Here is a 57,671-nt window from a genome sequence, read left to right as displayed (position 1 = left end):
GCGCCACTCGCGGCGAACCCGGGTAGTAGCGCAGCTCGTCACCCTGATTCAGCGCTTTAATCGACGCCAGGTAGCTCTGGATATCTGCCGGCACATCCGCCTGCTGCCACAAACGGGCGATGCCCTGTTTATATTCGCCGGTTTTTTCTGACCACTCATGAGTCAGGTCATAGCGGCCGACGCCGGAGTGGGTGTCGTGATAAACAAACGGCTTATCCTTCTGCTGCAGGGACGTCAGGATTAAGCTTTGTACGATGTGTTTCACCACATCGGCGTGGTTTCCGGCATGGAAACTGTGTCGGTAACTTAACAATTTGCGCTCTCTCACCCGGTCGCGGGGTGCTGGTCAGTTCAAAAAACATTATCGCCGATTATACGCCAGTATTGAAAATTGCTGAACCTGGCTATATCTATTAACGTAATAGCCAGTGAATATCATTCACTGACCCTCTTTCGATCAAAAGGAACGTTCTATGTCTAATCCACTTCTGACCTTTACGGATTTGCCACCGTTTTCTGCTATCAAACCAGAACACGTCAAGCCTGCGCTTGAAAAGGCAATTGAAGATTGCCGTGCAAAGATCAACGCCGTACTGGAAGGAAATACCGAGCCAAGCTGGGACAATGTCATTGCTCCGATCGAAGAAGTGGATGATCACCTGAGCCGCATCTGGTCACCGGTCAGTCACATGAACTCGGTCACCAACAGCGAAGAGCTGCGTGAAGCGTACGAAAGCTGCCTGCCACTGCTGTCGGAATACAGCACCTGGGTTGGTCAGCACAAAGGGCTGTTCAAAGCCTATCAGGCGATCAAAGCCAGCGAAGCGTTCAGCGCGCTGAGCCGTGCGCAGCAGAAAACCGTGACTGACGCGCTGCGTGATTTCGAATTGTCCGGTATCGGCCTGCCAAGCGATGAGCAGAAACGCTATGGTGAGATCAGCAAGCGTATGTCAGAGCTGGGCTCTAAATTCTCCAACAACGTGCTCGATGCCACCATGGGCTGGAGCAAGCACGTGACGGACGTCAATGAGCTGTCCGGCATGCCGGAGTCGGCACTGGCAGCAGCCGAAGCGGCAGCGGAAGCCAAAGGCCTGACCGGCTACCTGTTGACGCTGGATATTCCGTCTTACCTGCCGGTCATGACCTACTGTGACAACCAGGCGCTGCGTCAGGAGCTGTATGAAGCCTACGTGACCCGCGCGTCGGACCGTGGCCCGAATGCCGGTAAATGGGACAACAGCGAAATCATCGCCGAGCAGCTCAAGCTGCGCTATGAAATTTCGCGTATGCTCGGTTTTAACACCTACAGCGAAAAATCACTGGCGACCAAGATGGCAGAATCGCCACAGCAGGTAATGGATTTCCTCAATAACCTGGCCACTAAAGCCAAGCCGCAGGGCGAGCGCGAAGTGGAAGAGCTGCGCCAGTTTGCCGAGCAGGAGTTTGGCGTCACGGAACTGAAACTGTGGGATATCGCTTACTACAGTGAAAAGCAGAAACAGCACCTGTTCCAGATCTCGGATGAAGAGCTGCGCCCTTATTTCCCGGAACACAAGGTGGTGAACGGCCTGTTTGAAGTCCTGGGCCGCGTGTTCGGCATGCAGGTCAAAGAGCGTGCAGGTGTGGATACCTGGCATGAGTCAGTGCGCTTTTTCGATATTTTCGACAGCAATGGTGCGCTGCGTGGCAGCTTCTATCTGGATTTGTACGCGCGTGAACATAAACGTGGCGGCGCCTGGATGGATGAATGCCGGGTGCGCCGTATTAATACGGCCGGTGAACTGCAAACTCCGGTGGCATACCTGACTTGTAACTTCAACCGTCCGGTCGGTGATAAACCGGCGCTGTTTACCCACGATGAAGTGGTGACCCTGTTCCACGAAACTGGCCATGGCATCCACCATATGCTGACTCAGGTTGAAGTGGGCGCGGTATCGGGCATCAATGGTGTGCCTTGGGATGCGGTCGAGCTGCCAAGCCAGTTCCTGGAAAACTGGTGCTGGGAAGAAGAGGCGCTGGCGTTTATCTCCGGCCATTACCAGACCGGTGAGCCGCTGCCAAAAGCGATGCTGGAAAAAATGCTGGCGGCGAAAAACTTCCAGTCAGCGATGTTTATCCTGCGTCAGCTTGAATTCGGCCTGTTCGATTTCACCCTGCACACCACCTACGATCCGGATCAGGGACCGAAAGTGCTGGAAACATTGGCCGAAGTGAAGAAAAAAGTGGCTGTCCTGCCAAGCCTGGAGTGGAACCGCTTCTCACACAGCTTCAGCCATATCTTTGCCGGTGGTTACAGCGCCGGTTACTATAGCTATCTGTGGGCGGAAGTGCTGTCAGCCGATGCCTTCTCACGCTTTGAGGAAGACGGTATTTTCAACCGCGACACCGGCCTGAGCTTCCTGAATAACATTCTGGAAATGGGCGGCAGTGAAGAGCCGATGGAGCTGTTCAAACGCTTCCGTGGCCGTGAGCCGCAAATTGACGCGTTGCTGCGCCACGCCGGCATCGCTGCATAAGCACTGCCCAAGTCCAACCATTAAAGGCCAGCCTGCTTGAGGCTGGCCTTTTGCTATTCTGCGCACCGCGCTTGTGCTATTCCTATGGTGCCATTTTTGTTCTGCCATTGCGGTTACTGATCGTTATTCTGTTACTGATACTTATTCTGTTACTGATCGTTATTCTGCGTTGCTGCGTACGTTCGGTGCTGACTGCGCCGCGCCATGCCAGCGCTGGCTGAGCCAGTGATCAAGTGACCATTTACCCGGCCCCCACACCACGACCATCAGCAGCAGCGCCCCCCACAGCTGGTGGTCATAGAAACCGCGCTCCCACAGCAGCGGATACGAGATGACGGCGATGATATTGAAGCCGAACAGCGCCAGTGCGGTGAGGCGGCCAAGCAGGCCGGCGATCAGCAGCAGCGGCAGGAGCAGCTCGGCCGCGGTGCCAAGGTAAGCCGCCCATTGCCACGGCAGTAGCGGCACCTGATATTCAAATTCAAACAGATACAGGGTACTGTCCCAGCTGCTGATTTTCACCAGGCCGGATTGGAAAAACACACTGGCTGCCCACAGCCGCGCCAGCAGTAAAATCAGTGGTGCCAGCACAGTTTGCAGCCAGCCGCTGCCTTGTTGATAGCGTGCAATCAGGGGGTTCATATCCGTCTCCTATTCCGTGCCGGGCAGGGTAAAACCGGCCACAATATCTAACTGGGTCAGTGCCGGCAGAGTGGCCAGCAACTCTGCTGTTATTGCGCCGAGCGGAGTGGCAGCGCTCAGCGCGTGCAGCAGATGATATTCCGAATCGCTGCACGCGCGGGTCCAGGGCTGGCCGTCGCTATCGCAGGCGATCAGGCCGCGTTGCGCCTCAGCCAGTTGCAGCGCAGAAAAATCATCATTGTGGAAAGCTGCGCGCAGATCAAACAAGGCGTACGGCGCACTGAACAAACTGACCCAGGGCGACAGTTGCAGCCGGGCTTGCGCCTGCTGCGCAGCGCTGAGTGCCGCTAAACGGGTCAGCGGCTGGCAGTCCGGACGGGGCGCCGTTGCATAGCTTTGCTGCACCACATCCAGTTGCCACTCAAAATGTGCCAGGTCAGCGGCGTAAGGCACGGCCTGCTCAATATGTGGCAGCGCGGCGATGCTACTGTCCAGCCCGGCGCCGTAGGCGCTGACATCAGCGCAGGTCAGGGGATGATGCATAACATAGTGGCGCGCCAGCGCAGAGAAGCACTCTTCACCGATCACGGCTCTGAGCAGCGGGTAACCGGCAGCGAGCACGTCACTCAGGCTGATCACATAGTTATTGCGATAAATCTGCAGCCGCTGCCCGCCACTAAAGCGGTCACTGGTAAGCCGGTGTTCAACGGCCTTGTTGTCACCGTTCAGTGCGCGGGCAAAGTCGGCTTGCAGCCGCGCCAGATCACAGCTCATCAGCGCCTCCTTGTGCCATTAAACTGTCAACCGGGTGGCGATATCGCGCCGAGGTCACCTGCCGCAGGATCTGCGCGGCGTGGTCGGCTTCTGCCAGCAGGACCTGTGCTTCAGGCAGGTCGGTATCCCACTCTATCAGAGTGCGGCGTACACCGTGGCGCGCCGTCCAGGCGCGAAACAGCTGCCATAACGCGTCACTGACCGGACGATTGTGGCTGTCGATGCGGATCTCCCCTTGCGGTAACTGACGCACGCTGTAGCCGGCGAGGTGAATTTCATCCACCGCATCGGCCGGAATGGCTGCGAGGTAAGTCGCGACAGCAAAACCGTGATTAAAGGCTGAGACCTGAACATTGTTGAGGTCGAGCAACAGACGGCAGTCGGTGCGGCGCTGCACTTCGGCCAGAAAAGTCCATTCATCAATGGTGGAATGACTGAAACGCAGATAACTGGACGGGTTTTCAATCAGCAGCGGCCGCGCCAGGGCATCTTGCACCTGCAGCACATTGCGGCAAAATACATTCAGTGCCTCCTCGGTGTAGGGCAGCGGCAGCAGGTCGTTAAAATAGTGGCCGCCATGCTCGCTCCAGCTGAGATGGTCCGACACCATGATGGGCTCGATGTCATTCACCAGCGCCTGCAACTGGCGTAAATGGTCAGGATTGATGCTGGTGGCAGAACCTAGAGAGAGACCAATGCCGTGACAGCTGATGTCGTAGTTGGCGCGGATATGCTGCAGGGTGCGGCGCGCCGGTGAAAAGGGCGCTAAATAGTTTTCGCTGTGGATCTCGAGCCAGCTGAGCGGCGTTGGCTGGTGGCAGAAAAAATCGAGATGGGCGGGGCGCAGACCGACACCGACCAGGGGGTGAGAAATCGCAGGGTTCATAATGGCATCCTTATCCTTGTGCGCAATTCGATACTTGCTGCTAACGGTGCATAAAGAGCGGTCGATGAGTCATCCGGGCAGAACGTACGGCGCTGCCGTACGTTCTCTCAGGTAGGGCGCAGTGCGGGCTTATTTCGGCGCCATGGTGCTGCCGCCGGCCAGTTTGTCGCATAGCCCTTTGGGCATTACCACAAAGGCATCTTTCTGATGGTCCATTTTGGACGTACCGGCGCAGGAGCTGGATTTGGTCGCGCAGTCATTGTGGCCCGCTTTAGCCACGCCATAGCATTTCTCTTTCTCGGCGGCTATTGCCGGCGCTGCGCTCAGCAGAGTGCCACCCATGGCCAGCAGGCCGGTAATTGCGGCGGTGACCGCCAGATTTGATTTGCTCATTGTCTTATCCTCTTAACTGTTCCATGTGTAACAAACGGCCGTGGTAACGAAATCAAGTAGCGCGTTTGCTTAGAGAAAAAGAGCGGATGGTGGACAGAAAACTTTCACCCAGTGGGTAAATTTTGCGCTGTTATTTAGCGTATTAATGATTAAATGAATGATTTATAGACAATAAAAATCTGATGATTTTTTGTCTTTTCGCTCTGCATAGCGGGCAATTCGCTGGATAAATCTGCAGCAAATCCATTCCCGGCCCTACTTGGGTCTGACTGCGTTTACAGGTATAATCGTTCAAATTATGTATAAATAACCAGTAGCTTAGCCATGATAGATCCCTCTCTCTTAATTGACGGTTTGAACGACAAACAACGCGAAGCGGTCGCAGCACCGCTTGAAAACCTGTTGGTACTGGCGGGGGCAGGCAGTGGCAAAACCCGGGTGCTGGTGCATCGCATCGCCTGGCTGATGTCGGTCGAGCAGGCGTCGCCGTTTTCGATCATGTCGGTGACCTTCACCAACAAAGCCGCAGCGGAAATGCGCGGCCGGATTGAAGAGCTGATGATGGGCAGCGCCTCGGGGATGTGGAACGGCACTTTCCACGGCATTTGTCATCGCATTCTGCGCGCTCATTATCTTGATGCTAAGCTGCCGGAAGATTTTCAGATCATCGATGGTGACGATCAGCAGCGTCTGCTGAAACGTCTGATCAAAGCGCAGAATCTGGATGACAAACAGTGGCCGGCACGCCAGGTTTCGTGGTGGATCAACGGCAAGAAAGACGAAGGGCTGCGCCCGGTGCACATCGATGCGTACCGCGATCCGGTTACCCAGACTTACCTGCAGATTTACTCGGCTTATCAGGAAGCGTGTGATCGCGCCGGTCTGGTTGATTTTGCCGAAATCCTGCTGCGTACGCTCGAACTGCTGCGCGATAACAAGCATATTCGCGAACATTATCAGGCGCGCTTTAAACATATTCTGGTCGACGAATTCCAGGATACTAACAACATTCAGTACGCCTGGCTGCGCATGATGGCCGGCCCGGACGCCCATGTGATGATCGTTGGTGACGATGACCAGTCGATTTACGGCTGGCGCGGCGCCAAAGTAGAGAACATCGAGAAGTTTACCCTCGAATTCCCGAGCGTGAACACCATTCGCCTTGAGCAGAACTACCGCTCGACCAAAACCATCCTGGAAGCGTCCAACACCCTGATCGCCAATAACACCGAGCGGATGGGTAAAGAGCTGTGGACCGAAGGCCAGGTGGGTGATCCGATATCGGTCTATTCGGCTTACAACGAGCTGGACGAAGCGCGCTTTGTGGTCGGTAAAATTAAAGAGTGGCACGACAAAGGCGATATCCTTAATGATTGCGCTATTTTATACCGGAACAACGCCCAGTCACGGGTGCTGGAAGAGGCGCTGATTCAGGCTGGCCTGGCGTACCGTATTTATGGCGGTATGCGCTTCTTCGAGCGGCAGGAAATCAAAGATGCGCTCAGCTATCTGCGCTTGATGAATAACCGTTTTGATGACACCGCGTTTGAGCGGGTGGTTAATACACCAACCCGTGGCCTGGGCGACAAAACCCTGGATACGATACGTTTTGCTGCGCGTGACCGCGGTTGCACCCTATGGCAGGCCAGCGTCGCTCTACTGGATGAAAAAGTGCTGGCTGGCCGTGCCGCTTCGGCATTGAGCCGCTTTGTTGAGCTGATTAACGCGCTGGAAGATGACAGTGCGGAGATGCCGTTGCACGAACAGACCGACCATGTGATCAAAACCTCCGGCCTGTTTGAAATGTACCAGCAGGAAAAAGGCGAAAAATCCAAAGCACGGATTGAGAACTTGGAAGAGCTGGTGACTGCGACCCGCCAGTTTGAAAAGCCGGAAGAAGCCGATGAAATGACCATGCTGACCGCGTTTCTGACCCATGCTGCGCTGGAAGCCGGCGAAGGTCAGGCGGATGAGTTTGATGATGCGGTGCAACTGATGACGCTGCACAGTGCCAAAGGGCTGGAATTCCCGCTGGTGTTTATGGTCGGGGTAGAAGAGGGTATGTTCCCGAGCCAGATGTCAGCCGAGGAAGCCGGGCGTCTCGAAGAAGAGCGCCGTTTATGTTACGTCGGCATGACCCGGGCGATGAAGAAACTGTATATCACCTATGCCGAGATGCGTCGTCTGTATGGCCAGGATAAGTACCACAAGCCATCACGCTTTATTCGTGAGCTGCCGGAAACCTGCCTGGATGAAGTGCGCATGAAAGCTCAGGTCAGCCGCCCGGCCAGCAGTGGCCGTTTCAGCCAGACTGTAGTGAAAGAGAGCTTTAATGAAACCGGCTTCACCCTGGGGTCGCGGGTGATGCATCCGAAATTCGGCGAAGGCACCATTATTAACTTTGAAGGTAGCGGCGCGCAGAGCCGGGTCCAGGTGGCATTCAACGGCGAAGGCATTAAGTGGCTGGTGACGGCGTATGCCAAACTGGAAAAGCTTTAACCGCGTTAGTGTAGCGCTTTTTTTTGTTCAGCGCGCATACACTGCTGTAAATAGAACCGGTCTGATGGCCGGTTTTTTTATGCGCTGTCGTCTGGTCTGGATGCGGAAGGGCTGGCCTGCGCCGCTCGTGATCTGCGTACCTGGCGCGGAAAAAGAAAAACCCCGAGGGGCCAAAGCCCTTCGGGGTTATAGTCTTACTCGCAGCAATCCGGCTACTAAAAGGTGCTCCCTGCATCTTTTCCCTGATAAGTGTGCTGTATCCTTCAGCGCAATCCGTTCATCGCCATCCTAGCGGTGTCCTTGATCATCCTGATCTGCTAACCATCCACGTTAGCTCACATCACTTGTTCCCTGAGCGGTGTCCCTGACATCATCCTGATGTTAAGTCCTTTCCTCGTCCAGAGGAGTCCATTGTCTTTCCTTTGTCGTCGCCATCCTGGTAACGATTGAGTCCGTTCAATGTCCTGCTTGCTATCCTTGCCGATCATTCATCCTGAACAACCGCATCTTCATCCTGAAGATCACCAATCCCTAGTGATTCCCTATTCCGTGTCAGCATCCTTCCGACACCGTTCATATTACTGATTGCACGCTTTTCAGCAACGTAGTGAAATCGATTTCTTGAATAATTATTTCATCTTTATGACAGGCGTTCTATTTTAATCAATGACTTAGGTTTGATTTCTACCCATTTTTCCTAATAAAAAGCGAAATTTACCTACCGGCTTGTGAGAGATCTCTTACAGGCCGGCGGGCTGATCGGCCAGCACGAGGCGGTGTGCTGTGGTGGTTACTGACCGATTGCCACCCCTTCGCGGCGCGGATCCGCGGCGCCCTGCAGCCCTTGATCGCTGATACGAATAGCGTGCAGCCCCGAATTAAGATCGCGTATGGTCACTTTGACGCCGAGTTTTTCCAGCTCCGGGGCCAGCTTTTCCGCGGCCGTACCTTGCTCCAGATCGGTGTCAGCAAAGCGGCTCAGCACATGCGGCTGGTTGATCGCCGACTGAATGTCCATGCCCCACTGCAGGTGGGCGATCAGTGCCTGGGCCACATAGCCGATGATGCGGCTGCCGCCGGGCGAGCCAATGGCCAGATAGGGTTTGTCACCCTGCATGACGATCGTCGGAGTCATGGAAGAGCGTGGCCGTTTACCCGGTTCGAGACGATTGGCGATCGGGCGGCCGTTGTTGTGGGTCGCAAAAGAAAAGTCGGTCAGCTCGTTGTTGAGCAGAAAACCGCGTACAAACAGGCGCGAGCCGAACACATTCTCTATCGAGGTTGTCATCGAGACCACGTTGCCATCGCGGTCAACGATATTGAAGTGACTGGTCGAAGGCAGCTCAAGCGACTGATCGGCGCTGAGCAGCATGGCATGCTGCCAGTGTGGATTGCCAGGTTTGACCTCACTCAGCGCTTTGCCCGGCGTGATCAGTTTGGCGCGCCGGCCCAGATAGGCTTTGTCCAGCAGGCCTTCGCTTGGCATCGGTACGTAATCCTGATCCGCCATATACAGGCCGCGGTCGGCAAAGGCCAGGCGCGAAGCGTCGCCAATCACCTGCCAGGACAGGGCACTATCCGGCCCCCAGCCTTTGAGATCGTATTTCTCACTGATGGCGAGGATTTGGCCCAGCGTCAGTGCGCCGGAGCTGGGTGGTCCCATGCCGCATACCTGATAGCTTTGGTAAGGCGCGCACACCGGATCACGCTGCTTGATTTGGTAGGCATCAAAGTCGGCCTGCGCCAGTACGCCCGGGTTACCGGGTGCCTGCTGCACAGTGCGGATGATGTCGCGGGCAATCTCACCCTGATAGAAGGCTTTGGCGCCGTGGTTGGCAATCTGCTCCAGGGTATCGGCATACATCGGATTTTTGAGAATATGACCCGCCTGCAGTGGCTGGCCCTTGGCGTCAAAGAAGTAGGCTTCTGCGCCGGCAAAGCGGCTCAACCGGTCGGCATCTTCCGCTATCAGCGTGGCGAGACGCGGGCTGACTTCAAATCCTTGCCGGGCGAGATCAATAACCGGCTCAATCAGGCGCGCCCATTGCAGTTGGCCATATTTCTGATGGGTGTCCCACAGCAGTTTGACTGTGCCGGGCGTGCCGACTGAACGCCCGCCGACCACCGCATCATAGAATGTTAGCGGCTGGCCGCTCGCGTCCTGAAATAGGGTTGGGGTGGCGGCAAGTGGGGCGGTTTCCCGCCCGTCAAAAGTGGTCAGCTCCTGATTTTCAGCATCAAAGTAGACCAGAAATGATCCGCCGCCGATACCGGAGGACTGCGGCTCGACCAGGCCGAGCATCAGTTGCACCGCCACCATGGCATCAATGGCATTACCACCGTCGCGCAGTACTTTGGCCCCCGCTTCGGCGGCGAGCGGGTTGGCGGCTGTGACCATCCAGTGCTGGGTGCTGATCAGGTTCTTCTCCTGATAGCCGCTGCTCTGCTCCGGAGCGACACTGTCGGTCACCTGAGCTGAGTTGACGGATTCGGTACCGACCGCGCCAAACGAAAATAATAGCCCGGATAAGGCCAGTGCGCGGGCCGCGCTGCTGATGTGCTGCATCCCTGTCTCCCTGATGAGTGTCCATTCACTTGTTCAGAGTGGCAGCCGGCGCGCTATTTTGCCAGCATGATAAGGAAAATATGCAGTATTGTTAGCGGTTTAGATTGCGATTACTGTGGTGTTAGCTCAGTAAACCACTGAGCGACTGGTACAGGATCATCATGCCGATGGCGGTAAATATCACTCCGCACAGCAGATCGATGTAGCGGCCGGCGGCCTGCAGTTTCTGCTGCAGATGCCGGGTTGACAGCATCCAGGCCAGCGCGGCAAACCAGGCCAGCGCCAGCCCCCACAAGATCAGCAGCGCGATGCCTTTGCCGCCGAGTGACATTCCGGCCGGGATCAGCGTCGACATCAGGCTGACGAAGAACACCAGCGCTTTCGGGTTGAGAATATTGGTCATAAAGCCGCGTGAAAAGGCCTGACGCTTATTATGCAGCAGCAGCTCCGGCTTCTGGCTCAGTTCGCCCGGAGCCAGTGACCAGTTGGCCAGCGTCGCGCGCAGCGCGCCATAGCCCAGATAGAGCAGATAGCTGCCGCCGCACAGTTGCAGCAGGGCAAACAGCAGCGGCTGCTGGTGGACCAGATAACTGACTCCGGTCAGGCTGAGCAAAGAATGCAGCAGAATGCCGAACGACAAGCCGAGGGCAATATACAGTCCAGTCTGACGGCCGTAGCGGCTGGCATTTTGTACCACCAGGGCGACATCAGGGCCGGGGCTCATCAGGGCGATAAAGTGCACGGTGGCAAGGGTAACAAGAATACTGACTTCATTCATAACAACACATCTCCTGCGATCTGGGCGCTATTGTGGCAGTTGGCGGAGGATGTGGCTTGTAAATTACTGACAGTGGCCGACGGCGGAAGGGGAAACACCAAAAGTGTGCTTGAACGCTTTGGTAAAGTGGGCCTGGTCGTAGAAACCAACCTGCTGCGCCACCTCAGTGCCGGAAATACCGGTTTTGATCAGTTTCATGCCCTGTTCCAGACGTAACCGGCTCAGCCAGGCATAAGGCGTCATGCCGGTGCGGGCTTTAAAATGACGCTGCAACTGGGTCGGTGTCAGGTCGCACAGTGCGGCCAGTTGTTCCAGGCGTACGGCCTGATCCAGGTGGGCCAGCAGGTACTCTTTCAGGGTGGCCAGCGACTGGCGGCCGAGTGCTACCGGGGCGCGCTCCTTGCTGGCGCCGTAGCGTTGCACCAGCCCGGAAAAACCTTCGTAGGGCAGGCAGTCTTTGGCTAACTGGCTCAGGCTTGGCTGTGCCAGTGCCTGATGCAGATGACACAAGCGGCTGAACAGCTGCGGGTCGCTGACAATCAGGCGGTCAAAGCTCATCATCTGCTGCGGGCGGGCCAGTTCAAGGTGCTGGTTAAACCAATCCGGCTCAATCGCAAACACCCGCACCTGATAACCGGATTCAGCCAGTGAACGACCGTCGTGCAGTTCATCCGGTGGCATGATCACCAGTTCGCCGTGGCCGACCTGATGCTGGGCGCCCTGATAGGCAAAGCGCTGCTGACCCTGGGTGATAAGGCCCAGATGAAAATCGAGATGATAATGACGTTGAAAGGCGAACTCGTGATAGTCACCTTCAATCAGGCTGATGGCTGAATCGGGGGTGGTGCGGTAGCGAACTTTATCCATGTGGAACCGGTGAAAATAGCAACAATCTCATCCAGCTTAACGGGGCGGAATGAGATTGTCTTGTAAAAAACGATCACGGTTTTACTTGAGTGCCGCCTGCTGTGCGCTGCGCACCATCGCGTTCTGGCGGCGGCGTTGGCCGAGACCGTCCCAGGTGAAAATCAGCAGCGCGCTCCAGATAAAGGCGAAGGTAATCGCTTTATCGGCACTGAACGCTTCGCCATAGATAAGCACTGCCAGCACAAACATCAGGCTCGGGCCGATGTACTGGAAAAAGCCCAGCGTCGACAGTTTGAGTCGCGTCGCCGCGCCAGTGAAACAGAGCAGCGGCAGGGTGGTGATCACTCCGGCGGCGATGAGCAGCGCATTGATGTGCCAGTCGTTGAGCAGCATAGAGCTGGTCGGCGAATCGGCAAACCAGGCCAGATAAAGCAGCGCCACCGGCACCAGCAGCAGGGTTTCGATAAACAGGCCGCTCAGCGCGTCGACGCCGACTTTTTTGCGCAGCAAACCGTACACGGCAAAAGTGATGGCCAGCACGAACGCCACGATTGGCAGAGAGCCGAACACCACCAGCTGAATCGCTACCCCAATCACCGCCAGCAGCACGGCAAACCACTGCAGTTTACGCAGGCGTTCACCCAGAAACAGCATGCCGAGCACGATATTGATCAGCGGGTTAATGTAGTAACCCAGGCTGGCATCCAGCATGTGGTTGGCGTTAATTGCCCAGATAAAGGTCAGCCAGTTGGCACCGATCAGCAGTGCGGTGACCAGCAGAAAGCCGACTTTTTTCGGCGTGCGCAGCACACTAAGCACGCCGCGCCATTGCTTGCTGAAATGGAGCAGGGCGGCGAGCAGAAAGAACGACCACACCACTCGGTGACTCAGTACTTCCAATGCCGCCACCGAACTCACGGTTTTAAAGTAGATCGGCGCAATTCCCCACATAATGTAGGCAGCCAGCGCCAGGAAGACGCCTTTGCGGACTTCCTGTTGTTGTTCAAATGTCATTGTTAATGTCTCGTTTAAGAGCGCCATCCCGGTCCGGCGCGACACCGCCCCGACACAGGAGGCGATTTACCCGCCAGTATACCGTGTAAACCATGTCGATGTGCACTCAAGCTTGGCGGCACAACGCAATTACTTTGCCGATAGCGGTTTAATTCACCGCCAAAGGTCACTACAATATCCGGCTGCTTACTGCCTCGCTCAGCGCCGGCAGTCATCTTTATTGCTAATTCATCTGTTCATCATCGAGAGCCTGCATGACCGCCACTTTAATCGCAGAACAATCCGACGCCTTGCCCGAGCCGCAGCAAATCCTGCGTGATGTGTTTGGCTACCAGACTTTCCGCGTTGGCCAGCAGGAAGTGATCGACGCGGCAGTATCCGGCAACGACTCACTGGTGATCATGCCGACCGGTGGGGGGAAATCCTTGTGCTACCAGATCCCGGCCCTGGCACGGGAAGGGGTGACGGTGGTGATTTCACCGCTGATTTCGCTGATGAAAGACCAGGTCGACCAGCTCAAGGCCAACGGTGTGTCGGCGGAGTGTGTCAACTCGACCCAGACCCGCGACGCGCTGATCTCTATTTATAACCGGGTACATGCCGGGCAGATTAAACTGCTGTATGTCTCGCCGGAGCGGGTTCTGACCCAGGACTTTATCGAACGGCTGCATAATCTGCCGCTGGCAATGATTGCGGTCGATGAAGCGCACTGTATTTCCCAGTGGGGACACGATTTCCGCCCGGAATACGCCGCACTCGGCCAGCTCAAACAGCAGTTCCCGCACGTGCCGTTTATGGCTCTGACCGCGACCGCGGATGATGCGACGCGCAGTGATATTCTGCACCGCCTTAATCTGACTGACCCGCACATTTATCTGGGCAGTTTCGACCGGCCGAACATTCGCTACACCCTGATGGAAAAGCACAAGCCGGTGTCGCAGGTGATCCGTTATCTCGGTACGCAAAAAGGTCAGTGCGGCATTATCTATTGCGGCAGCCGCAAAAAAGTTGAAATGCTGACCGAGAAGCTGTGCAACAACCACATCCGCGCTGCCGGGTATCATGCCGGGATGGACGTCGACGAGCGCGCCTATGTGCAGGATGCGTTTCAGAAGGATGACATCCAGATCGTGGTCGCCACCGTGGCGTTCGGTATGGGCATCAACAAACCCAACGTACGCTTTGTGGTCCACTTTGATATTCCGCGCAACATCGAATCCTACTATCAGGAAACCGGCCGCGCCGGGCGCGATGGCCTGCCGGCGGAAGCGGTGATGTTGTATGACCCGGCTGATATTGCCTGGCTGCGCCGCATGCTGGATGAAAAGCCGGACGGCGCGCAGAAACAGGTCGAAACCCACAAGCTGACGGCCATGAGTAGTTTTGCCGAAGCGCAGACCTGCCGCCGTCAGGTACTGCTCAACTATTTTGGTGAATATCGTGACAAGCCATGTGGCAACTGCGATGTGTGCCTCGATCCGCCCAAGCATTTCGATGCCACAGAAGAGGCGCGCAAAGCGTTGTCGTGTGTGTACCGGGTCAACCAGAGCTTTGGTATCGGCTATGTGGTTGAAGTGTTGCGTGGGATGCAGAATATCCGTATCCGCGAGCAGGGCCACGATAAACTGTCGACTTACGGCCTGGGTCGCGATCACAGCCACGATTACTGGGTGAGTATTTTCCGTCAGCTGATCCATAAAGGACTGCTGCATCAGAATATTACCCGTAATTCGACCCTGCAGCTGACCGAAGAGGCACGCCCGCTGCTGCGCGGCGATATGTCAATTGAGCTGGCAGTGCCGCGTCTGGACACTGCGGTACGTGCCGCTAAAGCGGATAAGCTGTCGAGCAAGAATTACGATAAGGCGCTGTTTGCCAAACTGCGTAAGCTGCGTAAATCAATCGCCGATGAAGAAGGCCTGCCACCGTACGTGGTGTTCAGTGATGCAACGCTGATTGATATGGCGGAAATTCTGCCGACGTCGTACGGAGAAATGCTGGCAGTCAACGGCGTGGGGCAGCGTAAACTGGATAAATACGCCGACCCGTTTTTGGACTTAATTCAGGAGCATCTGACTTATCATGGCTGAGTTTGGCTTAACGCAATACCTTGCCGCAGAGGGGCGCATTATTGTTGCCGCGCCGGGGTTTGATTATGACTCGTTTCCGCCGCTGGGCGAGCGCCTGGTGGCCGGACTGTCGGCGCGCATCATCGAAAAGCAGAGTGATGCCGATCTGCATTCGTGGCTGATTGATTTTGAAGGGTGTCAGTTGATGCTGCGCGCGGAACACTACATTGAAAGTGTGTGGCTGGAAGCACTGGGTCAGGGGCTGGCGGATGAGGAGTTGGCCTTTATCGCCACGCTGCTGCAACGCGGCATCTGAACGATGGGTTTTTAATGAACGCGTTATTTCTTAATCAACGATTTGTTTTTCAATCAATGATTGCTCCCGGTATTCGTCGGCCAGCCTGATAAAAAGCCCCTGGCGGGGCTTTTTGCGTTTTAGTGTGCGGATATGAGTTTACACTTCGCCGATAAAACCACCGGTCTGGTGCGCCCACAGCTGGGCATAGACGCCGTTCTTCTCCAGCAATTGCTGATGCGAACCCTGTTCGATAATCCGGCCTTTATCCATCACGATCAGGCGATCCATGGCGGCAATGGTCGACAGGCGGTGGGCAATGGCAATCACCGTCTTGTTGTCCATCAGTTGATCCAGATTATCCTGAATCGCTGCTTCGACTTCTGAGTCGAGGGCCGAAGTGGCTTCATCCATGATCAGGATCGGTGCGTCCTTGAGCAGCACGCGCGCAATCGCGATGCGCTGGCGCTGGCCGCCGGACAGCTTCACGCCGCGTTCACCCACCTGCACGTCATAACCGCTGTGGCCGCTTTCATCTTTCAGCAGTTCGATAAAATCGTGCGCTTCGGCCTGGCGGCTGGCATGCATCAGCGCGTCTTCATTGGCGTGCGGATTGCCGTACAGGATGTTTTCCCGAATCGAACGGTGCAGCAGCGAGGTATCCTGCGTGATCATGCCAATCTGCTGGCGCAGCGACTGCTGGGTGACCTGACTGATATCCTGACCGTCAATTTCAATTTTGCCCGCATTGAGTTCATAAAAGCGCAGCAGCAGATTGACCAGCGTGGATTTGCCCGCGCCGGAGCGGCCAACGATCCCGACTTTTTCGCCCGGTTTAAGGTGCAGATCGAGCGCTGCAAATACCGCTTCCTGCTCGTTGTAGCGAAAATCAACCTGGCGGAAGCGAATCTCACCCTGAGAAACCGTCAGTGGTTTGGCCTGATGGCTGTCCTCGATTTCGATGTCGTTGGCGATGGTGTTCATGCTGTCGATCACCATGCCGATACTTTCAAACATGCCGCGGATTTCCCACATGATCCACTTCGACATGCCCTGCAGACGCAGCGCAATGCTGATACCAATCGCAATCACCCCCACAGTCACACTCTCGGCCAGCCAGAGCTGAATGGCCAGTGCCGCCATGGAGAACAGCAGCAGATAGTTTATCAGGTCTACGCTGTACAGCAGGCTGGTCAGGGTGCGCATCTGCTGGTACACAGTGGCGAGATACGCTTTCATGCCCTGTTTGGCATATTCAGTTTCCCGCTCGGAATGCGAGAACAATTTCACTGTACTGATGTTGGTGTAGGTATCAACAATGCCACCGGTCATGGAAGACTGGGCGTTGGCCTGCTCGGTGGAGATGCGTTTCAGACGAGGAATAAACAGCACCTGAATCAGTACGTACAGACAAAGCCAGGCCAGGATTGGCAGTACCAAGACGTCGTCGGCGCTGGCAATCATCACCAGCATTGAGACGAAATAGACCGAAATATACACCGACAGATCGACCAGTTTCATCACCACTTCGCGTACCGATTGTGCGCTCTGCATCACCTTGGTCGCGACCCGGCCGGCAAAATCTCGCTGGAAAAAACCGACACTCTGCTTGAGCAGGTAACGGTGCACCAGCCAGCGAATCGACATCGGATAATTGCCAAGGATGGCCTGATGGAGCAGGTTGGAGTGGACGAAAGCCAGGATCGGCATCACCACTACCACCAGCAGGGCCATCGACAGCAGGGTGTCGCCGTTGTCGGCCCAGAAATTGGCGCGCGAGCTGTTGCTGAGCATATCAACCAGTTCGCCCATGTAGCGCACCAGCGTCACCTCAGCGATCGCCACACAGGCGCTAAGCAGTGACATGATGAACAGCGGTTTTTCAAAGCCGCGGGTGTAGTAACGGCAGAAGCCAAACAGAGTTTTGGGCGGTTTCTGCGGATCGTGATCCGGAAACGCGTCGGTAAGATTTTCAAACCAGTGAAACATGAGGTTGACCTTGCTTGTCGGCAGTAGTTGCAATTTGAATGGGGTTACTGACTTTTCATCGAGTAAATAATCAGTAAAATGGCGGAGTGGTATAGTAATGATAATTAAAATGGTTCTCAATAACCTTTAGGTGTGTGCGAGAGCCGGGAGGTAACCCAATGTTCACCCTATCTGGCGTGGAGATGGTACGCGGCGGCCGCACGATTCTTGCGATTGATCAGTTATGCATCCCCACCAATGAGCTGACGGTGGTACTGGGCCACAACGGTTCCGGTAAATCTACCCTGGTCAGTTTGCTGTCCGGTCAGCAGGCTCCTGACAGCGGCACGGTGCAGCTTGACGCTGTGTCGCTGGCTTCGCTGGGCAGTAAAACGCTGGCTAAAAAAGTCGCCTTTCTGCCGCAGAAACTCCCGGCCAGTGCCGGGCTGACGGTGCGCGAGCTGGTGCGCCTGGGCCGTTTTCCTTGGCGTGGCGCGCTGGGATTCTGGCGTCAGCAGGATAATGACATGATAGCCGCGGCGATGGAAAAAACCGGCGTGGCTGCCTTTGCTGACAGCTATGTGGATGAACTGTCCGGTGGTGAGCGCCAGCGTGCCTGGGTGGCGATGCTGCTGGCGCAGGAGTCGCCGGTGTTGATCCTCGATGAACCGACCTCGGCACTCGATGTGCAGCACCAGTACCAGCTCATGGCTCTACTGGCCGAGCTTAATCAGCAGCAGGGCTGCGGTATTATCGTGATTCTGCACGACCTCAATCTGGCGCTGCGCTATGCCACCCACATTGTGGCTCTCAAACAAGGGCGTATCGCTTTTGACGGCCCGGCTGCCGGTCTGGCTGATGAGCAGCGTCTGTCTGAACTGTACCAAACTCCGATTCGTCTGATTGATCACCCGGGTGATACTGATCAGGCCACTACTAATAAGGTCGCTATCGTATGTGCCTGATGTCGAAATGTAAGCAAATGCTTGGGGTGCTGGGCCTGCTGGTCAGTGCGTCGTCCTCTGCCTGGGCTGAGATTCAGGTCAGCGATTCTCTCGGTGAACATACTTTGCCCGCCGTGCCGCAGCGCGCGGCGGTGCTGAACTGGGATGTGCTGGAGCAGGTGATCGAACTCGGTATCACTCCGATTGCGGTCACCGATGCTGACGCTTATCGCGACTGGGTGGTCAAGCCGGCGATTCCGGACTCGGCGCAGAATGTTGGTACGCGCGGCGAGCCGAACCTGGAAAAAATTGCCGCGCTCAAGCCGGACATTATTCTGATCAGCGACGCGCAGCGTGATCTCAAACCACGTCTGGAGCAGATAGCCCCGGTGCTGCTGTACACCAACTTCAGTAAAGATGACAAGCAGGCGGAAGTGGCGATCAAACAGTTTCGTCAGCTGGCGCAGCTGTTTGCTAAGCAAGAGCTGGCGGAACACAAGCTGGCCCAGATGCAGCAACGTTTCAGTGAGCTGAGTGAACAGCTCAAAGCACATTTTGGCGGCTCGTTGCCGCAGGCGCTGGTGATGCGCTTTGCGGATACCAAATCGACCTTTATCTATACCGAAGATTCGATGATTGACTATGTTCTGCATCAGCTCGGTATGAAGCAGGCGCTGGTCGAACCGCCGGCACAATGGGGCATAGTGCAAAAGCCGATCAGCGATCTGCGGGTAATTCAGCAAGGTTATGTGTTGTATATCAAGCCGTTTAATGAAGAGCAAAAACTGAAAAAATCGGTGTTGTGGAAGGCGCTGCCGTTTGTGCGTACCCACCGGGTCAATTCGGTTGAATCGGTATGGAGTTATGGCGGTGCGATGTCACTGCAGTATGCCGCTGAGGCGATTGCGGCCAGCCTGCTGGCAATGGAACCGGAGTCATGAGCTGGCGACACCTCACTCCGGTAACCATGCTGCTGGTGGCCGCCGCACTGGCCAGCCTGCAGTTCAATCAAACGCTGGGCTTTACGATGCAGTGGCGTTTAATCGGCGACCCGCAGCTGGCGCAGTCATTTGATGATTTCAATTTTGCCTATGCCCAGTTGCCGCGTCTGGTGATTACCTTGCTGGTCGGAGCCGTGCTCGGCCTGGTCGGTAGCCTGATGCAACAACTGACTCAGAACTCGCTGACCTCACCGCTGACCATGGGCACCTCATCCGGCGCCTGGCTGGCGCTGATCATCCTTAACATCTGGTGGCCGCAGGCGATTGCCGATTACAGCGCGTTGGCGGCCATGACCGGTGCTTTGCTGGCATTTGGTCTGATTGTGCTGATTGCCGGACTGGATAATATGACCGGCCTGCCGCTGGTGATTGCCGGTATGGTGATCAATATCATGCTGGGGGCGATAGCCGGTGCCATTATTCTGCTCCATCAGGACTACGCCCAGAATGTGTTTATGTGGGGCGCCGGCGACCTGGCGCAAAATGGCTGGGAGCAGATTGAATGGCTGCTGCCGCGCCTGACTCCATTGCTGATACTGTTGCTGATTGCGCCACGGATTCTGACTCTATTGCGCCTTGGCCATCAGGGCGCTCAGGCGCGCGGGTTGCCGGTGATTCCGGCCTTCTTCCTGTTGATGGCTCTCGGGATCTGGCTGGTGTCGGCCTCGATTACCGTGGTCGGCTTGATTGGCTTTATCGGCCTGCTGACCCCCAACATTGTTCGTGCACTGGGCGCACGCACGCCGCGCATCGAGCTGGTGGCCAGCCTGGTGTGCGGCGCATTATTGCTGCTGGCGACCGATGTGCTGGCACAATGGCTCAGTGTCTGGGCCGGTCAGGTGGTGCCAAGCGGGGTGACCGCTGCAGCGATTGGCGCGCCGGCGCTGATCTGGTTCAGCCGTCGTAAGCTCAAAGCGCAGGACGGAATAGCGGTGGCATTGCCTGGCTCACGGCCGCGTATTTCATGGCCTATGCCGGTCTCGATTGCCCTGCTGATGCTGCTTGGCGCTGCCTTATATATCGGTTATCAGCCACAGCAGAGTGGGCTGACACTGGCCTGGCCAAACGAGTTCCAGTGGGCTCTGCGCTGGCCGCGCATGGTGACCGCGCTGTTTACCGGTATTGGTCTGGCGCTGGCCGGTAGCATACTGCAGCGCCTGATTTACAACCCGCTCGCCAGCCCGGATATTCTCGGCGTGTCGGCCGGTGCCACGTTTGCACTGGTTTTCTCCAGCCTGTTTCTCGGACAGTCGCTGCAATCTACTCAATGGGGCACGGCTCTGGTCGGCAGTATGGCGGTATTGCTGGTGCTGATTGTGCTGGGGCGTAAACACCAGTTTGCGCCATCGAGCGTGATTCTGACCGGGATTGCCATGACCGCATTGCTGCAGGCATTGGTGCAGTTCTGTCTCGCCAAAGGCAATCAGGACAGCTACAAAATTCTGCAGTGGCTGGCCGGGTCAACCTACCGGGTGACCGCAGAGCAGGCGTTGTTGCTGGCTGCGCTGGTGGTAGCCATGCTGATACTGAGCCTGATGAGCAGCCGCGCGCTGACGCTGATCTCGATCAGCCGCTCTTTTGCCCAGGCACGTGGACTGAGCAGTTCGCTGACTTCGCTCGGTTTACTGGTGCTGGTGGCCATGTTGTGCGCGGTAGTCACGGCGACCATGGGGCCGGTGTCATTTGTCGGTCTGATTGCGCCACATCTGGCGCGCATGCTCGGTGCCCAGCAGACCAAAGCACAGCTGCTGCTCGCCAGCCTGATTGGCGGTACCACCATGTTATGGTCCGACTGGCTGGGGCAGGTGGTGCTGTATCCGAACCAAATAGCGGCGGGTACGCTGGTCGCCATTCTCGGCGCGCTCTATTTTCTTGCTCTGCTGGTGTTCAACCGTCTGACCCGCCGTTAACCTTGCCGTCTTTAACAGGGGATCGCGCTCAGATCCCCTCTTTTTCCTGACATTTTTATTGCTTCGCGCTGGTTGATACTTTATTGCCATTGCAAATCGTTCTCATTGGCAATATCATTCCTTAAAAATTAATGATTAGTCTATTAATACAGCAGGGGTATTTATGAAATCGTTCCGTCTCACTCCGGTCGGACTTGGCGTGATTGCCGCGTTAACCATAGGGCAAGCCAGCTACGCTCTGGCAGACACAGCTGTCGGGGACACACACCTTAACCAAACCGCTACTTCTAACGAGGACACACACCCTGACGAAGTGGTCACCATTGTTGGTTCACAAGTTGATCTGGGTGGTGAGTACCAGGGGGGACAAGTAGCGTGTTCCGGCCGGGCGGGTATTCTCGGCAATCAGGATTTCATGGATATGCCATTTTCATCAACGCATTACACCTCACAACTGATGGCTAACCAGCAGGCAAAAAGTGTCGGTGATGCGCTGAAAAATGACCCGACGGTACGTCAGTCGGTCGGCTTTGGTAACTTCCAGGAACTGTACATGATTCGTGGTTTCCCGGTATATTCCGACGACATGACCCTGAACGGCGTGTACGGCATTCTGCCGCGTCAGTATGTGGCAGCAGAAATGCTGGAACGGGTCGAAGTGTTCCGCGGTGCCAACACTTTTGTGAATGGTGCGGCGCCGGGCGGCAGTGCGATTGGTGGTTCGGTTAACCTGGTACCGAAGCGCGCCGGCAGCGAACCGCTGACCCGCGTCACGGTTGGTACTCAGTCCGGTGGTCAGGGTTATGGCGCGCTGGATCTGGGGCGTCGTTTTGGTGACAACCAGGAGAATGGCCTGCGTGTCAATCTGGTTGCCCGCGGCGGTGATGATGCCGTCGATGATCAGGATACCCAGCTTGGTATGCTGAGCCTGGGCTTTGATCATCGGGGCGAGAACTTCCGTATGTCGGCGGATGCCGGTTATCAGGATCATCATATTGATTCACCGCGTCCGAGTGTGACGCCGGGTGGTGCGATCCCGCCATTGCCAAGCAGCGATGCGAAATATGCTCAGGACTGGACATACACGGATGAGAAGCAGCTGTTTGGTGTGGTGCGGGCAGAATACGACTTCAGCAGCCAGACGAGCGGCTGGCTTGCAGCGGGCATGCGCCGCGGCAAAGAGCATAACCTGCTGGCTAACCCGACCGCTGACGGTAATGGTAATCTGACCGCGTATCTGTTTGAAAACGTGCGTGAAGATACCGTGATGTCAGCCGACAGCGGGGTAAGACACGAATTTACTACCGGCAGTATTGGTCATACTGTTGTGCTATCCGGCTCACTGTATCAGTCGCGTTCGAAAAACGCGTATGTGATGTCAGCGACGACCAGCGTCGGCTCTTTGGATGATTACACCCAGATCAGCCAGCCAGCCGGTGCATGGCTTGGTGGCAGCCTGAGTGATCCGATTGAAACGGAACGTGTAACTTACAGCAGTGCGGCGGCGGTGGATACGTTGTCGTTGTTTGATGACCAGGTCAAACTGATGCTGGGCGCGCGTCTGCAAAGGATAGAAACCAAGAGTTTTGATTACGGTACTGGTGCAGAAAATGGCGCTTACAGCAAAACGGCCCTGACTCCGTCAGTGGGGGTGGTGTATCAGCCAACCCTGGATGTCTCTCTGTATGCCAACTATGCTGAAGCACTGTTACCGGGCGAGATAGCACCAGCTTCAAATACCAGCGGCGCAGTGGCGAACCAAGGTGAAGTACTCAAACCTAACCGTTCAGAGCAGTATGAAGTCGGTGTTAAGTACGATACCGGCAGCTACGGCGCGGTGGTCAGCCTGTTTGAAATCAGCAAACCGACATACATGTACGACAGCAACAACAGCTATACCGATAACGGTGAGCAGCGTCACCGTGGGATTGAGCTGTCAGCGTTTGGTGAGCCAATCGAGCGCGTAAGAGTACTGGGTGGTGTGACTCTGCTTGATGCTGAAATTGTGAAAAGTGATTCAGAATCGCAAGGTAAGAAAGCGATCGGCGTACCGAAAGTGCAGGCTAACCTGAACCTGGAATGGGCGACTCCGTTTGTGGAAGGCCTGACTCTGGAAGGTCGTACCCTGTATACTGGTGCACAATACATGAGTTCTGACAATTCACTGGAACTGCCGTCCTGGACCCGCTTTGATCTCGGTGCCCGCTATGGTATGCAAGTCGGAGATAACGTACTGACACTGCGTGCCCGGGTCGATAACGTGACCGACAAAAACTACTGGGCATCTGCCGGTGGTTACCCGGGCAGCAACTACCTGGTGCAGGGATCACCGCGTACGGTCGTACTGTCAGCCAGCTACGATTTTTGATACCAGAAAAACAAAAAACCAGCCGAGGCTGGTTTTTTTATAACGAAGATAATTTATAACGAGGACACACGCCCTTAATTCTCTTCGAAGGACACACACCTTAACCGTTACTCACCTTAACTGTTACTTTTTGGTGATTTTATCTAGATAGCCCATCGCAAACGCTGAGACAACAAAGGTGACATGCAGCAGCAGGTACCATTTGATTTTTTCACCGTCGATCTGTTCGGTATTCATAAACACTTTCAGTAGATGGATCGATGAAATCGCGACAATAGACGCAGATACCTTGTTTTTCAGCGAACTTGTGTCAAGTTTACCCAGCCAGCCGAGTTTGTCATCGTTCTCATCCAGATCGATTTTAGAGACGAAGTTTTCGTAACCGGAAAACATCACCATCACAATCAGGCCGCCGACTAGAGAGATATCAATCAGCGATAAGGAAATCAAAATCAGATCGACTTCCTTAATGGTGAAAATTACCGGAATGAGATGAAACACCTCCTGAAAAAATTTGATACCCAGAGCAGCCAGGACCAAACTCAGGCCGAGATAAATTGGCGCCATAATCCAGCGCGACGAATAAAGAAGTTTTTCGACAATATTTTCCATGATGACAAGCTGCTTATCAGATTAAAGAGAGCAGAGCCGCATTGCTCTGCTGCCGGATATTACTCTGCTTTTCAGTTGCTTGGCTATAATCATCGTTTATGAAACAAGGTTAAATTGTGTCAAATCATAGGTGGCTTTTAACGGGGACACACACCTTCACTGCATTTTTAATGGGAACACATGATTTACAACAGCCTGATTTAGTTTTTAGTCATTTATGTATGAGGAAATGAGATCCTGGAACGGTGTGTGTCCTTCTAATGCTTGGATCGTCATACTCGCTATAGGTTAACCGTTTATCTGAGTCGCAGCAGGATTATGGACTACGCTGGGATTCTTTATCCTGATCGGTAAGATCATAAGTAATCAGACGAGATTATCTTTACCGACAGGTTATTCGAAGGCATATGACGAAAAGAGGAGGGACTAGGATATATGAATGGCGAGCAGGCGTTTACGTTTTAGTTTCGATTTGGCATGTATTAAATGGGTGCTGGAACCTATCCAAACTCGAGCATGTTGCTCCAGATTGCGGCAAAGTTGTACGCATTCTTGTTGAGGCAGTGATAAGCGTTTAAGAATGGCAGGTTGAGTTGGTTGAATGCGACCTGCTTTGTCCGTCCGAAATTGTCGGCCAATCCAGTCTACCAGTTCAATATAATCAATGAGCCGAAATGGAATACCATAGGTGTCTTCCTGAGACTGGTAACCGACAAAATCGGCGAGCGGGCTTGCGGTGCTTTTTTCTTGCTCTAGTTTGGAGATCCGCCTTTTTATTGAGGTGTGCTCTGATTGCTCCGGAGTTTCTGCAAGCTTGGCTCGCACGGGATTGAGGTCTACATACGCCATCGCCGCCAACAACGCTTTCTCATCCAGAAGAGCCTGGGACTTAAAGCGTCCTTCCCAAAAGCGACCCGTACAGTTATCTTCTTTATTGGCTTGTAACGCTATGTTGTAGTTCAGTTCTTTCATGAACCAGCTCAGTGAGCAAAGCCGATCTCGCCAAGTTTCTATCAGGCTAAGACAACATTCCCATTCAGCCTGGCCAGTCAGCTGGCCATCCAGATAACGTTGTATGATGCTCGGAATCGTATGTTCGGCTGCCCAGCGTTCGATGATCTCTTCCCGCGAAAGCGCTTGCGCGGCTTCTTTATCGATGAATGCGACCAGGTGATAGTGGTTACTCATGACGGCATAAGCACAGATTCGAATACAGAATATGGTGGCAAGAGAGAGAATTTTTTGTTCCACCCAATCACGACGGTGCTCGAATGACTTGCCGGTCAGTTTATCTTGCCCGCACAGATAAGAGCGCCTGACACAGCGTGATACACAGTGATAATACGGTGTGACATCAGGGCAAATCAGTTTGCTTCTGGCTGTGGTCATGTTGTTTCTCTGCCGCGAAAAGATGTATTAAGAATGGCGGAGATGACCGGAAAGTGCAGCTTTTCTGCACCGGATTCAGAGTGACTGCAAATAACCAGATGTCGTTCGCAGTCACTCAAGTATTAGACAATGAGGCGTTGGAACGGGGAGTGTCCTTATAAAATTTCACTGCTCAGAGAGTTGCCGCTTTGAATGTACGGTGTGTGTCCTGCTAATGTACAGCCGCTTTGAATGTACGGTGTGTGTCCTGCTAATGTACACTGCTAATGTACATGTCCTGCTAATGTGGCTATGTCACGCACATGCGGCGGGCTTGTGTTCACTCAGGAAGTTTTGTAACTGTTCCAAAACCAGTTCTGGTGCAAGTGAGGCCAGGGTGTTTTTGCTAATCAGCAGGCATGTGTTATCGGCTAGCGGGTCGCAGTTAGCGCGCCAGGCTTCGTCGGAACGCATAATGAAAGTCGTAATGCCAAGTGCTGAAGAAATATGACCGATCGACGTATCTGTGGTCAGCACCAAAGACATCTCGCGAATCAAATCGCCGGCCTGGCTGATAGAGCCTGAGGCGAGATAAGAGATGCGATCCTGATGGGGATAATCGGCCAGTTTCTGGCGCACATCGGGCAAATCAAACACACACACCTTGATATCCAGGCTTTCGAGCTGAGTCAGAATCGAGCATGCCTGTTCACTGCTCAGAGTGTTGCCGCTTTGTGTGCCACAAGGATTAAACAGCAAACGCTCGCCGGCCGGCAGCACTTTGCCCCAGCCGCTTTTCTGGTGTGGCAGATTAAGGTCATACTCCATCTTGTGCGGGATTTCACCGCCCAATGCCGGAACAATGCTCATCATGCGGCGGGTGAAGTGCGGAGTGTGTTCATAGTCAGCACCGATAGTCCGGTCGAAAATTCCAAGCGCAACCGGGTCGATTTGTTTTTTCTCAATCAGACGTTGTGCAAAAGGCAGGCTGAGTTTCTCGGCAGCGTGCAAACGATGAATCCGCCACAAAGCGACCCAGTGAATCCGCTCTTCCAGATAGACGATTTTATCAAATTGCTGTGAATACAATTCGTTGCGGGCCGCGCGTTGTGACCATGCCCGGTGTGGCTTAAGGCTGAGGTCTACTTGCCAGCAACGCTGGATTGCCGGATGGTAGCGGATAATGTCCTGATTGCGCGAACTGCACAAGACTTCAAGCTGCCAGTCAGGATGTGCTTTCTTAAGGGCTGTGAACAGTGGCGCGGTCATCACCATATCACCGATGGCATTATAAGGAATGATCAGAACGCGAGGTTTTTCGGCGGTGACTTCTAAACCAGGTTTCGATTTGCCAGTTAAACGGATACACCATTTAAACAAGAGTTTAAACAACATAACAACAACATCTCCGAGACAAAATCAAACGATCAAATCTATTGATACAATTCGTTTTAATCAACAGGGTTAAGGAAAGGGCCGGATGGCAGGCATTCAAGATGGTGGCCGCCGTATGCCGCGGACTCGGATAGCTCATCAGACAATTTGACCTGCCAGGCGATTATAAGTTCGGGGGATTCAATGCGGTTGTATTTATATTGAGACATTAGTAACTCAAGGCCTAATGTGACGTGATAGCTACACTCTTTGCATTTTTCGACGCCTTCTTGGTCCTATTATACTCATGTTGCATATGGTTTCATCTGCTTATTTAAGACGAATGGTAATTATTTCATCCAGCTGGCTGGATTGAAAAAGATCAAAAAACCCTGCCAGGCAGGGTTTTGCAATCGGTTTATTTACGGCTGAAACTTTATTCAATATTCTGAATTTGCTCACGCATCTGCTCGATAAGCACTTTCAGTTCCACACCGGAGGCAGTGATGTCAGTGCTGATCGATTTTGACGCCAGCGTGTTCGACTCACGGTTGAACTCTTGCATCATGAAGTCGAGACGGCGACCGCACGAGCCACCTTTTTTGAGGATGTTGTGCGTCTCTTTGACGTGAGAATCGAGTCGGTCTAGCTCTTCGGCGACATCGGATTTTTGTGCCAGCAGGATCAGTTCCTGCTCAACCCGGGTCGGCTCCAGTTCGACTTTAGCTTCTTCGAATTTAGTGAGCAGGCGTTCACGCTGCCAGTCGAGGATTTCCGGCATCCGCGCGCGAACTTTGACCACTTCGGCACTGATCGCATCAAGGCGCTGCACGATCAAGGCTTTCATGTTGTCGCCTTCACGGCCGCGTGCTTCGATAAACTCATTCAGTGCGTCTTCAAAACCGTTCAGTAGAGCCTGGTTGATTTCGTCCATATCCTGCTCAGGCGTTTCCATCACGCCCGGCCACTGCATGACCTGGAACGGGTTGATACGGCTCAGCTCGCCGGTCATATGCATGATCTGGCTGGCGGCTTTAATGACCTGATTGGCCAGGTCTTCGTTAATGCTCAGTTCACTTTGCGCGGCATGGTTGGCTTCATAACGCAGATGACATTCGACTTTACCGCGCGCCAGACGCTTACGGAAACGCTCACGCAGCACTGGCTCCAGGCCACGGAACTGTTCCGGCAGGCGGAAGTAGGTCTCCAGATAGCGTTGGTTGACCGAGCGGATTTCCCACACGGCACTGCCCCAATCGCCTTTGACTTCTTTGCGTGAGTACGCCGTCATGCTGTAAATCATCGAAATGTCCTTGGTTTATATTCAAAAATGAACTGGCGATAATACTAGCATAGAAAAGTTGCCGAGTGGGTGTAGAGACTCTGTGATTGAGCAAGGATTTCCGCTATAATTTTGCCCCAATAAATTCGACCCTTCGGCTGCGGTTTTGTTCAACCGCCGTTTCGACCGGTTGTCGTTGCAACCCCGCGTCGTTTCGCAGCCATAAGTGTTGTGTAAAACCATAAAACGTCGTTCACACAAACAAGGTAGAGGCCCTATGCGTCCAAATAACCGCGCTGCGGATCAGGTTCGTCCGATCAAGATTACTCGTCATTACACCGCCTATGCAGAAGGCTCTGTACTGGTTGAGTTTGGTAATACCAAGGTGCTGTGTAACGCCACGGTAGAAGAAGGCGTGCCACGCTGGCTAAAAGGCCAGGGTAAAGGCTGGGTAACCGCTGAATACGGTATGCTGCCGCGTGCTACTCACTCGCGTACTCGCCGTGAAGCGGCGAGCGGTAAACAGGGTGGACGTACCATGGAAATCCAGCGTCTGATCGCGCGCAGCCTGCGTGCTGTGGTGGATCTGAAAGCCATGGGCGAGCTGATGATTACGGTTGACTGTGATGTGATTCAGGCTGACGGCGGTACCCGTACTGCGTCTATCTCCGGTGCGAGCGTGGCTCTGGCGGATGCATTCGATAAGCTGGTCGAGAGCGGTAAACTGAAGAAGAACCCGATGAAAGGCCATGTGGCGGCCGTGTCGGTAGGTATTCTGGGTCAGGACGTGTTGTGTGATCTGGAATATGTTGAAGACTCGGCTGCTGACACCGACATGAATGTGGTAATGACCGAAGAAGGTAACATGATCGAAATCCAGGGCACGGCTGAAGGCGAACCGTTTAGCCATGAGCAACTGCTGGATTTGCTGGCGGTGGCCAAGAAAGGCATTGCAGACATTGTCTCGGCGCAGAAGGCGTCGTTAGAAAATAATTGATCGATAGCTCCCGTTATGGGGGCTATTTTTTTGTGTTTTTTTCGTCGTCCTTGCTGCGATTAGCACAAGGTTTTCAGGACCTGGGGCCTGAGATCTTAACCGGCAAGGTCGACGATTATATTGACTCCAGAACCTGTTGTTCTGGAGCTGATGATATATAAGCAACCAACCTGGGACCTAGGATCCTAATCCCTAGAGCCTAAATCAAAGAGAGAAAGTCATGAAAGCGTACCAGCGTGAATTTATTGAGTTTGCACTAGAAAAGGAAGTCCTGAAATTTGGTGAGTTTACTTTGAAATCAGGCCGTAAAAGCCCTTATTTCTTTAACGCTGGTCTGTTCAATACTGGCCGCGATTTAGCGCGTCTGGGCCGTTTTTATGCCGCAGCGCTGATGGACTCGGCTATCGAATACGATGTGCTGTTTGGCCCGGCCTACAAAGGCATCCCGATTGCGACCACCACTGCCGTTGCGCTGGCGGATCACCACGATGTGGATACGCCATACTGCTTTAACCGTAAAGAAGCCAAAGACCACGGTGAAGGCGGGAGTCTGGTCGGCAGTCCGCTGCAGGGGCGTATCATGCTGGTAGACGACGTAATTACCGCCGGTACTGCAATTCGTGAATCGATGGAGATCATCAAGAATAACGGCGCGGATCTGGCCGGTGTATTGGTGGCGATTGACCGTCAGGAAAAAGGCAAAGGCGAGCTGTCGGCGATTCAGGAAGTGGAACGTGATTTCGGCTGTGCTGTGGTCTCGATTGTCAGCCTGACTGACCTGATTACTTACCTCGAAGAGAAGGGCGGTAACAGCGAGCACCTGGCAGCGGTCAAAGCGTACCGCGCGCAATATGGTATCTGATGTTTGAGGTTTTCAGGGACTCGGTTCCTGGTTCCTAGAGTAAAAAGCTCCGGCGCTGATGATTCAGGCCGGAGCTTTATTTTTAGTGTATCAAGCTGAGATTAAGACTTTTCATCATCGCAGTGAAGATATTCACCGCTATTAAGACCTTTTCTCCTAGAACCTACAGCCTCAACCTCACTTATAGCGAATGCCTTTTTCCACCTTCGGATCCTGCATGGTCTTAAAGCGTTTGTGCAGCCACATCCACTGGGTTGGCGCGCGCAGGATCAGCTGCTCGACAAACTGATTCATGTAAGCGGCAGAGGCGGTTTCATCGTCGTACGGGAAGTGATCTTCCACCGACAGGTCTGCGAAGATTTCATATTTACCCTCCGCGTTGCGAAATCCCGATCCCATCACAATCGCACACTTACTGGCTTTAGCCAGCAGGTAAGTACCAGTGGTGGTACAGGCATCTTCAACCGCAAAGAAAGGTACAAACGCGGATTTATTGCGGCCGTAGTCGTGGTCCGGTAGGTAGAACAGCAGCTCACCCTGGCGCATGACGCGAATCATTTGTTTGACATCTTTGCGGTCAACCAGCTTATTGCCGTTGTGAGTGCGGCCCCAGTACTGAATAAAGTTATACGCCGGGTTGTTATGTGGGCGGAATACTCCGTAACCGGACAAGCCCAGTGCGCCGCACGCACGGGCGGTGATTTCCAGATTAAGTGCATGCACACAGCACATCAGCACGCCTTGTTTGTGACGCAAGTGCTCGGCCAGTGCGCTGGTGTCTTTATTAATCAGGCGGCGTTTGAAGCGCCAGGTCGGCCAGAACCAGGCGATGCCGGTTTCAATCAGCGCCGCGCCGGTGTTTTTGAAGTTCTCTTCCACCATGCGTTCGATTTCATCGGCCGCTTTATCCGGAAAGGCCAGTTCCAGGTTACGTTTGGCGACATGAACGCGCTTTTTACCAAAGCGCATTCCAAGTTTGCCCAGACTCCGGCCCAGTTTGAGCAGCAGTGAATAGGGCAGCAGGTTCACCAGCAGAGCGAGAAAACCAAAGCCGAGCCACACCCCCCAGTTTTTCGGGTGCAGCAGTGACAAAGTAAATTCGGGTTTGGCGTATTTGTTTTGACTCATAATGTGGTCTGTCTGATTAAGAGTAAAAATAGATTGTCATGATTCAAGATTACTGAATCTGCGCACTGAGCAGTGACCAGTACTCTTCAAAGTTAGCGGTTGGCTGGTATTTGAAATCTGAGCGTACAAAGCGGTTCAGACTGCCTTCCACCTGGCCGAGTAACTGCGCGGCCAGAATGTTTTCATCGACCGGGAACGATTTGCCTTCCCGAATCTTACGCTCGCGCAGGATCTGACGCAGCGAGGTTTCAATGCGTTCAAACAACTGATTAATACGTTCACGCAGGCGCTCATTTTCAAACATTAGAGCATGTCCGGACAAAATTCTTGTCAGGCCCGGGTTACGTTCAGAGAAGGCCAGCAGCAGTTGCATCACCATCCGAATCCGGTTCAGAGTATCTTTTTCTTCATCCAGAATCCGGTTGATGCGTGACATCAGGGACTCTTCGATAAATTCAATCAGGCCTTCAAACATACGTGCTTTGCTCGGGAAATGACGATACAAAGCGGCTTCAGACACACCCACCTGCTTGGCCAGTTTGGCGGTGGTGATGCGTGAGGCGCCTTCATGGGATTCGAGCATCTCTGCTAAGGCTTGCAGTATTTCTTCACGTCGATTGCTTTTCTTAGTGCCGGCCATAACCGTCTTTCCTTTTCAAAACGTAAGCTTTTTAAAATTAAAGTTATTGCAAATCAAGCTTTTCAGTACCACTACAGTTTTATGCGACGACTGACTTGGCTGCCTGTCGTCGCGCGCACGGCAGCACCGCACAGGCGGTTGCTGTCTCTGAGTGGTGATATCGGCGAGTAAACACAAATAGACAAGAGGAAAGTGTTAACTCGTGACACGCATCCCGCAGCGGGATGCGCACTCAGCGGCGTTTAGCTTATTTTGTCGTTGATCAACAGCATCAGGGCATGTGCCAGCTCGGCTTTGGAGGCCAGTGGTAGCAGCTGTTTGCCTTCAGGACGGGTTGCATCCCCGGCAAAGTAGACCGTCAGCGCGTTCTCGTTACTGTTAAACCCCTGACCTGCGACTGAAACATCATTGGCGCAAATCATATCGAGGTTTTTCTTCACCAGTTTACCGCGGGCGTATTGCTCTACGTCCTCAGTTTCAGCGGCAAAGCCAACAGTAAATGGTCGGTTTTGCGCCATTGCGGCCACACTGGCGACAATATCCGGGTTTTTGACCATGGTGATGGTCAGCGTATCGCTGTCATCGGTCTTTTTCATTTTCTGGGCGGCGACCTGCTGCGGGCGGTAATCCGCCACGGCCGCACAGCCGATAAAGATATCGTGTGCGCTGGCCTGGTTCATCACCTCAGCATGCATATCCACGGCGCTGCTAACATTAATACGCGACACATTGGCTGGGGTAGTTAAATGCACCGGTCCGCTGATCAGGGTCACTTCTGCCCCCAGTTTCGCTGCCGCGTCGGCAATCGCAAAGCCCATTTTCCCTGAACTGTGATTGGTGATGTAACGCACCGGATCGAGCGCCTCGCGCGTCGGACCCGCGGTGAGCAGCACCCGTTTACCGCGCAGCGGCTTGGGGCCGAAGTAACCCTCACAGCGCTGGACTAAATCCATCGGCTCGAGCATACGGCCTGGCCCCACATCACCACACGCCTGCTGACCGGCGCCCGGCCCCCAGATCTGCATGCCGCGCTGTGTCAGCGTCGCGATATTGTCCTGCGTGGCCAGGTTGCGGTACATCTGCTGGTTCATGGCCGGAGACACCACAACCTGTGCATCCGTTGCCAGCACCAGCGTAGTCAGCAAATCGTTCCCCATGCCAGCCGCCATACGCGCAATCAAATCGGCGCTAGCCGGTGCCAGCAACACCAGGTCGGCCCATTTGGCCAGTTCAATATGGCCCATCGACGCTTCCGCTGCCGGATCGAGCAGACTGTCAGACACCGGATGACCGGACACCGCCTGCATGGTCAATGGGGTAATAAATTCTTTCGCCGCCGTCGTCATAACGACCCGGACCTCGGCCCCGCGCTCAATCAGGCGACGGGTGAGTTCTGCACATTTGTACGCAGCGATACCGCCGCTGATACCAAGCAGAATCTTTTTTCCTGCCAACGTTTGCATACTGGATTCCTCAAAAATTCTGCGCGCTATGTTAGCACAACTGCAGAAAGATGTCGGAGCTGCGTCAAGTATCGCCGATGGTGGCCGATAAAGGCTAAACATGCAGGTATGAAACTTATGTCACCCTCACAGAACTTTTCTGCCAATGAGGCAAGATATACTCAAACAACTTGGAGTTGCAGCCAACACCGCTGCAGCTTCAAGTAGCAAGGGTATAGCCTCAGGTTGTTTGTATACCAACAAAATAAAGCAACAATTATAAAGCCACAGGACCAGAATATGATCTCTCTTAGAAGCCGAACTAAACTGCTATTGCTGACCGTAATCCCGTTGGTCGTGATCACGGCCATCGTGACGGCCGTCAATTACTGGAGCGGGATGAACTCGTTACAGCAGGAACTGACCCAATACCGCGCCCAGTTGGTCGAAAGCCGCAAAGCTGAGCTTAAAGCGTATCTGATGATGGGCGTGACGGCGATTCAGGATCTGTACGATGCAGACCGCAACGGTGAAAACCAGGCGCAGGCGAAAGCGATCCTCAAAGCGATGCGCTTTGAAAGCGACGGCTACTTTTTTGCCTATGATTCGCAGGGCGTCAATACTCTGCACGCGATCAATCCGGCGCTGGAAGGCAAGAACCTCTACGATCTGAAAGATAAAAATGGCGTCCCGGTGATCGCCGGATTGATCCAGGCCGCAAAAAGTGGCGACGGCTTCTTATATTTCTCCTGGCACAAGCCTTCGCTTGATGCTCAGGCGCCGAAACTGGGGTATGCCGAGTACCTGCCAAAATGGGACTGGGTGCTGGGCACGGGTATTTATATTGACGATATCGACACTCAGGTCGCCCAGTTCGAGGCGCAGCGTGAAGCACAGCTGAGTGAACAGACCTGGTCTGCGGTCGGTTTGTCTCTGGCGGGGCTGGTGCTGACGATTGTGATTGTCAGCGTGCTGGTCTCGCGCTGTGTCGCGCCGTTGCAGCATGTCGTGGACTCATTAAAAGCGGTGGCAGCCGGTGGCGGTGACCTGACTGCGCGGCTGAAAGTAGAAAGCCGTGATGAAATCGGTGAAGTAGCTAAGGCCTTTAACGACTTTATGGATAAACTGCATCCGTTAATTGTCGATCTGCGCAGTTCGGCGCAGGAAGTGCAATCGGCAGCGTCGGATCTCGATGTGCAGACCAGTCAGTCGAGCCAGCAGATGGGCGATCACAGTCTGGAAACCGATAAAGTGGTGACCGCGGTAACCGAAATGAGCGCCACATCGCGTGAAGTGGCCAATAACACGCATTCCACCGCGCAGGCGATTGATTCGGCCAACCGCCAGATCTCCGATGCACAGCAGGAAGTGAACCTGGCCATCGAAGGCATTGGCGAACTGGTCAACGAAGTCAACCTCACTTCAGAAGCCATTTCTGAGCTGAGCCAGCAAACCGAGCAGATAACCAAGGTGCTGAACGTGATTGGTGAAATTGCCGAGCAGACCAATCTGCTGGCACTCAACGCAGCGATTGAAGCGGCGCGGGCGGGTGAACAGGGGCGTGGCTTTGCTGTGGTGGCAGACGAGGTTCGCTCGCTGGCCAGCCGCACCCAGAACAGCACCCAGGAAATCGGCGACATGCTGCAGCAGTTGCATCAGGGTGTTAGCAAAGCGGTACGCAGTATGGCTCTGAGTCAGGAGCGCGGTGAGAAAACGGCGCTGGAGTCGGTGCAGATTAAAGATAGCTTGTCCGGCATTTCTGATGCGGTCAGCCTGATTCATGACATGGGCATCCAGACTGCATCTGCCGCTGAGCAGCAGAGCGCGGTGGCGGAAGACATTAACCAGAACCTGGTGGCGATTCAGCATATCGTGAATGATCTGACGCATAATCTGCAGCGCTCTGAAGCGATCAGCAGCCGTCTGGCGCAGTCGGGCCAGCAGATGAACAGTTTGGTCGGTCATTTCAAACTGTAAGCGCTGCTGCGGTGCCAGCGTTGATTTGCCGCTTTGAGCAACAGGGCAGTTACAGCAAAGATTGAAGTGTGCCCCAAGATCCTGTTTTGCGTTTGCATTGCACAGGTCAAATCGGTTTGAGTAGATACAGAGCCTGCCGGGCATTAGGATCGGCAGGCTTTTTTACAGGAGCCGATATGAGTCTCAAGTTTCTGCCCAGCGAGTCGATGCCACGTGAAAAGCTGCTTGCCCGCGGGCCGCAATCCTTATCTGACGCCGAACTGCTGGCGATATTTCTGCGTACCGGCACGAGGGGGATGAATGTGATCGAGCTGGCCGATTTTCTGCTCAGGGAGTTTGGATCGCTGCGCGCGCTGTTTTCTGCCCGCAAAGATCACTTTTGCTGTCATAAAGGGCTGGGCGAAGCTAAATATGTCCAGTTGCAGGCGGTACTGGAGATGACGCAGCGATATCTGGGGGAAGCGTTAAGGCGCGGCGAAGCGCTGACCAGTCCGCAGCACACCAAATTGTATCTTTCCAGCGTGTTGCGCGATCGCCAGCGTGAAGCCTTCTATATTCTGTTTCTTGATAACCAGAACCGGGTCATTCAGGATGAAATCTTATTTGAAGGCACCATCGACGCCGCCAGCGTTTATCCGCGTGAGGTAGTGAAACGGGCGCTGCACCATAACGCGGCGGCGCTGATTCTGGCGCATAACCATCCTTCCGGCGTGGCTGAGCCGAGTCAGGCTGACCGAAGGATCACGCACCGACTGGCCGATGCACTGGCGCTGGTGGATATCCGGGTGCTGGATCACTTCGTGGTCGGCGACGGTGAGGTGGTTTCCTTTGCCGAACGCGGCTGGCTTTAGCTGCTGAAGTATTCTTTTTTTGCTCTATGCGGGTGTGAAGCAACCTGGTGGTCAAGTGCAAACAAGCTAAGTAATACAAAGGTCTAGCGATGAAGTGGATATTTTGCAGCGAGCAATAAAAGCGGGCCTTATCGGCATTTGAGCGGAATGTACAAAAAATGCTTAGCTTTCTGCTGTTTTCTGGTATGATTCGCACACATTTTTTAACCTCAATCAGCTCAACAGAGAAAAAGATCAGGTAATTCTGTAAAAAGGATCTGTTCGGGTCTTGAGCAACGCGTGTCAAGTTAGTATAATGCGCGACCTTTGATAGCCTTGTATGGATTTTCCATAACGGTTTTTAACCTCAACTTCTTAAGTGAAAGAGAGAGGTTCGGCCACCAAGGTTGATATCGAGCTGAAACGATTTGGAGAAGACATTCATGTCCCGAGTATGCCAAGTAACTGGTAAGCGTCCAGTAACGGGTAACAACCGTTCACACGCACGAAATGCTACTAAGCGTCGTTTTCTGCCGAACCTACAAACTCATCGTTTCTGGGTAGAGAGCGAAAAACGTTTTGTTAAACTACGTCTAACTGCTAAAGGCATGCGTATCATTGATAAGAAAGGCATCGATGCTGTTCTTGTTGATATCCGTGCACGTGGCGAAAACGTTTAAGAGGAATTAAACAATGGCTAAAGGCATTCGTGAGAAAATCCGTCTGGTATCTTCAGCAGGTACTGGTCACTTCTACACAACTGACAAGAACAAACGCAACATGCCAGGCAAATTCGAGATCAAGAAATTTGATCCAGTAGTACGCCAGCACGTTCTATACAAAGAAGCGAAAATCAAGTAATTGATCGCTTGCTTTGGTGTTAGTAGAAAAACCCAGCCTTTTGGTTGGGTTTTTTGTTTTCTGCTATCCCGTTCGAATGTTTCTCACTAGGCTCACTAGGCTCACTAGGCTCACTAGGCTCACTAAGTTCCCCTTTGGCAGGTAACCCGGTTATCTTCCCTCCCGCTCTGCACATCCTTCTCGTCTTGTCGTTTCATTACCTGACCCACCTGTCTTCGGCACGCTAGGATCCCGCTGCGCACTCTGCTAATCTGGCTTAAGATTCAATTAACTAAGGACTGCGGTCATGCGCGTCTCACCCCGGCGACGTCGCCGCTGGAATAATCTTCTGATTCTGGCGGTGATTCTGTTTATCGGCATCATCAACCTGCCGTCGATCATTAAAAGCTATTTAATCGAGCCGCCCGTCAGCCCGTATCCGGCATTACTCAATCCACAGGCTGAGTTGCAGGCGATGCATTTTACCCGCTTATCGCTGCAGAAGAGTCATGGAGAGTGGCAGGCCAACCCGCCAATCAATATTGAACCTCAGGCGCTGATTGAGCGCTGGCAGCAACTGACCGGCACCCGGGTCGATGAACAAACCTATCAGTCGTTGCAGCCTAAACTGGGCAACCCACACAGCATTGAAGTCTGGTATCAGGGCCAGGAAGAGCCGCAAAGGATCACCTACTATCAGGCGCCGCAGTTCTGGCTGTTTAAAAACTGGCAGAACGAGTGGATAGCGGTCTCGGCGGAAGCGGGGTATTTGTTTCCTTAGTTCCTAAATGCTAGTTCCTAGTTCCTGGGTCCTAGGCCCTAGGGGGAGATCGCTGCGAGATTTTAGCGATAATCAAGGCGGTGAATTAGCTTTGATTTTAGATGACGGATTTGTATCACTAGATTTCCCCCGACCACAGAATCTTCTTTTCCTAGGGGCTAGGCCCTAGGATCTTATATCTTTTTACTCCTCGCCAGCGTGGCCTGAGTTCCGTTAAACTAAGTCCTACTAACCGCAAAGACCCTTGAACCAAGGATCTCCCGAGGAGAAAGCATGCCTGAATTACCTGAAGTTGAAGTCAGCCGTATGGGGATCTCACCGCATCTGGTGGGGCAGACCGTGCGTACGCTGACCTTTCGTACCCCGAAACTGCGCTGGGATATCCCGCAGGAGCTGAAGCGGATGGAAGGGCAGGTGATTACCGCGATTACGCGTCGGGCCAAGTATCTGCTGCTGGAAACCACGGCAGGCACGGCGATTGTGCATCTGGGGATGTCGGGTTCGCTGCGGGTACTGGATGGAGACTTTGCGCCGGGCAAACACGATCACGTGGATCTGGCGCTGACAAACGGCAAAGTGCTGCGTTATAACGATCCGCGCCGTTTTGGTGCCTGGTTGTGGTGTGAACCGGGTGAGAGCCACAGCGTGCTCGATCATATGGGGCCGGAGCCGCTGACCGATGAATTCAATCCGCAATACATGCTGGATAAAGCGCGTAATAAACGGGTGGCGATCAAGACCTTCATCATGGACAACAAAATCGTGGTCGGGGTGGGTAACATCTACGCCAACGAATCATTGTTCAGCTCACGGATTCATCCGCTGCGCCCGGCGCATTCAATCAGTGAAGCGGAGTGGACCTCTTTGGTCGCGGATATTAAAACGGTGCTGGCGACGGCGATCAAGCAGGGCGGCACCACGCTGAAAGATTTTGCCCAGGCGGACGGTAAACCGGGTTATTTTGCCCAGGAGCTGCAGGTGTATGGCAAAAAAGGCGGCCAGTGCCCGCGTTGTGAAACCTTAATTGAAGAGCTTAAAATCGGTCAGCGCAACTCGTTTTTCTGTCCGTCCTGCCAGTTAGTTACAGCGGAAAAAACACACTCAATGTGATATAAACAACAGATAGTTTCTGTGTAAGAGAGAAATCAGATGAAATATTTGGTGACCGGTGCGGCCGGTTTTATCGGTTCTGCGGTAGTCGAGCGTTTGTGTGCAGAAGGGCACGAAGTTATCGGTATCGATAACCTGAATGACTACTACGATGTGGCGTTGAAAGATGCCCGTCTTGAGCGCGCGGCGCACGACCAGTTCACCTTTATTGAAATGGACATCGCGGATCGTGAAGGCATTGCTGGCCTGTTTGAAGCTGAGCAGTTCGATAAAGTGATTCACCTCGCGGCTCAGGCTGGCGTGCGTTACTCAATCGATAATCCGATGGCGTATGCCGACAGCAACCTGGTTGGTCACCTGACGATTCTGGAAGGCTGTCGCCACCATAAGATTCAGCATCTGGTGTATGCCTCTTCGAGCTCGGTTTACGGTCTGAACCGTAAAACCCCGTTTAACACCTCAGACAGCGTCGATCACCCGGTCTCTTTGTACGCCGCGACCAAGAAATCGAATGAGCTGATGGCGCATACTTACTCGCACCTGTACGGCGTGCCGACTACCGGCCTGCGCTTTTTTACCGTGTATGGTCCGTGGGGCCGCCCGGATATGGCGCTGTTCAAGTTTACCAAAGCCATCATCAATGGCGATGCGATTGACGTCTACAACAACGGCGATATGCAGCGTGATTTCACCTACATCGACGACATTGTGGAAGGCATTGTGCGTATTAAAGATGTGGTACCACAAGCCAACACTGACTGGACGGTGGAAGAGGGCACACCCGCGACCAGCTCTGCTCCTTACCGGGTGTACAACATTGGCCACGGCAGTCCGGTTAAGCTGATGGACTACATTAAGGCGCTGGAAAGTGCACTGGGCATTGAAGCCAAGAAAAATATGCTGCCGATGCAGCCGGGTGATGTGTACGCCACTTACGCCGATACCGAAGACCTGTTTGCCGCAACCCAGTACAAGCCGCAGATGGGGGTTGAGCAGGGGGTGGCTAATTTTGTGAACTGGTACAAAGAATTCTATTCGGTATAGCGACGTCTGCCACACTCCTGACAGGCAGAGCTTGGTGCTCTGCCTGCTTATCGTTATCCTCCCGCGTGCTGCAATCATTCCTTCATATTTATAAAATCAGCGGTCAGATCACTAACTTTTATTAATGTCTGAACCTTTTTACATTTGCAACGTCAATTAAAGTCTGTTGTTTTCATAATGAGTCTGGTAAGTCCCTCAGAGGTCGCCGCTCGTTATCTGTTGTAGTTGTCTATCTCATGAATTATCAGTCACATTTGCGTCAGCTCTGTCTCGTGCTGCTGCAGTTTTTTGTATTTTCATTCAGCATCTTGCTGATTGCGCGTGGTGTTTTCTTTCATCATATTCAGGACGTACTGATTCAGCCCGGCGTGACAGAGGATATCTGGCGTGCATTCCGGGTCGGCGCACGCTTTGATGCCAAAGTCACCGCGATTGCTTATGCCCCGCTGTTGCTGGCCGGCCTTGTCCTGGCGGCTTCCCGGCGTGGTTATGCCCGCTGGAGTCATGTCGCTCCGCTTTATCATGCGCTGATCGCACTGCTGTATGTGCTGGGCTGCATCGGTAACTATTATTACTACCTGACTTACGGCACCCACATCGATCTGTTCATGTTTGGCTTGTGGGAGGATGACTCCAAAGCAGTGCTGGTTAACATCTGGCAGGACTATCCGATCCTGCGCGCTTTGCTGCTGGCACTGAGTCTTTCTGTGCTGGCTTATGTCACGGCGCGCTGGTTTATGCGCAGCGCATTTGGCCGGCTCAAGTGCAAACACAGCTGGCACTGGAGCGTGACATCGCTGGCGGTGTTGTGTGTGGTGCTGGTGACCTTCGCGGTGGCACGTGGCTCGCTCAGCAGTCATCCGCTTAAGCGTTATCACGCGGCAGTCTCGCCTTACAAACCACTGAATATGATCACGCCGAACGTATTTATGGCGCTCGACTGGGCGATGACCGATTACAAAGAGCAGCATAACTTTGCTCCGGTCAGCCAGGCTGAACTGACGGCGCAGATGAACAAAATTCTTGGTCAGCCGACCCCGCAATATCGCACGCCTGCCAATGATTACCTGCAACAGCATCCGCCGCATGTGGTGGTAGCAATGATGGAGAGCATGGGCATGAATATACTGGTCGAAGATGACGCTAAGACCAATGATCTGCTCGGCAGTTTCCGTCAGTACCGTGACCAGGGCTTTTGGTTTGAGCGTTTTATGGCAGGCACGTCTGCTACCATCGACAGTATCGTCATGACACTGTTTCACAGCCCAGTCGCGACCATAAGCCACTCGGCAGTGCAGAATATTGCGTTGCCAAGCTCGGCGGCGTTGCCGTATAAACGGGCCGGTTATGAGGTGGTGTTTCTGTACGGGGGGAACGGTATGTGGCGCAACCTGGCTAACTACCTGCCAGTGCAGGGCTTTGACCGGGTGTATGACGAAAATGACATTATGGAAGCGTTTCCTGAATCCGAGCAGTATGCCGGGCCATGGGGTGTGCCGGATGGTTACTTGTTCAAGTTTGCCAATCGGGTGCTGGAGCAGGCCGAAAAGCCGACCATGATGTTTATTATGACGGTGACCAATCACTCGCCTTATAAAGTGCCGGAGTACTATCAGCCTGCGCCGACTAGGATGAGTGAGCGTTTGGCCCATCTGATTGGTTATCAGGGTGAGCAGGCCAGTGTGTTACTGCAAACCTTCCAGTATGCCTCCGATGCACTGGGCCAGTTTATCGGTCGCATCAAACAGTCCGATAAACTGAAAGACAACACTGTGATTGCGGTGACCGGCGATCACCGTATGCGTTACAGCAGTACCGATGAGCCGGAAGAGTTTGCCATGACCTATGCGGTGCCGTTTTATCTCAATGTGCCACAGCCGATTCTGGCCAACACCCGCTATGAGTTCGATGCGCAGCGGGTCGGTTCACACCGTGACCTGTTCCCGACCCTGTATCATTTCAGCTTGTCGGATCAGGATTACATTTCACTCGGCGGCGAGAACATGCTGGCTGAGCAGGATGCCAGCCGCTTTGGCTATAATGCCACGCGCAGTATCAATCAGTACGGAGCCTTCAGCACCCAGGGCAATGGTTTGTACTATCCGTGGCAGGCGTCATCGCCGCTGCGCAATCAGGCCATGCCGGTCAGCGACGTTCCGTTCGATGCCGAGTGGGCGAAAGAATACCATCTGCTGCAGGATTACTACCTGCGTTCGCAGGTGGTCCCTATGGTGCAGTAGTGTTTTAGGTTTATAGGGTCTAGTACCTAGGAGTCTAGGGCCCTAGTTCCTAGGATCCTAGGTACTCCATATCATTTAACCACTTTCTTATCATGCAGTGCATCGGCGACCAGTTTAGGTACGAACTCATCCACATTGCCGCCGTGAATGGCGACTTCGCGTACCAGAGAAGAAGAGATAAAGGCGTACTGCTCGGAAGGCGTGAGGAACACGCTTTCCAGCCCCGGCATCAGGCGGCGGTACATATTGGTCAGACCGAATTCATATTCGAAATCGACTGTGGTACGCAGGCCGCGCACCAGTACGGTTGCGCCTTCAGCTTTGGCGAAATCCACCATCAGGCCAGAAAAGCCCTTCGCGGTGACATTATCCAGATGGCTGGTCACGGCTTTGGCAAACTCAACCCGTTCTTCAAGCGTGAACAGGGTATTTTTGCTCGGGCTGGCGGCCACAGCGATGATCACTTCATCAAACATGCTGGCAGCACGCTCAATCAGGTCAAGGTGGCCGTTGGTAATCGGATCAAAGGTGCCCGGATAAATCACACGGGAGATACTTTTTGAAGTCACGTTGTTTTACTCAGGTTGTGCGCTTACTTTCATGCTAAACAAAAACCGTGGCGGAGACCAATAATTGTTACCTGCCTCCGCAGGAGTGAATTTACAGCGAGGCAAAAAAGTCCAGATGCTGTTTAGCGCTTTCTTGGCACGAGAAGTCATCTATCATGCGCTGCTGCGCTTTGCGTCCCATCTCGGCACGGTTCGGCTCTGAAGCATACAGCCACTCGATTTTATCGGCGATGGCCTGAGCGTCTTTGACCGGTACTACAAAGCCGGTTTCACCGTCCAGCAGTAATTCTTTACCGCCGCCGGTGGTGGTCACTACCGACGGAATGCCCATTGCCATGGCTTCGATAATGGTTTTCGGCAGGCCTTCACCGCTGATCGAAGGCTGAACCTGCACCTTACTTGCGGCCAGCAGTTCCGGCACATCTTTACGATAACCAAGGAAATGGATGCGCTCTTGCATCCCGCTCTGCTCCGCTAAAGCCAGATTCTGCTCGGTATCCATGTCACGTCCGGCCAGCAGCAGATGCAGATTGGGCAGTTTGGCCAGTTGCTTGGCGCTTTCCAGCAGCACATGCACGCCTTTACTCGGACGGGCGTTGGCAATACAGATCACGCTGAACGCATCTTTCGGCAGACCGAGGCTGGTCAGTTCGGCTGGCTGGGCCTGATACCAGGCGATATCGTGGCCTTTGTAAATCGTGGTCACCTTATCGGCGTTCTTCCATACGTGTTTACGCACATCGTCGGTTACCGCCTGCGCTACACAGCTGATACCGTTAACCCGCGGATGGAGGTGGGTCAGGTAAGCACTCGGATCGTGACGGTATAAGCCACCCACGGTGCCGCGATAAGTGACCAGTTTGGTGTTTTTAAACCCGATACAGGCAAATGCCGCATTGGGGATGGTTTTCGAGTTCATCGCATACACCACGTCGTACTGGTTTTCGCGCAGCGCCTGACGCAGAGTTCTGATGCTTTTGCGGCAGATTTTCTTGGTCGGATAGCAATCGATGATCTTAACGCCGTTGTCACGAAAGCGCGCGACATATTCGGCATGACCCTGAGTCATGATGGTCACGTCATGGCCCATCTTGGCCATTTCAATAAACATTTCCGCTTCCGGACGCACGCTGTTCCAGGCGTCCTTGTATGAGCTGAATATTAAGATCTTCATGGTGTCTGTTTACCTCGGTCATGCCTTTGGCATGACGATGTGAAAAATACCATCAGCGCATCAGGCGCTGATTTGGCTGTAAAGTGTGGCGTAGCGCTGCGCGGTATTTTCAATCAGAAAATCCTGCAGCTTGGCTGCGCGGCCCGCCGCTAATACGTCTCGTAACTCGCTGTCAGTACGGATTTGCTCAATCGCTTCGGCCAGCCCCTTGGCATCGCCCGGTTCAATTAACAGGCCGGAGCGCTGATGTTCTATGATGTCCGGAATCCCGCCGGCGCGGGCTCCGATCACAGGCAGGCCGCTGCCCATCGCTTCGAGAATCACCGAGCCGAGCCCTTCGCTGTAGGACGGGTGAACCAGCAGATCTGCGGCGGCAAACCAATCGCCCATGTTGCTCTGCTTACCGACAAAACTGACATTGCTCAGCCCGGCAGCCTGCTGTTCCAGTTCGGCGCGCTGTTTGCCATCACCAAGCAGGGCAAAGTGAACGTCAGGTGTGCGGTGTTCCAGCAGTTTGGCTGCGCCGATAGTGACGTCAAACCCTTTGTGTTTGAGCATGTTGGCGCCGTGGATAACCAGGAACTTATCGGCAAATCGCTCACGGATCTGCGCCAGTTGACGGTTATCGACCGGATAACTGACCGGCGAGCTGGGGATGATTTCCACCTGCTGCTGCGGATAGGCATCACGGATGCGCGCGGCAATCTCGTTACTAAGGCCGACCAGCACGGCGGCGTGGCTGTAGGCCTGAGTCGATAACCACTTACGTTTGAGAGGGTTATCAATCCGGCGTGTGACCAGGTAAGGAATGCCGTGCAGTTTGTGCTGCAGCCAGGCCCAGTAAATAGCACGTCCCTCATGGACGTGAATCAACTGACAATCCGCGGTGACCGCTTTGCCGTGTTGCAGCAGATAGTGTTTGGCAGCCACGACCCGGCAGTTCAGTTCAGACACCCGGTCAAAGAATGGACTTTGCGGGTTGGCCACCACCGTCAGGTTGTAGCCCAGTTTAATTTGCTGCTTGATCAGCTGCAGAGTCTGGTTTTCCCCGCCGTGATAGCCGGAGGCCAGATTAACGTGACAGATATTCATCAGTGGTCTCTTTTCTCCGCTGGCGCCGCTGTTTTAGGGTGTGTGTCCTGCTCAGGCGGCTTCTGCGCCGCCTGTTTTTTCATGTAGTCGCGCAGCCACAAATCGGCGTAGCGGGTAAAGGTGGTGTTGGCGCTCAGCAGAGCCAGCAGCAGTCCATGGCGACCATCGAGAAAGCCCAGTTTAATCACGTACATTTTAAAGAAGCGGAAAAAGCCGTGCAAAATGGCACCGCCCAGAGAGGACTTTTTGCGCCCTTCGCGCTGGTCGGCCCAGGCTTTCATATAGCGCTGGGTTTTCTCAACATAGTTAGGCAGGTTATCGATGGTGTAATGATACAGATCGCCTGAGAGCGATTTGAGCCGATAACCGTCCGGAATCATCACCGATTCATGCACCAGCACATCGTTGTATTGAGTGCTTTCTCGGCGGTAAAGGCGGGTCACCCAGTCCGGGTACCAGCCGGAATGGCGGATAAATTTACCAAACGCTTCGGTCAGGCGGTTTATCTGATAAACAGAACGACCGTCATCGGTCGCAATGGCATTGAGGATCGAGACTTTGAGTTCATTCGAGACTTCTTCATCTGAGTCGAGCGGCAGCACCCAGTCGGCGCTCATATAACTTTGCGCTTTCTGACGCTGCGGGCCAAAGCCAAGCCAGTCCTGATGGTAAACCTTGTCGGTATAACGGGCGGCGATCGCCAGCGTGCTGTCGCTGCTGCCGGAGTCGACAATCACAATTTCGTCTACCCAGCCGTGCACGGAGCGCAGGGTAGTTTCCAGATGTTGTTCGGCGTTTTTGACAATCATCAGTACACCGAGAGTCGGCTTGCGCTCAGTCATTTTGGTTTCCTGTTAACACGGCATCAGTTAAAAAAGCATCGCTTAAAAAAGGTTGCAGCAGCTTAGTCACTTCTTCGACCTGAATATCACTCATCAGATCCTCCCCCTTAAGGCGGGTGCCCCAGGCCAGTTCGCTGACCGGGCGTCCGAACTGCTGCTCAGCCAGGCGCTGGTAAGCGTTGACTGTCGTTGCCAGGCTGTTGTAGGGGCCGGTGCGCAGCGGATTACTGTGCGCATAAAGGCCAATCACCGGCGTGCCTTGCGTCGTGGCCAGATGCGCCGGGCCGGAGTCCGGTGCCAGCACCACATGTGCCTGTTTCAGCACTGCAGTGAGCTGCTTGAGCGAGGTCTGGCCGATAAGGTTGACCACCGGCTGGCGGCACAGTTCGGCAATACTCTGCCCTAATCTGACTTCGCGCTCGGCCGGTGAGCCGCACAGCACGACCTGCAGGCCGTTGTCAGCCGCGAAATCCGCCGCGGCGGCGTAGCGCTCAGTCAGCCAGTTGCGGCTGTCCTTGCTCGCGGCCGGGCAGATGACCAATGACGGTTTACCCTGCAGTGCTTGGGTCGCAAACTCTGTATCGTCAGCGCTGAGCGGAATATTCCAGCGTGGCTGGTCAAACGGCACGCCGAGATAACGGGCAAATTCGGCAAAGTTGTCCAGCACATGCAACGCTTGAGTCTCCGGCAGATGACGGTTAGTAAACCACCACTGACCTTCACGGGTACGGTTTTTACCAAAACCGACTTTATAACGCGCCTTGATGCCCCACGACAGCAGGCTGGCCCGCAACGCGGCCTGCATATGCAGCAGCACATCAAAGCGTTGCTGTTTCAACTGAGACCACAGCGCTCGCATCCCCGCCATACCCTGTTTCTTATCGAAGACCACCACCTCAATACCAGGCAGATCGGCCATTAACTGAGCTTCGACCTTTCCGCAAATCCAGGTGATCTTAGTATCAGGCCAGTGGGCCTGAATGGCTTGTACGACAGAAATGGCGTGGCAGACATCACCAATGGCGGACAGACGCAGCACACACAACGATTTAGGTGGAGAGCTCAGTAGACTCATAACTCATCGATAAAGAGGAAAATTACGCCAATTATGCGTATCGGACGAATGAATGTAAAATGTCGTTGCCTACTTTGACAGATAAAGCGCTGATTATGTCCGATATTCGTAATATTACCCTTCCTGGCCAGCAAATCTGGTATGACGCTGAGCTGCTGTCCACCGCTCCGGAGCACAGTTTTGACCCGGATTTCTGGCAGCGCAGCGGCAAAGTGACCGGCAGCGCGCAGGGGCGCGGCACTACCTGGTTTGTGCAGCTTGAGGCCTGTCAGGGCGCGCTGCGTCATTATCGTCGCGGCGGTTTGTTCGGCAAGCTGGTGAGTGATCACTATCTGTTTACCGGCTGGAAGAACACGCGCAGTGCGCAGGAGTTCGAACTGCTGCGCCATTTGGCTGAGGCCGGGGTGAATGTGCCGCGACCGATAGCGGCTCGTGCCCGGCGCAGCGGTTTCAGTTACCAGGCCGATATTCTGGTGGAAAAAGTGCCCAACGCCAGTGATTTGGTCGATGTACTGCAAAAGCAGGCTTTGAGTGATGAGGTGTATCAGGCCATCGGCCGGATGATTCGTACCATGCATGAGGCCGGGGTGAATCACACCGATCTCAATATCCACAATATCCTGCTCGATAAAGCAGGCAAGGTGTGGCTGATTGATTTTGATAAATGCGCGCGCAAGAGCGGGCAGGGCTGGCAGCAGGAAAACCTGAACCGTTTACTGCGTTCTTTTAACAAAGAGCAGCAACGGTTCAGTATTAAGTGGCAGCCTGAGCAGTGGTCGGCACTGCTGCAGGGATATAACGCCGGTTAGAGTACCCTTCAGCTCAGTTTTTCCACTGATCCATCAGTTGGTATAAAGAGTGATAAACCTGCTCGCTACTGAATTTTGTGTAGCCTTGGGTCAGTTCAGGCTGGTGGTCTGATTGCAGAAAGTCATCAATATGTTGGGCGATCACGGTTTCGTCGTAGGAGTTAATCAAATAACGGGACAGGTCACCGGTCAGGATTTCATCCGGACCGGAAGGGCAGTTTACGCTGAGGGCAGGGACGCCAAGCACGAGTGATTCAATGATTACCGTTGGCAAGCCTTCATGATCTGAGGTGAGTAACAGTCCACGTGCAGCCTGGATGATAGGATATGGGTTGCGATCGAAACGTTTGAATATCACGCGGTCCTCAAGCCCTAACTGTTTTGTCTGCTCTTTCAGTTGTTGTTCCAGTGAACCTTCGCCCAAAATCAATAACTTAATTGACTTATTCTGAATCAGAGAGAATGACTTAAGTAAGCGGTCTACCCGTTTTTGTTTTTCTAACCGACCAACAAAAAGCAGGTATTCATGATTATCCAGATTAAACTCGTAGCGGGAAGCACACTGCTTGATCTGATTGATATTAAAAGGGTTATATAATACGTTGCAGGATGTAATACTGGTGCCGCAGCATTTGCGGGTAAATTTACGAATGCTCTCAGAGACACAAAGAACGTGTTTACCGCGTAGTTTTTTTCTTAATTTACAGCGATACCGGAAGCGCTTAAAAAAACTGCGGTGATTATAAGAATACTCGTCTGAGTTATGAATAAACGGGATGAGACGAGAATCATCAAACTGAGCAATCAGCTTAATACATTCGCCGTGTGGCGCGATGAGAAAATCAAAATTGGCGTTGTGATACCAATTGGTAAAGTGCTCAAGCTGGCGGGGACTATTTTTTTCCGACTCAGGTATGTTTAAGCTGGTGATGGGTAAATCATCTAGATCAGGTAATTCAATATCATTATGTAAAGTAATGATCTCGACCTGATTACCCTGTTCTAACAGTAATCTGGCCAAACGTACGGTGACAACCTGTACTCCTTCGATTTTTAAATCGCGGACTAAAAATTTTATATTCATTGCTCAGTGATCTTGCCGTTGCTCAGTGGCAACTTTTCTATTGATTATGTCGTTTATCGTTTTACCGATGGCTCCTTTATTATTATCGACCACTAAGCGCGCTTCCTTACCCATTAAAGTGAGTTTATTTGGTTCTGAGAATAACATATTGAGTTGTTTGGCGATTTCACCAGCATTGTTGCATAAAATCACCGCATTTTTTTGCGTTAACAACTGCATAATTTCACTGAAATTAAAAAAGCTCGGCCCATTGAGCAGCGGTTTACCTAACGCCGCTGGCTCAAGCAGGTTATGCCCACCCACTTTATCGCCGACTAAACTGCCGGCCATAAAGCAGATATCTGCCGCGCTGATCAGAGTCAGCATTTCACCCATAGTATCGCCGAGATACACCTGACATGTTTCTGCGTCTGAGGCCTGAGCTGTGCGGCGCTGAGTCGCAAAACCTTGTTGCTGGCACAGTTCAAATACAGCGTTAAAACGTTCCGGATGGCGTGGCACCAGAATCAGCAGTGCGTTCGGGTAATGCGTCAGCAGTTGGCGGTGTGCAGCAAGCAGAATGGCATCTTCACCTTCATGAGTGCTGGCGGCAATCCAGACCTGGCGCTGCGTGCCCAACTGCTGGCGCAGCTCAGCGCCTGCTTCCTGCACCTGCGGGTTGATATCGACATCAAACTTCACTGATCCGGTGACCTCAATCTGGTCCGCGCGAAAACCGAGGCGCTGAAAGCGTTCACCATCACTGGCATACTGGCACAAGATGCGATCCACATAGGGGCGAATCAGATTGAACAGGGCAGAAAACTTCTGATAGCGCTGGCAAGAACGCTCCGATAGCCGTGCATTGATCACAGTAACCGGAATATTACGCTGATGAACGGTTTTGAGGGTATTGGGCCATAACTCGGTTTCGACAATCAGCAATTGCGCCGGTTGTACGGCTTTGATAAAGCGTCGTACGCACCAGGCAAAGTCGAGCGGCATATAGCGGTGCTCAACCAGATCGCCCAGTTTAGCGATCTGCTCGGCTCCTGTGCTGGTAGTCGTTGTGACGACGATAGCTTGCTCGGGCCGGGTCTGTTTGAGCGCCTTAATCACAGGGATCGCGGCAATCGACTCGCCCACAGATACCGCATGAATCCAGATTGGCCGGTGGGCTTTCACCTGAGGCGTATAGCCCCAGTGTTCTTTCCAGCGCGACCCGAAGGCCGGTTTACCCGGTTTAGTCTTGTACAGCGAGTACAAAAACAGCGGGCTGAGCAAAGCGAGTAACAGGGTATATATCAGGCGCATAGGGCTATCTTAAATCGGGTCAACGTTACTTTAACCGGTAACGATAGCGTTACCGGAGGTTACTACGCGCTGGCGTCAAACTGCGTCAGAGCATCAATTACCCGCTGCGGTGCGAGATCTTTCAGGCATTTTAGGTGGCCGAGCGGACATTCACGCTTAAAGCACGGCCGGCACTCGATATCGGTGTGCACGATGGCCTTTTTCACGGCCAGTGGGGGTGTATAGGTCGGAGAGGTTGAGCCATACACGCCCACCACCTGACAACCGACGGCAGCAGCAACATGCATCAGGCCGGAGTCGTTACTGACCACACTTTCACAGCAGGCGAGCATATCCACCGCTTCAATCAGGCTGGTTTTGCCGGCCAGGTCAGCAACATGTTCGCGCTGCGCTTCACTCAGCTGCGCGATGATAGATTGGGTAGTTTGACTGTCTTTAGCTGAACCAAATAACCATACCTGTTTACCCTGGTCTATCATGGCAGCAGCAACCGCTGCGTAGTGCTCAGTCGGCCATTGCTTGGCCGGGCCAAATTCTGCACCGGGACACAGGCCAATCACGGCGCGTGCAGAGTTCAACGCGAACTTATTCCGAGTCTGCTGCTGAACTTCAGCATCAATCGATAAGCTTGGGCGAGGTAACGTGTCCAGACCGCCCAGTGATGATGAATCGATCATCTCTGCTTTTGGACGCGACAGGGCGACATAACGCTCCGTCATGTACTGGAACGATTTTTTATTCGGACGCAGGTCGTTTAGCAGACCATAACGCATTTCCCCTTTCCAGCCGGTGCGAACCGGAATACCGGCAAACCAGGGAATCAGGGCTGATTTGGCGGAATTCGGTAGAATGTAGGCATGGTCATACTGGCCACGCATCGACTTACCGATTGCCCGGCGGGCGAAAAAGTTAAATTCGCCGTGGCCAATCGGCATATCAAGCGCCTGATTGACTTCCGGCATGCGCTCCAGAATCGGTTTACACCAGGCCGGCGCCATAACGTCGATGATGGCATCGGGATGCTGCTGTTTGATGCTTGTGTACAAGCACTGAGACATCACCATGTCTCCGACCCAGGAAGGGCCTATGACGAGTATTTTCATTCGATACTTAGCAAATTTAAATAATGAGTAGCCAGCAGTTACAGGCAGAAAACCATTGGCCGGCTGGTTTGCTATTTAGTGTACTGGTTAGCGGCCAAAGATTCACGTTTCGCTTTGAAATCCGCCCAGTCAAATTCATGCACATACACCCGGTCATGTTTGCCTTTGGTGGCTGGATTAAACAGCACTTTGTTCTGGTCAGAAAGCGGATGCCATTCCTGATAGTTGCGAGGGTTATCAGCATAGATAGCCAGAATCGGCGTGTTCAGCGCGCTGGCCATATGCACGACCGAAGTATCCGGCGTGACACACAGGTCAACCTGACTGAGCAGTTGCAGCGAGAATTCCAGCGATGAGGTTTCACTGGGCAAAATGACGCGCTCACTGGCACATTCCTCGACCAGATCCTGCAAAAATTCGATTTTGCCCGGTACCGGGATCAGATACAGGTAGTCTTGTGGAAAGTCGCGCAACCAGTGATTAAGTAGCTTCAGGGCTTCTGGTTTCGAAAACTGACGATATTTACTGGAACCAAACAGGTTGATAGCGACATTGGTTTTTTCAGCATCGACGATCTGTTCGCTGGGATAGGGAATCAGCGGAATAACATCATCGAACGGTTGAGAACAGAATAGTTCAGCGGCGGCCTGGTAGCGCTGTTTAAAATGTACCGCCTCTGCAGGCAGGTTGACATTAAAGATCGGATGGTTGGTTTTATTAAACCCGATATTGTAACTGGCACCGAGCTCGTGCACGGCCAGTAGCTCTTTGAAGTCAAAGCTGGTACCGAGTTCAACCACCGCATCAAACTGCCCACGGTACTGGCGGAAAGAGTGCGCGGTTTTCACGCCGCGTTTGTCGCAGTGAATCACTTCGCATCCGGTGGCTTTCTGGTACCAGTTACCGCAAAACGGCGGGGTAATCACAGACACGGTGATATCCGGACGGGCTAGCTGCAAGGCTTTGATAAACAAACCACTCATGATGGCATCGCCCAGTTTGTTATCCCAACGCAGAAGTGCAACCGTGCGGACGTCCTTCATAGGCATTTTCGGTTGGGGAGCCTTGTCGTAGCGTCGACAATAGTAATCCAGCTTGAGCTTCTTCTGTTTGTTTCTGAGCGCCCGGTTAACACTCTTAAGGGTTTTGAGCATGAGTTACTTACCTAATCAGCGTGGTACATACAGCTTGCTGCCAGGCAGCGAGAGCCTGAAGTTATCACAAAATCGTCTGGGTTCAATCACGATCACTGACGTTGTTCGATTGTTGTTCGATTTGGTGTTGAATCGTGGCCAGGGTCCGCGTGGCGTAGTCGTCGTTATTGTAACCAATTGCGATGCGTGATGCCGCAACTAATAACTGGTAAGCGCTGTGGTCACGGAGCAGTGATGCAGTACGTTCGCTAAACCAGGCCACATCAACCTGAGGGTGAATCCAGGGCCTGTACTCTGCAGGTAGTATTTCGGTTGCGCCGACATTCGCGGTGGTAATCACCGGAATATCCATGGCCAACGCTTCTGGAATTACCATACCAAACTCTTCCAGCTTGGCGGGGTAAACGAAGATATCGAGTACGCTGAGCCAGTACTCCGGCCGGGCATTTTTCGGTTTGTAGTGAAACTGCGGTAGTTTCACTACTGGATGATCGGCCAGTTCGGCAGGAAATGAGTGTGAACCGAGAACAAAAAATTCCACAGCTGCATCCTGTTGATGGATATTGAGGCAGATATCAAGAAAGTCGACCAGGCCGCGTTTTTTAAAATCACCGGAAGTAATAAAGCCAATCACCTTTTTATCGGCAGCAATACCGAGCGCCTTTCTCGCTGGCAGGCGAAAACGGGCTTTATTGTCGCGATTGAATTTGAGGTGATTGTAACCCGGATGAACCACAGAAATGCGTTGCGGCGCGATGGCTTGCTGCTGCAGTTTATGTTTGGTAAAAGCCGAGTTGGCAATGATGTGGCACTGACTGTTTTGCAGCCAAGTGAGGTATTCGTTGGGTGCTTCAGGATCGGAAGAGATCAGGTTGTGAATAAAGGTGAAATCAGCATTACGCAGACTACTGTCATGGTCAACAATGACAGTGGATTCCGGGTTTGACACGTGCAGGCGATGATTGTTGACTCTGGCTTTTTTAGGCCATAACCGTGCCATCAGCCAGGTCCGGAAAAATCCCTTTTTACAATAAAGCTGAAAGTCGTGGTTAGCGGCTTTCAGCTTATTCATTTGCATTACAATGAGTTGACCTGTTCCGCTTTTGTTGGAGATGTTTTTACGAAACAGTGCAATGGTTTTCATTCTATGTTTTCTCTGTTTTCTCTGTTTTATCGTTTTTCTGGGTTTGGGCAAAACCACACAGAGGAATCATCAGCATGATGTAGAGTAAAACCGTTTGCGAATGATAAAAGGGTACATCGGTCAAACTGGCGATAATATAAAGAGTAGACAACCCCAATATCGCGACTCTGCAGGTGTGGTTACTTTTTAATGCAATATATATGGGAATCAAATATATAGGCAGGAAAAGCAGAAGTCCAATGAATCCAAACCTGACTAAAGCATCAATAAATTGATTGTGGAAGTGATAGACGTGGAAATTGATAATGTCACGCGAGGCTTTGCCTTCCTGATTGAGGCGTTCTATCTCCGGAAGTATTTCATTACCAATACCGAGCCAGAAGTGATCCTGAGAAATATAGTAAGCCGCCTGCCATATTTGAAAACGGATCCCAATCGAGCTTTTCATATCTCCAGACTGGATGCGATGCACTTCAGTCATAGTCTGGTCTACACGGACTTCAACTTGATCTTTGAAGATAAATAGCAGGGCCGCGCTGCTGATGATAAAGATGGCAAAATAGCGGCTCAGATGTTTGAGGTTCTTAGCATGAAAGCAGAGCATGATCACTAATGCGGCCAGCAGTGCTAACCACACACCGCGTGATAGGGTCAGCATAACTGCCGCACATGACAACAAGAAGGACACTAGCGTAATTATGCCGGTTTTGGACTTTATATTCTGCAGTGCATGATGAAAGCTAAGGATGGCAACGCCGGAACAGAATGTCGCATACGGGATCACATTCATCAGGCCTGCATTTCTCTCCAGCCCAAGATAAAAGGTGAAGTACGCGCTATTTGCGAAAACTAATACTGAGCAGAGCAGACATAACCCAACCCAGACTTTTTTAGTCAGGATCTGGATTGGATAGAACAGCAATAACAGCAGCGGAGCAAAGTAAGCACGCATCAAACTAGAGCTACCGTCCCGGTATAGATTGTGAATGACGACATATGCAGCAAAAATTAAGGTCGCAACAAAGAGCAAATTACCAAGATTGGCTTTGACAAAACGGGTTCTATGGATGAGAGCGATGGCAGCCAAAGCGATAACGCTCAAGAGCACCATGCGTTTATCATCGTTGGCAAACAGACTTACTCCGGAAAACAGAAACAGATAAGGGAGCAGGATCAGGGCGCTGGAAGTATAGTGTTTTAACATGGTTAATTTTTCTGGGTATAGGGATTGAGATCAGAGTCCGGGCGGGTCTTGAGCAGACGCAAAATCCACATATATTGCTCCGGGCGCTGAGTCACATAGTTTTCAATGCATTCATTCATCATGCGTGCATCCTGATGTTCGTCACCGGTCGGAAACGGCAGCTCAGGATAAAAGTCGAGCTCATACTCGCCGCTGGTACTGTTATACATAGCAAATAAAGGGACGATTTTCGCTTTGCTTAACGTAGAAAGGCGACCTAAACCGGCGATGGTTGCTTTTTGGGTCGCAAAAAAGTCGACAAACACACTGTGTTCACGGCCGAGATCTTCATCCGGCAGGTAATAGCCGAGGTAACCGTCTTTACGCACCGATTTAATAAACGGTTTAATGCCGACACTGCGGTCATACACGCGGCCGCCATATTGTACGCGCTGCTTATGCATCAGCCAGTCAGAGACTTTATTTTTCTGACTTTTGGCCATGGCAGACACCGGCAGGCCACGCGAAGCGAGCAAAATGGCCGGAATATCAATCGCCCAGGTATGTGGAACCAGCAGAATAACGTTCTCTCCACGATCCAGTACCTGCTGCACATGTTCGAAACCACGAATGGTGGTGTTATTTTCCAGCCAGCGTTTACTGCGGATTGAGGTGGATGCAAAGCCGATCAGAAACATGGTCGAGGTGATGTACATCTGCTTAAGAATGGCTTCTCGCTCAGCGTCCGATTTTTGCGGAAAACACATCTGTAGATTCACCCGCGCGCGGGTATTGGCTTTGCTGTTTACTTTCAGCGCCAATTTGGCCAGAGACCCGGCAATAGCCCGTTTGGCGGCGGCCGGTAAAAAACTCAGCAGGCAAGCAAAGGCAATAGCAAACCAGGTTCCCCAATATTTGGGATGCAGAAAATTCCAATGAAACTGCGGGTTGTAGGCATATTCATCAAAGTCATCACGCGGTGATGAAGAGAGACGAGAAGTCGACATAGTTTGCTCAGATTGTTTGTTTTTTGAGTAAAATTATCGAGGAGTATAACAGGAGTAAGGGATATAGGGAAAAGGTCCTAGGATCCTAGGCCCTAACTAAAAAACCTCCCCAAACTGTGCAGCTCAGGAAGGTCTTTAACAATACGGATAAATTCCAGCGATCACACCTAGGAACTAGTCCCTAGGGTCCTAGAACCTTATCCATCAATCACTACCAAACAGATCACGGGTATAAACCTTCTCTTCCACATCTTTCAGCTCTTCAGCCAGACGGTTGGAGACGATGACATCCGCTTCCTGCTTGAACGCTTGCAGGTCATTGATGACGCGCGAATTGAAGAAGTGCTCATCTTGCAACACTGGTTCATACACGACCACTTCAATACCCTTGGCTTTGATGCGTTTCATGATGCCCTGAATAGAAGAGGCGCGGAAGTTATCTGAGCCGGACTTCATGATCAGGCGATAAATACCGACCACTTTTGGCTGGCGCTTGATAATCGAGTCGGCGATAAAGTCTTTACGGGTGCGGTTGGCATCGACGATAGCACCGATAATGTTATTCGGCACTTCATGGTAGTTCGCCAGCAACTGCTTGGTGTCTTTCGGCAGGCAGTAACCACCGTAACCAAACGACGGGTTGTTGTAGTGATTACCGATGCGCGGATCCAGGCCGACCCCTTGGATAATCTGGCGGCTGTCGAGGCCATGCACTTCGGCATACGAGTCTAGCTCATTAAAGTAAGCCACGCGCATCGCCAGGTAAGTGTTCGAGAACAGCTTGACCGCTTCGGCTTCAGTGGAGTTGGTAAACAGCATCGGGATGTCTTGCTTGATGGCACCTTGTGCCAGCAAGTTGGCAAAGGTTTGTGCGCGCTCACTCTGCTCACCGACAATAATCCGTGACGGGTACAGGTTGTCGTACAGCGCTTTGCCTTCACGCAGAAACTCAGGCGAAAAGATCAGGTTGTTACACTGCATCTCTTGTTTGAGCGTTTCGGTATAACCGACCGGAATGGTGGATTTGATCACCATGGTCGCATCCGGATTAATCGCCATCACATCACGAATCACCGATTCAACCGATGAGGTGTTGAAGTAGTTCGTATTTGGATCGTAATCAGTCGGAGTGGCGATAATCACGAATTGTGCACCGGTATAAGCCTGCTCTTTATCCGTAGTTGCGGTAAAGTTCAGCGATTTTTCACTCAGGAACTGCTCAATTTCTTTATCAACAATCGGCGACTGACCGCGATTGAGCATCTCGATTTTTTCCTGAACGATATCCAAAGCGACAACTTCGTTGTGCTGCGCAAGCAGCAAGGCATTGGACAGGCCGACGTAACCTGTCCCTGCTACGGCTATTTTCATTCTATTATTCTCACTGATTTTACATTCTGAGCTTATAGGGTTCATTTCCCCAAAGCTCTTAGTGTCAGGCATTGATAATCGACAGGTACTCTGCCACACCTTGGGCGACGGTTTTGAACTCAACATCACAGCCAGCGGCGCGCAGCTTGGTCAGATCGGCTTGAGTGTATTCCTGGTAAGCACCTTTGAGGTGATCCGGGAACGGAATGGTTTCCACTTCGCCTTTGCCGTGATGTGCGATGACCGCTTTGGCCACTTCATTGAAAGATTCCGCTTTACCGGTCCCGCAGTTAAAGATACCGGACACGCCGTGCTCCATAAACCACAGGTTTACCGCCGCCACATCACCGACATAGACGAAATCGCGCTTAAAGCCTTCACTGCCGGCAAACAGTTTCGGGTTTTCACCCGCGTTCATCTGATTGTTCAGGTGGAACGCTACGGATGCCATAGAACCTTTATGCTGCTCGCGCGGGCCATAGACGTTAAAGTAACGGAAGCCAGTCACTTGCGGCAGTTTTTCACCGTGTTCTGCGGCATCTTGCCACAGGCGGCGTACGTAGTTGTCAAACTGCTGTTTGGAGTAGCCGTAGACATTGAGCGCACCTTCATATTCTGGCTCTTCAATAAAGGTATCGGTTTCACCATAAGTCGCAGCCGATGAGGCATACAAGAACGGGATTTCACGATCGAGGCAGAAGTGCAGCAGCTCTTTGGAGTACTCATAGTTGTTGAGCATCATGTACTTGCCATC

Annotated in this window: 50 protein-coding genes (2 of these 50 cut by a window edge); 19 read left to right on the top strand and 31 right to left on the bottom strand. The window is 53.1% G+C overall.

The window, feature by feature from the left end:
• Nucleotides 1–313, bottom strand: partial view of a 23S rRNA (adenine(2030)-N(6))-methyltransferase RlmJ gene (locus tag E6C74_RS16975; RefSeq protein ID WP_136487240.1) — the beginning only. 527 nt of this gene lie to the left of the window's left edge; only the first 313 of its 840 coding nucleotides appear in the window; it begins with the start codon at nucleotides 311–313; the stop codon falls past the left edge of the window.
• 160 nt (nucleotides 314–473) lie between these two features.
• Here E6C74_RS16975 and prlC point away from each other — a divergent pair, with 160 nt between their 5' ends.
• Nucleotides 474–2,516 (top strand): oligopeptidase A, encoded by a 2,043-nt coding sequence (gene prlC, locus E6C74_RS16970; RefSeq protein WP_136487239.1) that lies wholly within the window; start codon nucleotides 474–476, stop codon nucleotides 2,514–2,516.
• A 159-nt stretch (nucleotides 2,517–2,675) separates the two neighbouring features.
• Here prlC and E6C74_RS16965 read toward each other — a convergent pair whose 3' ends face one another.
• From E6C74_RS16965 to E6C74_RS16950, 4 genes are all read right to left on the bottom strand, one after another.
• A complete protein-coding gene (locus E6C74_RS16965) occupies nucleotides 2,676–3,158 on the bottom strand; it encodes a DoxX family protein (protein WP_136487238.1) in 483 nt (160 codons plus the stop codon).
• A gap of 9 nt (nucleotides 3,159–3,167) precedes the next feature.
• The gene (locus E6C74_RS16960; protein ID WP_136487237.1) at nucleotides 3,168–3,932 is read right to left on the bottom strand and encodes a DNA-binding domain-containing protein; all 765 of its coding nucleotides are present in this window, start codon (nucleotides 3,930–3,932) and stop codon (nucleotides 3,168–3,170) included.
• The gene (locus tag E6C74_RS16955) at nucleotides 3,922–4,818 is read right to left on the bottom strand and encodes a DUF692 domain-containing protein (protein ID WP_136487236.1); all 897 of its coding nucleotides are present in this window, start codon (nucleotides 4,816–4,818) and stop codon (nucleotides 3,922–3,924) included. Before E6C74_RS16955 ends, E6C74_RS16960 begins: the two co-directional genes overlap by 11 nt.
• 129 nt (nucleotides 4,819–4,947) lie before the next feature.
• Nucleotides 4,948–5,211: a DUF2282 domain-containing protein gene (locus tag E6C74_RS16950; RefSeq protein ID WP_136487235.1), complete on the bottom strand. Its 264-nt coding sequence runs from the start codon at nucleotides 5,209–5,211 to the stop codon at nucleotides 4,948–4,950.
• A 324-nt stretch (nucleotides 5,212–5,535) separates the two neighbouring features.
• Between E6C74_RS16950 and uvrD the strand changes: the two genes are divergently transcribed.
• Nucleotides 5,536–7,710 (top strand): DNA helicase II, encoded by a 2,175-nt coding sequence (uvrD, locus tag E6C74_RS16945; protein ID WP_136487234.1) that lies wholly within the window; start codon nucleotides 5,536–5,538, stop codon nucleotides 7,708–7,710.
• A 790-nt stretch (nucleotides 7,711–8,500) separates the two neighbouring features.
• Here the strand turns inward: uvrD and ggt are convergent.
• From ggt to rarD, 4 genes are all read right to left on the bottom strand, one after another.
• Nucleotides 8,501–10,276: a gamma-glutamyltransferase gene (gene ggt / locus E6C74_RS16935; protein WP_136487232.1), complete on the bottom strand. Its 1,776-nt coding sequence runs from the start codon at nucleotides 10,274–10,276 to the stop codon at nucleotides 8,501–8,503.
• A 121-nt stretch (nucleotides 10,277–10,397) separates the two neighbouring features.
• Nucleotides 10,398–11,054, bottom strand: a complete 657-nt coding sequence (locus E6C74_RS16930) for a LysE family translocator (protein WP_136487231.1) — start codon at nucleotides 11,052–11,054, stop codon at nucleotides 10,398–10,400.
• Nucleotides 11,055–11,117: 63 nt separating this feature from the next.
• Nucleotides 11,118–11,921, bottom strand: coding sequence for an AraC family transcriptional regulator (locus E6C74_RS16925; protein WP_136487230.1), 804 nt, complete (start codon nucleotides 11,919–11,921; stop codon nucleotides 11,118–11,120).
• A gap of 81 nt (nucleotides 11,922–12,002) precedes the next feature.
• Nucleotides 12,003–12,935 (bottom strand): EamA family transporter RarD, encoded by a 933-nt coding sequence (rarD, locus tag E6C74_RS16920; protein ID WP_136487229.1) that lies wholly within the window; start codon nucleotides 12,933–12,935, stop codon nucleotides 12,003–12,005.
• Between the two features lie 254 nt (nucleotides 12,936–13,189).
• Between rarD and recQ the strand changes: the two genes are divergently transcribed.
• Both recQ and E6C74_RS16910 read left to right on the top strand, forming a co-directional pair.
• Nucleotides 13,190–15,025, top strand: coding sequence for an ATP-dependent DNA helicase RecQ (recQ, locus tag E6C74_RS16915; RefSeq protein WP_136487228.1), 1,836 nt, complete (start codon nucleotides 13,190–13,192; stop codon nucleotides 15,023–15,025).
• Nucleotides 15,018–15,320, top strand: coding sequence for a DUF3630 family protein (locus E6C74_RS16910; RefSeq protein ID WP_136487227.1), 303 nt, complete (start codon nucleotides 15,018–15,020; stop codon nucleotides 15,318–15,320). The genes recQ and E6C74_RS16910 overlap by 8 nt, the downstream gene beginning before the upstream one ends.
• 138 nt (nucleotides 15,321–15,458) lie before the next feature.
• Here the strand turns inward: E6C74_RS16910 and E6C74_RS16905 are convergent, their stop codons facing one another.
• Entirely contained in the window at nucleotides 15,459–17,288 is a 1,830-nt protein-coding gene (locus E6C74_RS16905) for an ABC transporter ATP-binding protein (RefSeq protein ID WP_136487226.1), read from the bottom strand.
• 158 nt (nucleotides 17,289–17,446) lie between these two features.
• On the opposite strand from E6C74_RS16905, the gene E6C74_RS16900 reads away from it, so the two are divergent.
• From E6C74_RS16900 to E6C74_RS16885, 4 genes are all read left to right on the top strand, one after another.
• Nucleotides 17,447–18,232 carry an ABC transporter ATP-binding protein gene (locus tag E6C74_RS16900; protein ID WP_136487225.1) on the top strand — a complete coding sequence of 262 codons (786 nt, stop codon included), beginning with the start codon at nucleotides 17,447–17,449 and terminating at the stop codon, nucleotides 18,230–18,232.
• A gap of 17 nt (nucleotides 18,233–18,249) precedes the next feature.
• The gene (locus E6C74_RS16895) at nucleotides 18,250–19,152 is read left to right on the top strand and encodes an iron-siderophore ABC transporter substrate-binding protein (protein WP_240798211.1); all 903 of its coding nucleotides are present in this window, start codon (nucleotides 18,250–18,252) and stop codon (nucleotides 19,150–19,152) included.
• A complete protein-coding gene (fhuB, locus tag E6C74_RS16890) occupies nucleotides 19,149–21,122 on the top strand; it encodes a Fe(3+)-hydroxamate ABC transporter permease FhuB (RefSeq protein WP_136487223.1) in 1,974 nt (657 codons plus the stop codon). The genes E6C74_RS16895 and fhuB overlap by 4 nt, the downstream gene beginning before the upstream one ends.
• Before the next feature lie 163 nt (nucleotides 21,123–21,285).
• Nucleotides 21,286–23,490, top strand: a complete 2,205-nt coding sequence (locus E6C74_RS16885) for a TonB-dependent siderophore receptor (protein ID WP_136487222.1) — start codon at nucleotides 21,286–21,288, stop codon at nucleotides 23,488–23,490.
• Nucleotides 23,491–23,613: 123 nt separating this feature from the next.
• On the opposite strand, the gene E6C74_RS16880 is transcribed toward E6C74_RS16885, so the two are convergent.
• The 4 genes from E6C74_RS16880 to E6C74_RS16865 all read right to left on the bottom strand — a co-directional run bounded on the left by E6C74_RS16880 (nucleotide 23,614) and on the right by E6C74_RS16865 (nucleotide 28,147).
• Entirely contained in the window at nucleotides 23,614–24,102 is a 489-nt protein-coding gene (locus E6C74_RS16880) for a TIGR00645 family protein (protein WP_136487221.1), read from the bottom strand.
• Between the two features lie 426 nt (nucleotides 24,103–24,528).
• Nucleotides 24,529–25,491 (bottom strand): transposase, encoded by a 963-nt coding sequence (locus tag E6C74_RS16875; protein ID WP_136487220.1) that lies wholly within the window; start codon nucleotides 25,489–25,491, stop codon nucleotides 24,529–24,531.
• Nucleotides 25,492–25,785: 294 nt separating this feature from the next.
• The gene (locus E6C74_RS16870) at nucleotides 25,786–26,865 is read right to left on the bottom strand and encodes a glycosyltransferase family 9 protein (RefSeq protein ID WP_136487219.1); all 1,080 of its coding nucleotides are present in this window, start codon (nucleotides 26,863–26,865) and stop codon (nucleotides 25,786–25,788) included.
• Between the two features lie 415 nt (nucleotides 26,866–27,280).
• Nucleotides 27,281–28,147 (bottom strand): YicC/YloC family endoribonuclease, encoded by an 867-nt coding sequence (locus E6C74_RS16865; RefSeq protein ID WP_136487218.1) that lies wholly within the window; start codon nucleotides 28,145–28,147, stop codon nucleotides 27,281–27,283.
• 256 nt (nucleotides 28,148–28,403) lie between these two features.
• Here E6C74_RS16865 and rph point away from each other — a divergent pair, with 256 nt between their 5' ends.
• Entirely contained in the window at nucleotides 28,404–29,123 is a 720-nt protein-coding gene (gene rph, locus E6C74_RS16860) for a ribonuclease PH (protein ID WP_136487217.1), read from the top strand.
• A 220-nt stretch (nucleotides 29,124–29,343) separates the two neighbouring features.
• Nucleotides 29,344–29,985, top strand: a complete 642-nt coding sequence (gene pyrE, locus E6C74_RS16855; protein WP_136487216.1) for an orotate phosphoribosyltransferase — start codon at nucleotides 29,344–29,346, stop codon at nucleotides 29,983–29,985.
• 177 nt (nucleotides 29,986–30,162) lie between these two features.
• Here the strand turns inward: pyrE and lpxL are convergent, their stop codons facing one another.
• From lpxL to coaBC, 3 genes are all read right to left on the bottom strand, one after another.
• Complete coding sequence (lpxL, locus tag E6C74_RS16850) at nucleotides 30,163–31,113, bottom strand: LpxL/LpxP family Kdo(2)-lipid IV(A) lauroyl/palmitoleoyl acyltransferase (protein WP_136487215.1); 951 nt, start codon at nucleotides 31,111–31,113, stop codon at nucleotides 30,163–30,165.
• Between the two features lie 49 nt (nucleotides 31,114–31,162).
• On the bottom strand, nucleotides 31,163–31,753 hold the full coding sequence (slmA, locus tag E6C74_RS16845; protein ID WP_136487214.1) for a nucleoid occlusion factor SlmA: 591 nt from the start codon (nucleotides 31,751–31,753) through the stop codon (nucleotides 31,163–31,165).
• Between the two features lie 242 nt (nucleotides 31,754–31,995).
• Nucleotides 31,996–33,216 carry a bifunctional phosphopantothenoylcysteine decarboxylase/phosphopantothenate--cysteine ligase CoaBC gene (gene coaBC / locus E6C74_RS16840; RefSeq protein ID WP_136487213.1) on the bottom strand — a complete coding sequence of 407 codons (1,221 nt, stop codon included), beginning with the start codon at nucleotides 33,214–33,216 and terminating at the stop codon, nucleotides 31,996–31,998.
• 279 nt (nucleotides 33,217–33,495) lie between these two features.
• On the opposite strand from coaBC, the gene E6C74_RS16835 reads away from it, so the two are divergent.
• The 8 genes from E6C74_RS16835 to E6C74_RS16800 all read left to right on the top strand — a co-directional run bounded on the left by E6C74_RS16835 (nucleotide 33,496) and on the right by E6C74_RS16800 (nucleotide 42,017).
• Nucleotides 33,496–35,172 (top strand): methyl-accepting chemotaxis protein, encoded by a 1,677-nt coding sequence (locus E6C74_RS16835; protein ID WP_136487212.1) that lies wholly within the window; start codon nucleotides 33,496–33,498, stop codon nucleotides 35,170–35,172.
• A 176-nt stretch (nucleotides 35,173–35,348) separates the two neighbouring features.
• A complete protein-coding gene (radC, locus tag E6C74_RS16830) occupies nucleotides 35,349–36,023 on the top strand; it encodes a DNA repair protein RadC (protein ID WP_136487211.1) in 675 nt (224 codons plus the stop codon).
• A 422-nt stretch (nucleotides 36,024–36,445) separates the two neighbouring features.
• Complete coding sequence (rpmB, locus tag E6C74_RS16825) at nucleotides 36,446–36,682, top strand: 50S ribosomal protein L28 (protein WP_004728407.1); 237 nt, start codon at nucleotides 36,446–36,448, stop codon at nucleotides 36,680–36,682.
• 13 nt (nucleotides 36,683–36,695) lie between these two features.
• Nucleotides 36,696–36,863, top strand: a complete 168-nt coding sequence (gene rpmG / locus E6C74_RS16820) for a 50S ribosomal protein L33 (RefSeq protein WP_005371942.1) — start codon at nucleotides 36,696–36,698, stop codon at nucleotides 36,861–36,863.
• A gap of 286 nt (nucleotides 36,864–37,149) precedes the next feature.
• Nucleotides 37,150–37,623, top strand: a complete 474-nt coding sequence (locus E6C74_RS16815) for a hypothetical protein (protein WP_136487210.1) — start codon at nucleotides 37,150–37,152, stop codon at nucleotides 37,621–37,623.
• Nucleotides 37,624–37,896: 273 nt separating this feature from the next.
• The gene (gene mutM / locus E6C74_RS16810; protein ID WP_136487209.1) at nucleotides 37,897–38,733 is read left to right on the top strand and encodes a bifunctional DNA-formamidopyrimidine glycosylase/DNA-(apurinic or apyrimidinic site) lyase; all 837 of its coding nucleotides are present in this window, start codon (nucleotides 37,897–37,899) and stop codon (nucleotides 38,731–38,733) included.
• A gap of 39 nt (nucleotides 38,734–38,772) precedes the next feature.
• The gene (locus E6C74_RS16805) at nucleotides 38,773–39,777 is read left to right on the top strand and encodes an NAD-dependent epimerase (protein ID WP_136487208.1); all 1,005 of its coding nucleotides are present in this window, start codon (nucleotides 38,773–38,775) and stop codon (nucleotides 39,775–39,777) included.
• A 236-nt stretch (nucleotides 39,778–40,013) separates the two neighbouring features.
• Nucleotides 40,014–42,017 (top strand): LTA synthase family protein, encoded by a 2,004-nt coding sequence (locus tag E6C74_RS16800; protein ID WP_136487207.1) that lies wholly within the window; start codon nucleotides 40,014–40,016, stop codon nucleotides 42,015–42,017.
• Nucleotides 42,018–42,088: 71 nt separating this feature from the next.
• Here E6C74_RS16800 and coaD read toward each other — a convergent pair whose 3' ends face one another.
• From coaD to E6C74_RS16775, 5 genes are all read right to left on the bottom strand, one after another.
• Nucleotides 42,089–42,586: a pantetheine-phosphate adenylyltransferase gene (coaD, locus tag E6C74_RS16795; RefSeq protein WP_136487206.1), complete on the bottom strand. Its 498-nt coding sequence runs from the start codon at nucleotides 42,584–42,586 to the stop codon at nucleotides 42,089–42,091.
• A gap of 91 nt (nucleotides 42,587–42,677) precedes the next feature.
• Nucleotides 42,678–43,760, bottom strand: a complete 1,083-nt coding sequence (locus E6C74_RS16790) for a glycosyltransferase family 4 protein (RefSeq protein WP_136487205.1) — start codon at nucleotides 43,758–43,760, stop codon at nucleotides 42,678–42,680.
• A gap of 60 nt (nucleotides 43,761–43,820) precedes the next feature.
• Nucleotides 43,821–44,852, bottom strand: coding sequence for a glycosyltransferase family 4 protein (locus tag E6C74_RS16785; protein WP_136487204.1), 1,032 nt, complete (start codon nucleotides 44,850–44,852; stop codon nucleotides 43,821–43,823).
• A complete protein-coding gene (locus E6C74_RS16780) occupies nucleotides 44,852–45,694 on the bottom strand; it encodes a glycosyltransferase family 2 protein (RefSeq protein ID WP_136487203.1) in 843 nt (280 codons plus the stop codon). Before E6C74_RS16780 ends, E6C74_RS16785 begins: the two co-directional genes overlap by 1 nt.
• On the bottom strand, nucleotides 45,687–46,769 hold the full coding sequence (locus E6C74_RS16775) for a glycosyltransferase family 9 protein (protein ID WP_136487202.1): 1,083 nt from the start codon (nucleotides 46,767–46,769) through the stop codon (nucleotides 45,687–45,689). The genes E6C74_RS16780 and E6C74_RS16775 overlap by 8 nt, the downstream gene beginning before the upstream one ends.
• 95 nt (nucleotides 46,770–46,864) lie before the next feature.
• On the opposite strand from E6C74_RS16775, the gene E6C74_RS16770 reads away from it, so the two are divergent.
• A complete protein-coding gene (locus E6C74_RS16770) occupies nucleotides 46,865–47,578 on the top strand; it encodes a 3-deoxy-D-manno-octulosonic acid kinase (protein WP_206208435.1) in 714 nt (237 codons plus the stop codon).
• A 13-nt stretch (nucleotides 47,579–47,591) separates the two neighbouring features.
• Here E6C74_RS16770 and E6C74_RS16765 read toward each other — a convergent pair whose 3' ends face one another.
• The 9 genes from E6C74_RS16765 to rfaD all read right to left on the bottom strand — a co-directional run.
• On the bottom strand, nucleotides 47,592–48,662 hold the full coding sequence (locus E6C74_RS16765) for a glycosyltransferase (protein WP_136487200.1): 1,071 nt from the start codon (nucleotides 48,660–48,662) through the stop codon (nucleotides 47,592–47,594).
• Between the two features lie 3 nt (nucleotides 48,663–48,665).
• Nucleotides 48,666–49,955, bottom strand: coding sequence for a lipid IV(A) 3-deoxy-D-manno-octulosonic acid transferase (waaA, locus tag E6C74_RS16760; RefSeq protein ID WP_136487199.1), 1,290 nt, complete (start codon nucleotides 49,953–49,955; stop codon nucleotides 48,666–48,668).
• Nucleotides 49,956–50,017: 62 nt separating this feature from the next.
• Nucleotides 50,018–51,058, bottom strand: a complete 1,041-nt coding sequence (waaF, locus tag E6C74_RS16755) for a lipopolysaccharide heptosyltransferase II (RefSeq protein ID WP_136487198.1) — start codon at nucleotides 51,056–51,058, stop codon at nucleotides 50,018–50,020.
• 71 nt (nucleotides 51,059–51,129) lie between these two features.
• Complete coding sequence (locus tag E6C74_RS16750; protein WP_136487197.1) at nucleotides 51,130–52,212, bottom strand: glycosyltransferase family 9 protein; 1,083 nt, start codon at nucleotides 52,210–52,212, stop codon at nucleotides 51,130–51,132.
• 82 nt (nucleotides 52,213–52,294) lie between these two features.
• Nucleotides 52,295–53,356 carry a glycosyltransferase family 4 protein gene (locus E6C74_RS16745; RefSeq protein WP_136487196.1) on the bottom strand — a complete coding sequence of 354 codons (1,062 nt, stop codon included), beginning with the start codon at nucleotides 53,354–53,356 and terminating at the stop codon, nucleotides 52,295–52,297.
• 1 nt (nucleotide 53,357) lies between these two features.
• Nucleotides 53,358–54,560 (bottom strand): O-antigen ligase family protein, encoded by a 1,203-nt coding sequence (locus tag E6C74_RS16740; protein ID WP_136487195.1) that lies wholly within the window; start codon nucleotides 54,558–54,560, stop codon nucleotides 53,358–53,360.
• Nucleotides 54,561–54,562: 2 nt separating this feature from the next.
• Complete coding sequence (gene lpxM, locus E6C74_RS16735; RefSeq protein WP_136487194.1) at nucleotides 54,563–55,546, bottom strand: lauroyl-Kdo(2)-lipid IV(A) myristoyltransferase; 984 nt, start codon at nucleotides 55,544–55,546, stop codon at nucleotides 54,563–54,565.
• Nucleotides 55,547–55,750: 204 nt separating this feature from the next.
• The gene (locus tag E6C74_RS16730; RefSeq protein WP_136487193.1) at nucleotides 55,751–56,917 is read right to left on the bottom strand and encodes a nucleotide sugar dehydrogenase; all 1,167 of its coding nucleotides are present in this window, start codon (nucleotides 56,915–56,917) and stop codon (nucleotides 55,751–55,753) included.
• A 64-nt stretch (nucleotides 56,918–56,981) separates the two neighbouring features.
• On the bottom strand, nucleotides 56,982–57,671 hold the 3' portion of the coding sequence (gene rfaD / locus E6C74_RS16725) for an ADP-glyceromanno-heptose 6-epimerase (protein WP_136487192.1). Its footprint extends 252 nt past the window's final position; only the last 690 of its 942 coding nucleotides appear in the window; the start codon falls outside the window, past its right edge; its stop codon occupies nucleotides 56,982–56,984.

This window comes from Vibrio sp. H11 (genome assembly GCF_004804295.1).
Taxonomy (GTDB): domain Bacteria; phylum Pseudomonadota; class Gammaproteobacteria; order Enterobacterales; family Vibrionaceae; genus Vibrio; species Vibrio ostreae.
This window is presented reverse-complemented; position numbering and strand designations above follow the sequence as displayed.

Coding starts and splice junctions, on each gene's coding strand:
- uvrD (WP_136487234.1), top strand. CDS start 5,536: ATGATAGATCCCTCTCTCTTAATTGACGGTTTGAACGACAAACAACGC.
- E6C74_RS16960 (WP_136487237.1), bottom strand. CDS start 3,932: ATGAGCTGTGATCTGGCGCGGCTGCAAGCCGACTTTGCCCGCGCACTG.
- E6C74_RS16865 (WP_136487218.1), bottom strand. CDS start 28,147: ATGATTTACAGCATGACGGCGTACTCACGCAAAGAAGTCAAAGGCGAT.
- E6C74_RS16805 (WP_136487208.1), top strand. CDS start 38,773: ATGAAATATTTGGTGACCGGTGCGGCCGGTTTTATCGGTTCTGCGGTA.
- E6C74_RS16765 (WP_136487200.1), bottom strand. CDS start 48,662: ATGAATATAAAATTTTTAGTCCGCGATTTAAAAATCGAAGGAGTACAG.
- E6C74_RS16965 (WP_136487238.1), bottom strand. CDS start 3,158: ATGAACCCCCTGATTGCACGCTATCAACAAGGCAGCGGCTGGCTGCAA.
- lpxM (WP_136487194.1), bottom strand. CDS start 55,546: ATGTCGACTTCTCGTCTCTCTTCATCACCGCGTGATGACTTTGATGAA.
- rpmG (WP_005371942.1), top strand. CDS start 36,696: ATGGCTAAAGGCATTCGTGAGAAAATCCGTCTGGTATCTTCAGCAGGT.
- E6C74_RS16950 (WP_136487235.1), bottom strand. CDS start 5,211: ATGAGCAAATCAAATCTGGCGGTCACCGCCGCAATTACCGGCCTGCTG.
- mutM (WP_136487209.1), top strand. CDS start 37,897: ATGCCTGAATTACCTGAAGTTGAAGTCAGCCGTATGGGGATCTCACCG.
- E6C74_RS16930 (WP_136487231.1), bottom strand. CDS start 11,054: ATGAATGAAGTCAGTATTCTTGTTACCCTTGCCACCGTGCACTTTATC.
- waaF (WP_136487198.1), bottom strand. CDS start 51,058: ATGAAAATACTCGTCATAGGCCCTTCCTGGGTCGGAGACATGGTGATG.
- E6C74_RS16780 (WP_136487203.1), bottom strand. CDS start 45,694: ATGACTGAGCGCAAGCCGACTCTCGGTGTACTGATGATTGTCAAAAAC.
- lpxL (WP_136487215.1), bottom strand. CDS start 31,113: ATGAGTCAAAACAAATACGCCAAACCCGAATTTACTTTGTCACTGCTG.
- E6C74_RS16785 (WP_136487204.1), bottom strand. CDS start 44,852: ATGAATATCTGTCACGTTAATCTGGCCTCCGGCTATCACGGCGGGGAA.
- waaA (WP_136487199.1), bottom strand. CDS start 49,955: ATGCGCCTGATATATACCCTGTTACTCGCTTTGCTCAGCCCGCTGTTT.
- E6C74_RS16800 (WP_136487207.1), top strand. CDS start 40,014: ATGAATTATCAGTCACATTTGCGTCAGCTCTGTCTCGTGCTGCTGCAG.
- fhuB (WP_136487223.1), top strand. CDS start 19,149: ATGAGCTGGCGACACCTCACTCCGGTAACCATGCTGCTGGTGGCCGCC.
- E6C74_RS16835 (WP_136487212.1), top strand. CDS start 33,496: ATGATCTCTCTTAGAAGCCGAACTAAACTGCTATTGCTGACCGTAATC.
- E6C74_RS16770 (WP_206208435.1), top strand. CDS start 46,865: ATGTCCGATATTCGTAATATTACCCTTCCTGGCCAGCAAATCTGGTAT.
- ggt (WP_136487232.1), bottom strand. CDS start 10,276: ATGCAGCACATCAGCAGCGCGGCCCGCGCACTGGCCTTATCCGGGCTA.
- coaBC (WP_136487213.1), bottom strand. CDS start 33,216: ATGCAAACGTTGGCAGGAAAAAAGATTCTGCTTGGTATCAGCGGCGGT.
- E6C74_RS16870 (WP_136487219.1), bottom strand. CDS start 26,865: ATGTTGTTTAAACTCTTGTTTAAATGGTGTATCCGTTTAACTGGCAAA.
- E6C74_RS16775 (WP_136487202.1), bottom strand. CDS start 46,769: ATGAGTCTACTGAGCTCTCCACCTAAATCGTTGTGTGTGCTGCGTCTG.
- slmA (WP_136487214.1), bottom strand. CDS start 31,753: ATGGCCGGCACTAAGAAAAGCAATCGACGTGAAGAAATACTGCAAGCC.
- rph (WP_136487217.1), top strand. CDS start 28,404: ATGCGTCCAAATAACCGCGCTGCGGATCAGGTTCGTCCGATCAAGATT.
- rpmB (WP_004728407.1), top strand. CDS start 36,446: ATGTCCCGAGTATGCCAAGTAACTGGTAAGCGTCCAGTAACGGGTAAC.
- E6C74_RS16910 (WP_136487227.1), top strand. CDS start 15,018: ATGGCTGAGTTTGGCTTAACGCAATACCTTGCCGCAGAGGGGCGCATT.
- E6C74_RS16905 (WP_136487226.1), bottom strand. CDS start 17,288: ATGTTTCACTGGTTTGAAAATCTTACCGACGCGTTTCCGGATCACGAT.
- pyrE (WP_136487216.1), top strand. CDS start 29,344: ATGAAAGCGTACCAGCGTGAATTTATTGAGTTTGCACTAGAAAAGGAA.
- E6C74_RS16790 (WP_136487205.1), bottom strand. CDS start 43,760: ATGAAGATCTTAATATTCAGCTCATACAAGGACGCCTGGAACAGCGTG.
- prlC (WP_136487239.1), top strand. CDS start 474: ATGTCTAATCCACTTCTGACCTTTACGGATTTGCCACCGTTTTCTGCT.
- E6C74_RS16875 (WP_136487220.1), bottom strand. CDS start 25,491: ATGACCACAGCCAGAAGCAAACTGATTTGCCCTGATGTCACACCGTAT.
- recQ (WP_136487228.1), top strand. CDS start 13,190: ATGACCGCCACTTTAATCGCAGAACAATCCGACGCCTTGCCCGAGCCG.
- E6C74_RS16955 (WP_136487236.1), bottom strand. CDS start 4,818: ATGAACCCTGCGATTTCTCACCCCCTGGTCGGTGTCGGTCTGCGCCCC.
- radC (WP_136487211.1), top strand. CDS start 35,349: ATGAGTCTCAAGTTTCTGCCCAGCGAGTCGATGCCACGTGAAAAGCTG.
- E6C74_RS16895 (WP_240798211.1), top strand. CDS start 18,250: ATGCTTGGGGTGCTGGGCCTGCTGGTCAGTGCGTCGTCCTCTGCCTGG.
- rarD (WP_136487229.1), bottom strand. CDS start 12,935: ATGACATTTGAACAACAACAGGAAGTCCGCAAAGGCGTCTTCCTGGCG.
- E6C74_RS16880 (WP_136487221.1), bottom strand. CDS start 24,102: ATGGAAAATATTGTCGAAAAACTTCTTTATTCGTCGCGCTGGATTATG.
- E6C74_RS16925 (WP_136487230.1), bottom strand. CDS start 11,921: ATGGATAAAGTTCGCTACCGCACCACCCCCGATTCAGCCATCAGCCTG.
- E6C74_RS16750 (WP_136487197.1), bottom strand. CDS start 52,212: ATGCTCAAAACCCTTAAGAGTGTTAACCGGGCGCTCAGAAACAAACAG.
- E6C74_RS16740 (WP_136487195.1), bottom strand. CDS start 54,560: ATGTTAAAACACTATACTTCCAGCGCCCTGATCCTGCTCCCTTATCTG.
- E6C74_RS16885 (WP_136487222.1), top strand. CDS start 21,286: ATGAAATCGTTCCGTCTCACTCCGGTCGGACTTGGCGTGATTGCCGCG.
- E6C74_RS16815 (WP_136487210.1), top strand. CDS start 37,150: ATGCGCGTCTCACCCCGGCGACGTCGCCGCTGGAATAATCTTCTGATT.
- E6C74_RS16900 (WP_136487225.1), top strand. CDS start 17,447: ATGTTCACCCTATCTGGCGTGGAGATGGTACGCGGCGGCCGCACGATT.
- E6C74_RS16745 (WP_136487196.1), bottom strand. CDS start 53,356: ATGAAAACCATTGCACTGTTTCGTAAAAACATCTCCAACAAAAGCGGA.
- E6C74_RS16730 (WP_136487193.1), bottom strand. CDS start 56,917: ATGAAAATAGCCGTAGCAGGGACAGGTTACGTCGGCCTGTCCAATGCC.